Raw genomic sequence first — 57,671 nt, 5'->3', positions numbered from 1 at the left:
GAAAAGTATTAGCTGCACTAGAGAAAATTGGGTGGTGTGTTAAACGACAAACCGGATCGCATAAAATTTTAGCGCGAGAAGGTTGGGATGATTATGTATTTGCGTTTCGGGATAGTGATGAAATTGGCTCGAAAATGCTGGCTCGTATAGCTAAGAAAACAGGATTACAACCAGAAGATTTATGAGAAAAGCGAAAATTTATTATGCTCGGATAGATGAACTTTGGCGCAAAGAAGAAAAATTAGCATATTTAGAAAAGCTTCAGCATACTGGTGATGTAGAATGGCAAGAAATTAAACCCGATAAAAATCATAATTGGTTAACTGAAGGTTTAGAAGATGAATTTGAACATTTTATAGCAATTGGTAATCGAGAAGCTAAATCTGCTGCTATTCAAAATCAAAAAGTAGTGTTTAAGCTATTTAGTTTAGGTGTAAGTACAAATCGAGACGTTTGGGTTACAAATTATAGTATTAAAATTTTAGAAAGCAATATAAAAAATACGATTACAAATTATAACGAACAGGTTATTAAATTGAAAAATTCTGAAACTTCCGTTGTGAATGTTGATGAATTTATTACTTATGATGATGGTAAAATTAGTTGGAGTAGCACACTGAAAAATCATCTCAAAAGAGGTACGTTAAACAAATATGATTTAACCAGAATTAGGTATTGTTTATATCGTCCTTTTTGTAAGCAATATTTATACTTTGATAAAATTTTAAATGATCGTCGTGGTCAGTTTCCAGTAATTCTTCCGACTCCTGAAACAGAAGAAGAAAATAAGGTGATTTGGCTGAAAGTAGGTAGTGAAATTCCGTTTTTTCCTTTGGTAGTTAATCGAATACCAGATTTATTACCTCAAGGTGGTTCTCAATGTTTCCCCTTCTACACCTACGACGAAGACGGAACAAACCGCAGAGAAAATATTACTGATTGGGCGTTAGAAGAATATCGCAACCATTACCAAGATACCACCATTACTAAATGGGATATTTTCTATTATACATACTCAGTTCTCCATCATCCCGACTACCGGGAACGCTACGCAGCAAACCTAAAACGAGAACTTCCCCGTATTCCCTTCGCGCCAGAATTTCATCCTTTCGCAATAGCTGGAAAACAACTTGCAGAAATTCATATTAACTATGAAAAACAGCCCGAATATCGTCTGAAACATCTAGAAAATAAAGACTTACCCATTGATTGGCGTGTAGAGAAGATGCGCCTTTCCAAAGATAAAACCCAAATCAAATATAACGACTTTCTGACATTAACAGGTATACCGCCAGAAGCATTTACATATCGCTTAGGCAACCGTTCGGCTTTAGATTGGATCATAGACCAATATCAAGTTACCACAGATAAACGTAGCGGCATTACGAATGATCCCAATCGCCTGGATGATGAGGAGTATATTGTGAGGTTAATTAAACAGGTGGTGACTGTGAGTTTAGAAACAATGAAAATTGTGAAAAGTTTGCCAGATTTAGGCTTACCAAAAGAGTAAAAATATGAAGTAATACTTGAGGGTGAGTGCTACCAACCCCAAATATTCTTAGAGGATGTTTTAAAAGTAGTTTGTTGTAATGTTAAGCACGAGTTTATCCCCCCTTTTTAAGGGGGATTTAGGGGGATCTAAAAGGTTTTGCTACTAAAAAGAGGACTTTTCAAACATCCTTTAAATCTATACGGCGGTTTGTGTATTATCTTTGATACTACTCAAACAGAAACTAATGTGGGAACGGATGGCTTTTTCGTAAACTCCAGTTTGGTGTGTGCGTACTCCTATTGGTTGATATATCAAGTTAATGTCTGGAAAGTCGCACCAGGACATTAAAAATATATCTTTGGCTGGAGTGATAATTTCATAATTATTCTCTTGCTTTTTCTTTTTCAGCTTACAGTTGTTTAATTTTAATTTTTGTCTAAATAATGTTTCAAATTCGGAAATTAAATTTGAAGTATCTGGCATTGTTTATACACGGTTAATCGTGCTGCTTGGTTAAACATTATTTTGTGATCTTACTAAGTAAGTATTGAACTTGAGTTTTGATCACAAGGTAATCTATCAGTTAAACGGGTATTGATAAATTAAAGTATTTAATGTACCTTTATTTGCCTCACCATACTTTACACTGAGTTTTTGCAGGTAAATATTGTAATTATAATTGTTACTACCCCTAAAGTATATCCTTTTTTAGGAAAGTATACATATTTTTTTATAAAAAAAAGTAGTTTAAAAAACTAAACAGGCTGGTACAAGTCTAGATACCATGCCCAAGTTTAAGCGGGAAATCCGTACTAAAGATGAGGGTTTTTCTGCACAAATATCTGAGTTTAGCTAGATAGAATTACAATGAGATTTAAGCGATGCTGTTGTCTAAAAATACCAAGACAGCATGAGCGGGAGAGCAAAATTATGAACAATCAATTGAAAACGGTTGCTTTGCTAGCTGTTCTTAGTGGTCTTTTGATTGCTATTAGTTACTGGATAATTGGCGGTACTGCTGGTTTGATTATAGGAATTGGTTTAGCAGCAGCCACAAATTTGTTTTCTTGGTATCAGTCAGATAAAATAGCGTTGGGTGTTTACCGCGCCCGTCCTGTGAGTCAAGCCCAAGCACCGGGACTCTATCGGATGGTGGAGAGATTGTCTCAACGCGCTAATATTCCTATGCCAGGAATTTACATTGTTCCTAGCCAAACTGCCAACGCTTTCGCTACGGGACGCGATCCAGAACACGCGGCTGTAGCTGTTACTGAAGGCATTTTGAATATATTACCAGATGATGAACTCGAAGGCGTAATTGCTCACGAACTGACTCACATTATTAATCGTGATACTCTCACACAAGCGGTTGCAGCCACAATTGCTGGGGCGATTTCGTTTTTGGCGCAAATGGTTAGTTACAGTTTATGGTTTGGTGGTGGAGGTTCGCGAGATGGTGACAGAGGGGGAAATATTTTCGGTGTTTTGTTAACTGTCATACTTGCACCCATAGCTGCTACAATTATTCAACTAGCAATTTCCCGCACACGGGAGTTTTCCGCCGATGCAGGTGCTGCTAAATTAACTGGTAATCCTCGCGCTTTGGCTCAGGCGCTGCAAAGGCTAGAAGCTACAGCCAAGCAACTACCTTTGAATGCTAACCCAGCTTTTGAGCCGTTATTGATTATTAATCCCATTTCTGGTAAGTTTATGGGTAACTTATTCTCTAGCCACCCTGATACGGAAACACGAGTTGCAGAATTACTCAAATTAGAGCAAGAACTACCAAGAACTGCTTATTAAATTATTGGTGTTAAGAACAAAGAACTCGGATAATAAATATACAGCTATTCTAGAAATCAGCCACTCTGAATAAAACACTTTGGCTATGGGCTGTGAGTTCGTTGAGTATTTCCTAAATAAGGCAGTTGATTGAACAGATAAGAACACACCAAAAAATAAATTACCCAATAATTGTAGGAGGTGTTAGCGCAGCCTATAAATTGGGTATTTTTTGATTTTTCAGTCCCTAATCACAAATTAGCTGGTATGCTAATTTATACTTATAGCTGGTCCGTGGGGAGTAGGGTAAAAACCTTTCGGTGTCTAACTTTTATGATCAATTTATGTCCTAACGTCCTTGGCGGTTGCTATAATTAAAATCCCGATTGCTCTTTAATCGAACTTCACTAAAAATTTCCGGATAAAAGATGATAATATCTCTCCGGACAATTACACTTTTCTAGGAAAATAAGAATGTTGGGGCAAAGAATCGAGGAACTTGAATAATTAAGTATAGTCAAAATTAAAATATTTAGACAGTACTATGGCGATCACAGTCTCAGAGTCTCAGGTAAATATGCTTAACACAGGTTTGCTGAAATTCCTCACCCAGCCATTTTTGGGTGCAGCTTTGTTAACGGCTGTCAATGTTGCTGCGCCGTTTGCGAGCCTGGCTCAGGGACAATTAGTAGCACAAAGAACACAACCAATCTTCCCCACGGTACAACCAGGATCACCGGGTACACAACCAATACTACCAACAGCAGAACAAGGATCACCATCGATACCAATTGATACTACTTATACATTGGGGGGCGGTGATCTCATTCGTGTAAATGTATTTGAAGTACCAGAATATACTGGTGAATACCAAATACCTCCAGGTGGATCAATCAACCTACCTTTAATTGGCAGTGTATCTGTTCTGGGTCTAACAAGCGAACAGGCTGCTGATGAAATTGCCAGGAGGTATGCTCGCTTTCTCAAGCGTCCCCTGATTTCAGTTAACCTGTTATCGCCTCGTCCGATTAATATTTTGGTCGCTGGAGAAGTTACACGCCCAGGAGCTTATACTCTGAATTTACAAGGAGGCGCAGGTAATAATCCCGGTGTACAGTACCCTACTGTATTAGCAGCACTGACTACAGCTCAGGGTGTAACCTTGGCAGCAGATGTTACTCAAGTGCAATTAAGACGTAAGATAGGACGTTCGTCTGAGCAGGTTGTTAATCTGAATTTAAAGGAACTGATCGAGACAGGTCGGATAGATCAGGATATTACTTTACGGGATGGGGACACGATTGTTGTGCCAACTGCAACTACTTTTAACATAGCAGAAGCACGTAATCTCTTTTCAGCTAACTTTGCCGCTAGTGCTACTACACCACGCACCGTAGCTATCATTGGTCAAGTTAATCGTCCCGGTTCATATCTGGTTGGTGGTGGTGGCGGCGGAGCAACCGAAGGTGGTGGTGGTCTACCCACGGTGATGAGAGCGCTACAATTAGCTGGGGGAATTACATCACAAGCTGATGTTCGTAATCTGAAGCTGCGCCGACCCACAAGAACTGGTTCAGAACAAAATATAGATATCGACCTGTGGGAATTATTGCAAACTGGTGATCTGGCTCAAGATTTAATTGTGCAAGATGGAGATACAATTGTTATCCCTACTGCCACTGAGGTCAACACAGCAGAAGCTACTCAATTAGCTACCACTACTTTGTCTCCTGCAACAATTCAAGTTGGTGTGGTAGGCGAAGTTAAAAGACCGGGAGCAGTGGACATTAAGCCTAATAGTTCCTTGAATCAAGCATTGTTAGCTGCGGGTGGATTCAACGATGCTAGAGCGAGAACAACTACTGTGGATTTGGTTCGCCTCAATTCTAATGGTTCTGTGACTAAGCGGGAAGTCAAAGTTAATTTTTCTCAGGGAATTAATGAAGAGACTAATCCCATACTCCGCAATAATGATGTGATCATCGTCAACCGTTCTGGTTTAGCCCAAACTGGCGATACTGTGGGTACAGTAATCAATCCTATCGGCGGTTTATTGGGAGTTTTCAGGGCTATATTCGGTTTGTTTTAGAGGTCGTTTATAATGAGTTTGAAGTTGCGATCGCTAGTTAGTCTGAGCAACTTCAAACCCATATAAGTAGTCAATTAATTGAACTACTTTTTGTATGCGATTATTTTATGCACTTGCGGTTTGGCAAACATCGACCTCAAATATCCGAACTACGGGGATTATTATCCAGCTTAACTCTCGCTATCAGTTGGGCTGTGAGTATTCCCGTGGCTACAGCAGCAGAAACAGTTACTATCCGTTTAGGGGCGTTTCAGCAGTCGCTAGCGATCGCCGATGTAGAAAAATTTGCCAAAACAGGGCAACTACCAGAACACCTGCAACTTTATAGCTTTGTTTTAACTCCCCAAGTAGGGAAATTACTGAATAAACAGTTACAAATAGATCCGGCTTTTGCAGATAAATTCGTTGATGAGCTAGTGCGATCGCCACAAGGAAGACAATTAATTTCCTCTTTGGGAGCCGCAATTCCAGATAGCACCATCGAAGGACTCCAATCAACTCTCTACCTCTCTCTACGCCAAGTCAACGGTTTAAGTGCAATTGGTTTTTTACGCGCCTATCCTCAAAAAAATGTGACTGTAGATGCCACTCAAGCACTGCAAATCGCCTTAAAATTTAACGCCAACAACTTGCAAAGCCAAGCCCTTGGTGTTTTGCTAGAAAGAGAATTATTAGTAAAAAATATTACACCTTTTCAGCCGACTTTCGACCCAGCCGCCACAGGAAAAAACACAGTTCAACAGCAGACATTCACCCTACAAGACAGACAACGGAATCGCACCATTCCTGTAGACATTTATTGGAGTCAAAGTCACAACCAAGGGCCACTGGTGGTTATTTCCCACGGATTTGGAGCAAACCGTCGATTTCTGGGCTACTTAGCCCGTCATTTAGCTTCTCACGGAATCACGGTTGCAGCCATTGAACATCCTGGTAGCAACTCTATAGCCATCAATAACGCTGCAAATCAAATGAATTTGGCGCAACTACTACCAGCCAATGAATTTATTGATCGACCAAAAGATGTCAGCTTTTTGCTCAACGAACTAGAAAAACTCAATACTCAATCGGGACAACTGCAAGGAAAACTAAATACAAAGCAAGTAAGTGTGATTGGTCACTCTTTAGGGGGTTATACTGCTTTAGCTTTAGTGGGTGGAGAAGTAGATTTAAAAGAATTGCGAGAGTTCTGTAAGACTTCTCTTTCCTTTGGCGAATCACCCGGCGATTGGTTACAGTGTGCAGCAGCTAGTTTAAAAGAGCATCAACCGCGTTTGCAAGATCCGCGAGTTAAGAGTGCGATCGCACTCAACCCCCTTGTTGGTAAACTCTTTGGTACAAACGGATTGGCTAAAGTTACCAAACCTGTATTAATTTTAGCTGCAACTGAAGATGCACTCACCCCAGCCTTAACGCATCAAATCAAACCTTTTAGCCAATTACGGGGTTCTAAGTATCTGTTAACAGCCATTGGTGCTACTCACTTGAGTGTTACCGAGCCAGTATATCCGGTAAGTGCAGCAGCTGCGATCGCTACTCCCACAGCAGGTATCCTGAGAGAAAAGCAAGGCGAACAAACCAACTCCTTACGCCAGTTAATTCGTGGTGTCACCTTAGCATTTATCAAACAAGACACACCATCCGCCCAGATTTACCAACCATTTCTCACACCCGCTTACGCCCAATCTCTTTCTACAGCAGAACTACCCCTACGTTTCAATTCTGATTTACCAACAAACATCAAACCCTGGCTCAGTTTTGTCATCAAGTGATGACTTAACTTAATTAATGGAACCTCTGCTTCAAAAATGCTAACATGATTAATGTAAATTTAATCACATAAGTCCTCCTTGCCAGCGTGTAATCAAGGTGCTTTAATAACAATTGCATTCTGCCAAAATGTCCTGAGTACATACTACCTATAAGTCTTATAGCAGCTTGTTATCAGACCACATCGTTAATGTTCATAAAAATACAGCCTCAACATATGAGACTGAAATGTAGGACGAAGGTAGTACCATATCCTTTTACACTAAAATTTCCCAAAAGCTGAATAGGAGAATATATGGAGCCAATTATCGCCATAGTCTTAGCACTCATAGGTTATGCTTTAGGATCTGCAAAACTGATTAATCAAGGTAACGAAGCCCTAGTGGAAAGATTGGGGCGGTATCATCGAAAACTTGGGTCTGGACTCAACTTTATTGTGCCTTTGGTCGATCAGATTGTCATGGAGGATACAATACGCGAGCAGTTTTTAGACATCAAACCTCAAAATGTCATCACCAGAGATAACATTTACCTAGAAGTTGATGCAGTTCTGTTTTGGCGCATCAGAGATATGGTCAAAAGTTTTTACGAAATTGATGATCTCCAAGGTTCTTTGACACAAATAGCCACAACCACACTCCGGGAAATCATCGCTCAAAACACTGTAGAACAAACCAATGTCTCCCGTGCAGAAATGGACACAGCCATTTTAAATCAGTTGAATCAAACAACAGAAAATTGGGGAGTGGAGATGATCCGCTTGGATATTCAGAGCATTACACCGCCTGAAAGTGTGCGAAAATCAATGGAAGAAGAGCGAGCTGCGGAAATCAAAAAACGGGCGCTGGCTTTTGAAGCAGAAGGGGAACGTGACGCTGCTATTAAGAGAGCGGACGGAACTAAAACCTCAATGCAGATAATTTCGGAAGCCTTACGTTCTCATCCTGAAAGCCGGGAAATTCTCAGGTATCTCGTCGCTCAAGATTATGTCGTCGCTAGCCAAAGACTTGGTGAGAGTAATAATGCCAAAATTGTCTTCTTAGATCCCAGTAAAACCAATGAAGTCTATAACCAGTTAATTGCTGACTCCATCACTCAAGATGGTAATGGCAGAAACTCTGAAAACGGTAATGTCTAATTCTTAAGTAACCCTTGTTCTCGAAACAGCGCATCAGCTACCAGTGACACATCACGCATTTCTTGAACATCGTGAACTCGGAGAATATCAGCGCCATGAGAAATAGCTGCACAACAAGCCGCAGCTGTTCCCCACACCCGTGCTTTGGGATCTGGTTGATTTAAGATGCGACCAATAAAACTTTTACGCGATGCTCCTACTAAAATAGGGCAATTTAGCGCTTTCAATTCAGGCAATCGGCGAAAAATTTCTAAATTCTGCTCATAGTTTTTCGCAAAACCAATGCCCGGATCAATAATTATTTTCTTCTGGTCAATGCCCGCAGCAGTTGCTGCTATAATTTGTGCTGCTAAAAAACTAGAAATTTCTGCCATTAAATCCTGATAATCAGTCATTTGCTGCATTGTCTGCGGCGTTCCCTTGATATGCATTAAGATAATCGGCACATCTAAACTTGCTACTGTTGGCAGCATTTCTAAGTCAAATGTACCACCAGAAATATCATTAATTATATCCGCTCCAGCCTCTATAGATGCTGTAGCTACAGTCGCTCTAGTAGTATCTACGGATATTGGTACTGCGATCGCTCGTCGTAAAATCTGCAATATCGGCAGTACCCGATCCAGTTCCTCTGCCAGAGTTATTTGCTCCGCTCCTGGTCGAGTCGATTGACCACCCACGTCGATTATGTCAGCACCGGCGGCTACCATTGCTTGTGCCTGTGCTAGAGCCGCAGCGCTATTATTAAACGAGCCACCATCGCTAAAGCTATCGGGTGTGACATTTAAAACACCCATGAGATAAGTTCGCTGTCCCCAGACAAAACAGCTTTCTCGAATTATTAACTTGCTTGACATATACGCATTTTTAGGTTAATAAACCCCGGTGAGCATAAGTATTAGTTTTGTAGGGTGTGTTATGCCGCAGGGACACCGCACCATCCTAAATTCTCGGTGCGTTAGGACTAATGTCCATAACGCACACTACTGGACTGACAAGCCTAAAATAGTGCATAAGCATAAATATTGTGGGGTGGGCTACTGGTCCCCCCAGAACAGGCAAGATGCCTGTTCCACAAGAGAAACATATTGCAACATTTTAAGCTTGCCACGCCACTACCAGATTAAAACCAATGTAAATAAGTTCTTCTGACTTGTGTGTACACCGTAGGGCAGAGCCAGGGAAAAAACGTTGCACATGAGATTACTTGTAGTTGACAATCCGCGCAAAACTTGCAGGTTCTAGACTGGCTCCGCCCACAAGAGCGCCATCAATTTCTGGTTGAGCCATGATCTCATCAATATTATTCGGTTTCACTGAGCCACCGTATTGAATCGAAACATTGGGATTCTTCAACTGACTACGAATTAAACCGATGACTCGATTAGCGTCTGTCGCTTCACAAGTATCACCAGTACCGATTGCCCAAATTGGTTCGTAAGCAATCACCAAATTATTCTGATCGACATCTATGAGGTCTTTATCTAGCTGGGCGGTAATCAGTGAGTCAGTTTCCCCAGCATCTCGTTGTTCTTTCGTTTCGCCTACACATAGAATTGGTGTCAGACCGTACTTTTGAGCCGCTTTCAGGCGGAGATTCACAGTTGCGTCTGTTTCCCCAAAGTATTGCCTTCTTTCGCTATGACCGACAATAACAAAACGGACACCAAGTTCTGTCAACATGGGGCCAGAAATTTCGCCCGTGTAGGCTCCATTTTCTTCCCAGTGAACATTTTGCGCCCCTAACTGGATGAGGCTGCCATGTAAACTTTTGGATAAAATGTTTAAGTTAGTGAAAGGAGGACACAAGACCACTTCTCGGTCTTCTGGTATTTCTTCCAAGTGAGGCAAAAACCCTTGTAAAAAATCCTGGGTTTCTGCCTGGGTTTTGAACATTTTCCAGTTACCGGCAATAATTATTTTTCGCACAGGTGATTTAGTCAAGATTCTAACGCTACTAGATGCATTTTTCAGTTTAGGACGTTTTGTTAGTTATTAGTCATTAGTCATTAGTCATTGGTCATTGGTCATTGGTCATTGGGAAGTTACGGTCTTCTCCCCACACCTCCCACACCTCCCACACTCCCCACACCTCCCACTCCCCATTCCCCTGCTAAAAATAATTAGGATAAGAATATGGGGACAAAATCCCAAATCGCAAATTTCAAATTGATATGACTTCTACATTGCCTTTGCCTGAACCTCATCACAGCGACTCACCCAACTGGGACGAAGAACTGGATAGTGCTATTTTCAGTTTTGAAGATATTCAAAGGTCTCTCGACTATAAACAAGCACAAACGGCACTGCGAAACTTAGTCACCAATCTTGACCTGACTCCCCAGGAAAAAAGCGGATTGGAAAATGAACTCGCTGATTTGGAAACTATGCTGGGTAAGTTGGACAGCATGGTGGTACAAATTGCTGCTTTTGGCATGGTGGGACGTGGTAAGTCCTCTCTACTAAATGCTTTGGTTGGACAAACGGTGTTTGAAACTGGCCCCCTACATGGAGTTACCCGTGATGCTCAAACAGTTAACTGGAGTATTAGTGAGGAGACAATTGGCGACAATGAACGCACTTTACGGGTAACTCTACCTGCGGGGGGTCAATCTCAGGTGGAACTCATTGACACTCCTGGATTAGATGAAGTAGATGGTGATACCCGTGCAGCTTTGGCTGAACAGGTAGCAAAGCAAGCAGATTTAATTTTGTTTGTGATTGCTGGGGATATGACCAAGATAGAATATGAAGCGCTGTCTCAGTTACGGGAGGCGGGTAAACCGATAATTTTAGTATTTAACAAAGTAGATCAGTATCCTGAAGCTGACCGGATGGCAATTTATCACAAAATCAGAGATGAACGGGTGAGGGAGTTACTCACGCCTTTAGAAATAGTCATGGCTGCTGCATCACCACTGGTGAAGACGGCGATTATGCGCCCTGATGGTAGTAGGGGGGTGCAGTTACGTAACAGTACAGCCCAAGTTGAAGAACTGAAGCTGAAAATTTTGGAGATTTTGCACCGTGAAGGTAAAGCTTTGGTTGCTCTCAATACTATGCTTTATGCGGATAATGTGAATGAGCAATTGGTTGAGCGAAAACTGATGATTCGCGAACAGAATGCTAATCAGTTGATTTGGAAGGCTGTGATGACTAAGGCTTTAGCGATCGCTCTCAATCCGGTAACAGTTATAGATATACTTAGTAGTATAGTAATTGATATTTCTCTGATTTTGGGTTTATCTAAACTCTATGGCATCCCCATGAGTGAAAGCGGTGCTGTGCAATTATTACAAAAAATTGCTCTGAGTATGGGCGGTATCGGTTTCAGTGAGCTGCTGGCAAATTTAGGCTTGAGTGGATTAAAAACTGTGCTGGGCATCTCTGCATCAGCTACTGCTGGCGCTACCTTTGCACCTTATATCTCTGTAGCAATCACTCAAGCCGGGGTGGCTGGGGTTTCTTCCTATGGTATTGGACAAGTTACTAAAGTTTACTTGGCTAATGGCGCGACTTGGGGTGATGAAGGACCAAAAGCAGTTATTAGTCGGATTTTGGCAAACTTAGACGAAAAATCTATCCTCAACCGCATTAAAGAAGAATTAAAACAAAAAGTAAAACTGAAAGCTTAATTTCTTGACAAATTAGACAATTTATGTTATGTACCAATTTGTCATGTGATGCGTAGGTTAGATTAAGGAACGAAACCCGATCCTAAGAATGCCTGGTTTTGTTGCGTTTCCCAAAGCCTTAACCCAACCTACGTCTAAAAGAGTTTATGATTCTTATCTGGTGAAAGTAATACTTTTACTCTTTACTTTTAAAAGAGTCAAGCCAACCTTGAACTTGTTCACGGGCAATATCACGGCCACCCAGACCAAAGGATAGGGCAATTGCAACAGCGATCGCACCTAGTAAAAGTCCAAAGGCTAGATTCACAATATCACTGGCAATACCAACCTGTTGCAATGCCATTGCCGAAACTAAGGTAATAATCGCAATCCGCGCTACCTGTCCCAAAATTCGGGCTTGGCGGTCGCCGGAACTGGTAATCAGTTGGAACGCCAGATTTGCTAAGAACAAACCAATGGCAAATACAATCAATCCTGCCAAAATCCGCCCCAATATAATTAAAATCCCTGTTACCAGTGTTGTCAAGGCGGGGATATTCAGAATATTAACTGCTGCTACTGTGGCAAACAGCATAATACCCACTAAAGCCACAATCCCGGCAATTTCTGATGGGGTGCGGCTGGCTGGTTTTGGTGTTGCTTCTGCTTCTGTTTCTGCGTCTACTGTTGCAGATTGTCTACTGAGTGTTGGTAGACCCAATACGGTGAAAATGTTGTTAAAGCCTAAACTGCTGAGGATACTAGTCACCAACTCCGATACAAACCGCCCTAAGAAAAACGACACAATTAAAATTGCGATCGCAGTAAAGATGGCGGGTAGAGTATTTAGCACCTGCTGTAACATAGCGATCGCAGGTACAGATATAGCCTCAATTCTCAAAGCATTCAGCGATGCGATCGCCACAGGAATCAAAATCAAAATATAGACAATCGTGCCTATAATACTTGACAGAGATTGCATTCCTGAAGCTGGGGAAAGTCCAACGCGACTTCCCAGATTGTCAACACCTGTGGTTGCTAGTAAGTTGGTAACAATCCGCCGCACTATATTAGCGATAAACCAACCAACTGCGGCAATTAATCCCGCCCCTAGAATATTGGGCAGAATTGACAGAATCTCTGTAATTAAGGATTGTACCGGTAATAGCGCCTGTCTCAGCGCCAGGGTATCCAAAATTGGCACGAGAAACAGTAAGAAGATAAACCAATACAGAGCATTACCAATGGTCTCACTCAAAGATAATTGGTTGGTGTTGAGTGTATTGTCTTGCGCTTCTTGATTCAGACGCTCATCCAGTCTTAGCGCTTGTAACCCTCGCACCGTCAGAAGTTTGACCACTGTCGCCACTAACCAAGCCACTCCCAAAAGAATTCCCGCACCAACCAACTTGGGCAAAAAGCCAATCAGTTGGTCAAGCAAATTATTCAGTGGTCGAGAGGCTACCTCTAGTTCTAGAGTTTGTAAAACAGCTACGACTGTGATTAAAATGATACTCCAGAAGACTAAGCCAGAGATTAATTTCTCTATCTGGGGAACATCTTCACGACCCGTTATCCCCGCAGCAATCCGATTATCTATCTCAGTGTTATCGAGAATTTTTTTGGTGACTGCGCCCAGGATGGCCGCAATCAGCCAACCAACTAACAAAAGTGCCGCCGCCCCTAATAAACGGGGGGTAAACGCCATCACCTGTCCAATAATTCCTTGGACTTCAGTGATTCCTTCGTTAACTCTTTCTTGATCCAGTGGCAGGCTTGGCGATTGTGCCAAAAAATGTTGTACTCTCATCGATAAACCACTGTCTATCAACTGGGTTATACCTTGCCAAGTTGTGTTCATGGTTTTCCGCTATTAAGGTAAGATGTCTCCAAAAAACACTTGTAATACTTATGGAATAGCTGGATATGAAATCATCCTTAGCCCCAGTAAGTTCACTCATGTTTTGCCTATCAATTTACCAGTAAATGGCCAATAAACACATAAAGGCAGTTGCTCTCAAAGATATTTTTTTGAATTTTTGATTTATATTCTGCTTTTATTCACCAATATCCCACAAAATCGCCTGTTTGTCAGTATTTAGAAGTAACTTGTATATTTGTGTCTGCACTCAAGCCATTGCAAAAGAAGCAGAGGAGCAGGGAGCAGGGAGCAGGGGGGGATGATAATGTCACAAAAGTGCTAAATTTTGCGATATTCTAAGTAAAGCAACAGCATGAGAAATGTGGAATGTCCCAAGCTTTTGAGCAATCGATTCAAATTAATGCCACAGCCACAATAGTGGAACGGTGCATTACCGATTTAACACTCATGCACCGTTGGCTCAATCCCGCCCTATGTTGTGAACCCGTGGGTACATGGAGTACGGAGATTGGCAGTGAAAGTCTGTTTGTGATTCAAATTCCTTTACTTAAACCTACTCTCAAAAGTGTCGTCGTAGAACGGCAACCGGGTTTAGTTGTTTGGGAATTTCAGGGATTTTTTCAAGGGCGCGATCGCTGGGAATGCCAACAAATAGCACAAAATACGCTTCTTGTCAACCGCTTTGAGTACGATATTCCTAACCCCATAGTCAGTTGGGGCTTCAATAACTTTGCCATATCTTGGACTCAAAAAGATATGCAAGCCCAACTACGTCGCCTCAAACAAGTTGCAGAGTCATTAGTCATTAGTCATTAGTCATTTGTCATTAGTCATTTGTCATTAGTCATTTGTCATTTGTCATTAGTTTAGCCTGTCTTTAACTGCCTTAAATTCTCCCCTCTCCTTGCTAAGGAGAGGGGTTGGGGGTGAGGTTTAATCCTTTCCCATCTCAGCCAGTAATTGCCGAATTACCACTGCATCCTCAGCATGAGGAACCTTGACCAGATAACTTTGCAAGTCATCCGCAGCTTGATGATATTCACCAAGTTGATAATACAGCAAACCGCGAACTGACAAGTCAGCGCTTGCGCTATCGCGCACCTCTAAAATCATCTCCGGAAACAACCGCAAAATCCGTTCAACCGCAGCCAAACTTTTTGCCAAATTTTGTTGTTTCAGGTAAATATATTTCAAATTAGTCAGCATCCGCGCCAACAATTGCCGATTACTTACCGGGGCTAAAAACTCAGGTCGTAAACTCACAGGTTGCTGAAACATTTGAGATAAGTGGTTTTCACAATCTTCTGCAAACATCACCTCACCACCATTAAACGCATCAACAAAAATTTCCATATCTGGAATATCAGGACGAATCAAGAAATGTCCTGGCATTCCTACCCCCACCATAGGAAAATCAATCCTACGGGCAATTTCCAGATAAACCAGCGCCAAAGTAATCGGAATCCCCATGCGACGGTCAATCACATCATTTAAAAAGCTATTGCACGGATCATAATAGTCTGTTTGATTCCCCGCAAATCCTAAATCAGTATAGAGATATTCATTAAGAGTTTGAATAATTCGCAGAGGATATGGTGACGCAGGTAAACATTCTTGAACCTCACCCGCCATTGTATCGAGAGCGTTGAGGTATTCCGCAGTATCCAGATCAGGATATTCTTCCTGAGCAATATACAAAGCCGCCTTGGCTAAATCAATCTGCTCGTCAGGCTGTTGAATTTCCTGGTAAAAATATAATCGTGCTGACGAGAAATTCATATATAAATCCTGGGTGGAGTTGAAATAATTTCCCTGAGTATTTTCTTCTCTTATTAATTCCAGTCTACACATAAATCATCTCATCTACCCCAAATCAATTGTCTACAGTAGATAAAAAATACCTAATTTTTTTCTCTATTTCCCGGCAAAAATAGAGTATTGGGGGGTTGACAATTGCTTTTTAAAATGTTATTGTTAGATTGATAAGGAAGAATTATTTTATTAAATAAATAGAAAATATACAAATTCTCAAAATACAGCCAGCCAGTAGGGTGGGTATAGCCCAAGGGGCATGGCTACGCTAAAGCGACAGCGTAACCCACCATCCTATATTCTGCTATATAAAACCTAGACAAAACTAGACTTTACTTTCTACTTCAACGGGAGCATGGGAGCAGTTATCCCTCAGTAGACTTTCACGCCTTAGCCAGACGCGATTGTGTTCCAATTAAGTTTCTGAAAAAGACTACCACCATCATTGCTTGGTTTTCGCGTCGGCAATAGTCTCAATTCAATACTTGATATCACCGTATTATATATCAAGTAGTTGATTTTTTCCTAAAATATATATTGATTTTTGTCAATATAAGTATAGTTTTGTCTATGAATTGTCAACTTAGGACTTGCTCATTGACTGGGAACCTATCAATTAATTGCATCGCCCGATAAGCATTACGCTGGAAATCTTTCGATAAATGAGGAACGTGGGGTATCTGAGATAATAAATCCAAAGTCCGGCGTAAAATCCTCACTACATCGCCTTCATCCAAAGTGGTATTTTCACAGAGTTCTGTCCAGGGTGTTCCCAGCGCCCACTGTTCCACTATGGCAATTAACTCAAATTCCAACCAAATAGGCAGAGCGACATTATACCGCCGTTGCAGTTGAAATATTTTGCGGCGAATGTTCCGCAGTTTTGCCAAGGCTTCTACTACTTCGTTACTGAGTTCAAAATGTACCCTACTATCTGGGCGAGGGGTTTCGATGACTAAGGCTGCTGCTGCTGCTGCTAAATGGTGCGGATCTAAATGTTCCAATTCACCACTTTCAAAGACTAAACCCAGCCATAATTCATTTTCTCCCCGAATGGCGGCAGCAATTTGCCCTAATTTGGTGGGGACTAAATTATCTAAAGCGTCAAACTGTTGCAAGATGGCAATTAAATTGACAAATTCTTCCCAATGGCGTTGTGAGTGTTCCTCAACTTGTGATTGTAATTCCTCAAGTTCGGCTTCTAATTCCACATAACGCGCCCGGCGTTTGAATATCTTGCTAACATTGCCTGATTGATGGATGGGATTTGCTTCTAATTGCTCTTGGACTGCGGTAACGCGACTGAGTTGTTCAGCCACTTCTGGAGGCATATATATTGAGCCTTCTCCAGACTCAGGAATGCGTTGGGCGATCGCAAATGTTTCTTCACTCCCACGCAGCGATTGACCCGGCTTTAACAGCAATTCAGGAGGTGGTACGATATGCTCTGGCACATCCACTCGTGGCAACTCAGCATACAAATCGACAACATCCTTAGTTGTCACCACATACCAGCGATTATCTTGCCCCAAGCAGATCAAATAAGGAGCTTCACCACCAGGTATTTTTCCCACTAATACTGCTGTGATGGGTATAGATACGGCGATGTTTTTACCTTTGAGACTCAACAGTGTTCCAGACACTGCAAAGCTCAACATCATCACAAATTCTTCTTGCCGATTTTCCACTGCTTGTTCTTGCAGGGTTGATAATAACTGGCGTTCTACTTTCAAGCGTTGCCGTAATTTCTCATAAACTGCTAGTTCATGTTCATTAACTGCGGCAATTTGTTCGTGAAGTTGGGCTAATTGGGTTTGCAGTTCTGAAATCTCTTCATACTCTGGTGTTAAATGCACAGTTGCCATGTACTGCCCAAAGCTGCGTTCTATCAGTTCCTTCGCTTGCTCTAAAGTATGGATTTGCAGCAAGTTCAGCACCATTCCATAGCTGGGTGTAAACTGACTCACCAATGGGTCTGGTTTAGATGTGGCTAAATATGCTGCTTCCTTCGAGCCTTCAAAGGGGGTTTGGACTGTCACCACATGACCTTGTAAATCCATCCCTCGCCGACCAGCCCGCCCAGCCATTTGAAGGAATTCCGAAGCGTTTAATAGGCGATGTCCCGAATCAGTCCGTTTGGAAAGGGTGGAAATTACTGTTGTCCGGGCTGGCATATTAATTCCCGCCGCTAGTGTCTCTGTGGCGAAGACGACTTTAATTAATCCTTGTTGAAATAGTTCTTCTACTAATCCTTTCCACGCAGGTAAAATTCCGGCATGGTGAGCAGCAATACCTCTATACAGGGGCGCAATTTGCCCAGAACGCCCGGCTTCAGGATTACGGGCTAAAAAATTATCAATTTGCTCGCGTAATATTTGCGACTCATCATTATTTACCAGCCATAAATCACCAACTTCTGCTACTGCTTTATCACATCCCCGGCGACTAAAAATAAAGTAAATCGCTGGGAGCATATCCCTTTGCTGTAGCTGGCTGAGGGTGTAAGCTATGCCAGGGGCTTCTGGTCTACCATTTCTACCCCTGTCTCCTTGCTTCCTTTTGCCTCTGTTTGCTAAACGGGGGTTAATTTTGGTTTTGCTCTCATTCAGCAGGGGAAACAGCCCTTTAGGATTGCAATAGTAAAATTCTAAGGGAACGGGACGAAAATCGGAATAAATCAGGTCTGTGGGACCGTGAACGCGATTTAGCCAGTCGGTGAGTTGGTCGCTGTTGGCAACTGTTGCGGAAAGGGCTGCTAGTTGAATTTCACGAGGACAGTAAATAATGGATTCTTCCCAAACTGTACCGCGTTGGCGATCGTTCATGTAGTGGCATTCATCTAGTACCACCGCTTCTACGTCTACTAAGGAAATACCAATTTGCCCGATGGGTGTACCATAGAGCATATTCCGGAATATTTCTGTTGTCATTACCAGAATTGGTGCGTCCCTGTTAATAGAAATATCTCCTGTTAACAGTCCAACTTGGTCATACCCAAATTGCTCACGAAAATCGCGTAATTTCTGGTTTGACAATGCCTTGAGGGGTGTGGTGTAAAACACACGTTTCCCTCGTGATAAGGCTCGATAGATGGCATATTCCCCAACTAAAGTTTTGCCCGAACCTGTGGGCGCACATACGACTACGGAGCGTCCAGAATTTAGGGACGCGATCGCATCTTTTTGGAATTGATCCAATTCAAAGGGAAATATTAACCCTAAGTCAAGTTCTGGAGATGGTGCGGGATAATTCACTCAATCAAATTTGCAACCGGACTTTTTACTATATTAACGGCTATTTTGTCAACTTCGTTAGTCATTAGTCATTGGTCATTGGTCATTGGTCATGGGTCATTGGTCATTGGTCATTAGGAAGTTACTGTCTTCTCCCCACACGGACCACACGGACCACACGAACCACTCCCCAGAAGAAGCAGGGGCGCACCGGAGCACCGGAGCAAGGGGGAGTGTACTTAACAACCGTTCCTCTTCTCCCCTGCCCCCTGCCCCCTGCCCCCGTTCCTCTTCTCCCCACGGACCACACTCCCCACTCCCTACTCCCTACTCCCTCATTTTCCCAGTTCTTGCGATCGCAGTGCTGCCGCTTTGACTGCTTCAATCACAGCTGAACGGAATCCGGCTTTTTCGAGTTGGGCAATTCCAGCTATTGTTGTACCACCGGGACTGGTAACACTGTCTTTGAGTTCTGCGGGGTGGATTTTGTTTTCTTGCAACAGTGTCGCGGTTCCTAATACAGTTTGTAAAGCTAGTTGATTGGCGATACCTCTGGGTAGTCCGGCGGCTACTCCCCCATCAGCCAGAGATTCTACCATCAAGGCTACGTAAGCAGGGCCACTACCAGATAGTCCTGTGACTGCATCCATGAGCATTTCGGAAACTTCTACCACTTGTCCCACTGCCGAAAAAACTTGATGTGCTATTTTGTGATGCTTGGGGCTGGTGTATGCACCTAAACACATGGCGGTAATTCCCGCCCCCACTGTGGCTGGGGTGTTGGGCATGGCTCGAATGACTGGTAACTGGGGAAATGCTGATTCTAGTTGGCTTAAGGATACTCCAGCTAAAATCGAAATTACTAGGGGCGATATTTGGATAGTCAGAACGTCTGCTAATTCTTGAGCGATCGCACTGAATACCTGTGGTTTTACTGCTAAAAATACTACTTCACTCGCTTCTGTAAATACCAGACCATTATCTGTAGTTACATTGACATTATATTTTTGCCGCAAATAACTTTGGCGTGTCGGTAGGGGTTCACTGACTATCACTTCCGATGCTTGATAGATTTCCCTTGCAATCAGGCGGGATAACAGCGCTTCTCCCATGACTCCGCCACCAATTAAGCCAAATTTAATAGTCATTAAGTTATATAGTCAATAGTCAATAAGAGCAGGTTTAACCTATTAATTTATGGTACAATACCATGTCTCGTTAAACCCGCCCGTACAATTATCAAAAATTTCGGTGGCTGAACTTTTGACTAATTGAACCTTACTGTACCATGCGGTTAACGTCGTTGCCCCAGGCTTGATTGGAACTACTTGGGGGACGTGCAGGACGAGCGGGTGTTTGTGGTACTTCATGAATAACTCCACCTTGGGTGCTGACTTGCACACAACTGGGTGTAAACAAAAAGATGCTTTCTCCGATGCGCTCTTGATGCCCATCGAGTGCGTAAGTTCCACCTGCGACAAAATCAACTGCCCGTTGTGCTTGATCCGGGTCCATGATCGTCAAGTTTAACACAACTGATTTCCGCTCTCTGAGTGCTTGAATTGCCTGGGGCATTTCTTCAAATGTACGAGGTTCAAGGACTAAAACTTCTGAAATCCCGTTAATCGCTCCTGGCATACTAATCACATTTCCCATCGTAGACTTTGATCCTGCGGCTACATCATCACCCATTGTCGTTATGGGTTCTCGCCAGCGTCGATTTTGAGCAGTGGCTTCTGCTGCGGTTGCTGGTGGTTGGGGATTTTGTTCTTGATACAGATTTTGGTAATTACCAGGGTCTGTATCGGCTTCTTCTTCGTAGTACTCGTATTCCACTGGCTCATTGAGACCTACAAAGTCTCGGAGTTTAGTAAATATGTTGTTCATTGTTATGCTCCTGATAAAAGTTGCCCTGATTGCTTTGGCTATGAGTTAATGTAACCGGACTTGATTGCTACAAAGGTCAGACAACTTAGTAATTTTATCGCTGTTTGTAGCTTCTATTACAATTAGGGTTGATGAATGACATTTTGGGGAACGCCTGTAGATTAACTCAGACACAATAATTGAGTCAAGATTATAGCCTAATGATTCTGATAAATAAAGGTGACTTTCCCCTGTTTGTTTCTGGGTAGTCACTTGGGGTAAGAAAGATTTTTTGTATTATATTGCATCGGTAGTCAGGCAATTTTCTCTGTATTTTATCCCTAGTGCTATTGATACCAGAACCAAAAATTGATGGCTCATACCCTAAGTGCGCTTACCAAATAAGATGGTTCCTAATCTGACCATCGTTGCTCCAGCTTGCACTGCTAATTGGTAGTCTCCTGACATACCCATTGATAGTTCGGGCATTTTCAGGTGAGACCAGTTTTGCTCCTCGATTTCTTGGGCTAATTTATGTGTGGCATTAAATACACTAATTATTTCAGTGTCATTCAAGCCCAAAGGCGGAATTGTCATCAAACCCTGAATTTGTAAATTTTTACACTGGTTGAGAGCGTCTAAGTCAGCTAATAATTCTGGGACAGTCCAACCCGACTTATTAGGGTCAGGGAGAATTTTCACTTGTAGACAAACTTGAGGAGTGACTCCTAGCTGTTGCGCCAATTGATTTAAGCGCTGCGCCAGTTTTAAATTGTCCACGGAATGAATCCAATCAAATAATTCCAGGGCTTTTTTGGCTTTATTGCTTTGCAACCCTCCAATAAAGTGCCAGGTAATATCCGGTAAATCTTGTAACTCGGCTTGTTTACTGGCAGCTTCTTGGATACGGTTCTCGCCAAAATCGCGAATTCCGGCGTTGTAAGCAGCCCGAATGTCCTCAGCCGGAAAGGTTTTGCTCACAGCAATCAACCGGACTGAAGGGGGTAGTGAAGCCCTAATAGTGGTAATACGTTCGCTAATGGAACTAGTCATTGGAATGTGCGTTGGAAAACACTTTGAAGTTGCTCGTACTCCTGGGATTGACCAGTGCGGCGTAGAGTACGCAAGCGATTTTCTAACAACATTCTAGCTTCAGTACGTCCTATAGACTGAAATTTGATTCCTTTAATGTCGTTTGCAACCAAAAAAAACAAACGTTGGGCATAAAGAGTAGTGAACAAATCCTGTTGATCATCGACCATGCAGATCCGATAAAGTAAACCCCAAGTTGGATGATTTATGTAAGTTTCTAAGTTCTCTGGATTCATTTAATAGTCAGGGTAGGAGTATATATCTTTTCGCAGTTCAGTACAAATGTTCAGAAGATAATACACCCCTTTCGCCAGAATGATTGGTTAGCTGATGCGAAAATAAGTGATTCTGGCAACTTTTCGGCAGTTATCAAAACCTTGCTTTTGTTCTGAATGGCAGATGAAGTTGGCAGTAGCAACGTAAAACTGCACAACAGATAGATCACAAAGGCAATTAGTTATGTCTGTTGCTCTGGCTTCTTTCCATATTGCCATAATTATCGCTCTCTGGAGCAAATTAGCCAAGAGGATGAGGGGATTAAGCCAAATTTCCTAGAACTAGTCTAGCACCCCAAAATAGGGTGAGGATAGCGATCGCTAGCCAATCTCTGGCTTTGAGGCGTAATTCGTGCCATTTGACTTGATGTTCATTGGGGCTAGTGAAGCCGCGCACCATCATTGCACTAGCCATTTGTTCGGCGCGTAAGAGAAGATTCTTTAATAGTCTCTCTGCGACTGTCATCCAAACTTTGACGGCTCCTTTTAACCCCAGTTTTTTCCAATTAATTGCCCTGGTCATCACAGAGCGAATTAAATTTTGCACTTCTTCGAGAACTAGGGGGATAAATCGCAAGGACAAAGTTAAAGTTAGAGTAATTTCAGTGACGGGGACTTTGAAGCGTCGCAGGGGCTGCATTAAGCTTTCTATAGCCGTGGTGATTTCTTCGGGTGCAGTTGTCAGCAAATACAGGTTACTGCTGTAAATCACGGTAAATATAATCGTACTAACTCTGATGGCTAAATCAATTGAGCGGCGAGTTACTTTGACTGGCCCTTTATGAAATAGGATGTAGCTGTAGCCTTGGTTTTCGCCTGTTGGTGCTGGAACAATATTGGTATTACTGGGGTTTGCTGGCTGAGTTAAGATTTGTGGGTTAGTTGGTAGGCGTGGTTGATATTTTACACCCAAACCATCAGGACTGATGCTGATCAAGAGGAAAACAAACAGCGCCAGGGTTAACAGCCAGCCCATTTGCTGTTTCCAGACTCGCCGAGGAATTCTGGCGATGACAGTCAAAAAAATTAATAATGCAACCAGTAGTATTCGCCACTCGTTATTAGCAAAGGTGTAGCTGGTGAGAAAGCTCATCAACCAAGCTATTTTCACACGCGGATCGAGTTTGTGTAGCCAAGTTTGCGGCTGTTCTAAGTATAGTCCTAGTGGTAGCGATCGCAATAAATCCATGTCTTTTCTGAGTGCTGAGTGCTGAGTAAGCAGAAGAAAGCAACGCTACTATATTTGTTAGCTGTATGGCAAAATTAGTAACGCGGCAATGCACTAATTCTATAAGGTGCGTTAGCCTACGGCATAACACACCCTACTCAACTTGTACAGACACAATTAATCGGGTCTCTATGAGCTTATTTAACGCGAGTTGCTCTGTTAACACTACCAACTTCCATCTCCCGCACCTTTTTACTGCGCCACAGTAAACGCATGGGTGTGCCTTTAAACCCTAATTGTTTGCGGAATTGTCTTTCAATGTAACGGCGGTAGTTATCATTAAAGCGTTTGGCTTCGTTGACGAATAGGGCGATGGTTGGGGGTTGGATACCCACTTGAGTCCCATAATAGATTTTGCCCTGACGACCGCCCCTAGAAGCTGGGGGTGAATGCCAACTCACAGCGTCTGTGAGGACTTCGTTGATTACAGATGTACTCACACGGCGTTTGTGTGATTCAGCTGCTTCATTTACCAAGTCTAAAATCTTGTCTACCCGTTGTCCTGTAGAGGCACTGACAAAAATGGTTTCTGCCCATTCTGTAAAGTGCAACCGGGATTCTATAGTTTTTTCGTAGTCGTAAATGGTATATGAGTCTTTTTCAATCGCATCCCATTTATTGACGACGATAATACAAGCTCGACCTTCGTCGATAATCCGCCCGGCTAATTTTTGGTCTTGGTCTGTGACTCCATCTAAGGCATCAATGACCATTAAAACCACATCGGCGCGGCGAATCGCTTTGAAGGCACGGTTAATGCTAAAGAATTCTGTACCGTAGTCTATTTGTTTTTTTCTGCGAATACCGGCGGTGTCAATGAGGCGATAAACTTGATCGTTGCGTGAAATTACGGTATCAATAGCATCGCGTGTTGTGCCAGAAATGGGGCTAACAATTGACCTTTCTTCGCCCACAAAAGCATTTAATAAACTGGATTTGCCGACATTGGGGCGGCCGATAATGGCTACTTTAATCTCGTTATCTTCTTCTACTTCTGTGACGATGGGGATGTGACTAATTAACTCGTCGAGTAATTCGCCTGTACCACTACCATGAATGGCGGAAATGGGGTAAGGTTCGCCCAAGCCTAATCCCCAAAATTCCGAGGCTTGAACTGCGCCTTGGTCTGGGGATTCACATTTGTTTACAGCCAGTAAGACGGGTACTGGTTGTTGGCGTAACCATGTAGCAATTTCTTGATCAGACCCTGTGAGTCCAGTTTGACCGTCTACAACCAAAATAGCGGCGCTGGCTTGTGAGAGGGCTGTGAGTGCCTGTTGGCGAATCAATGGCAGGAATTCGGTATCGTCGTTAAAAACTAAACCACCTGTGTCTACAACTAGAAAATCGCGATCGCGCCAGTAAGATGGCATATAAGTGCGATCGCGTGTCACACCCGGTTCGTCGTGGACAATCGCCGTTTGTTCCCCGGCGAGACGATTAACCAGGGTGGATTTGCCCACATTCGGGCGACCGATAATAGCAACAATTGGCAGTCCCATAAAACCAGGGTGAGTGAGAGAGATATTATATCACCAATCTATATTTTAACTTTTTTAATTCTTTATTGGTGTGCATTTTTTTTACCTTTGCGTAGCCGACGCTCAGGGTGCGAAGAGAAGAAATCACAGAGATTTGAACAGATGAACACAGATGTCATCTGGATTTTGGGGGCGATTATCGTCTAGATGTTTGTTTTTTGTGGTTTTTGGCAACTATAGCGTTATTGGGCTTACGTACTTTCCAAATTTTTGGTTGTGTGAATTAACGGAAATCCTTGTTTCTGGCTTGTAGCTAAATACGGCTGAACAAGTTTCAATAATTAAGTTTGAATATCTGCAACCAATAAATTATCTTTAGTATTTACTTTAAGTGTAAGTTCTTTATTCGTTAATTGGGGGAATTCTCTATGTCTAACTACCATGATGAAGACGGTGATTTTGATCAATATGTAGAATACGGAGAGGGTTTTAATATTATTTTGATTTGCAATTACATAAATGAGCAAAAAAGTTTATAATCTAAAACATTCTACGGCGAAATTAAACATTTTCAAAAATTTCTAAATCAGCTTATGAGTCGTTCAGCCCCTTATCAGCCTTTGTTGTTAAGAATTCTGCATGGCATCAGTGGAATTTTAGTAATTACGGCAATCATTACCGGATTTTTAGTTTACAACACATTCGACCAAAGATTTGGCAAAATTCCCCTTCCCAAAATTGAGCCAATTCAAGATATTCACGGAACTGTGGCTTTATGTTTCTTACTTTTATTACCAGCCTTCGCACTCTATAGCTTTCATGCTGGAGAAAAGCGCCTATTACAACCAGACTCTCTACAAAAACTCACACAGGTTGGTAAACCAATTTGGTGGGTGAGTCTGCAACGTATTGTTAATACTCTAATGCTGATTGCCTCAGTTTTGGCGGTGATATCTGGCAGAATGATGAAGGAAGAATGGCTACCTATAGGTGAACTTGATCACTTATGGTATTATTTCCATCTCATAGCTTGGGTGATTATAGTTTGTTGTTTAGCCATTCATCTTTTGATGTCTGCTAAGGTGGGTGGTGCGCCGTTGTTACTATCAATGTGGTCAGGGAAATTCCGCCCAGGAGATAGTCCGAGAAATTGGTATAGTCGTTTGCGTACTTGGTCGAGTAATTTTTCCCAGAATTTTAGTGCTGGAATTAATCAGTTAATAGAGAGTAATTTTTCACTGAGAATTATTGAGGTTTTTGTGTTGCTGGGAATTATCGCAGCATTTGTGTTACCACTGTTTTTCTCTGGGGTTGAAAAATAATCCTCTGGTTTAAGCCAGAGGAAATTGACACTCTAATAACTTGATTTATATCCTCTCTAAATTTTGCCAGGTTTTAAGGTTGATTTAGAGGAACTCTAAATTGCCGCAACAGGTTATTAATTGTCAGAAACTCTGGGTTGTGTCCAAGTCCTTGAATAACTTCGGGACTACTCTCATTCAAAATTTGATTATATGCAGTCACAGCATCATTGAACTTATAGATATTCACATTCTGTGTTTCTCCTGTAAGTCCATTTAAACTATTCACCAATGCTGTTGCTGTTGATGGTGAGACTCCTACTCTAACTATAGAAGACTGTACATGATGAGTTGCTGCTAATGTATTTACTCCACCCGGTAAGATATGTTTAATGGTGCTAAGTGGGCTATTAGCAGGTGCTGCTTGATTGAGTATATGATTAGCAACTCGATTCAAATTAGCCTGAACTTGTGCTGGTACGCGAATAATTGGTATCCGGGTATTACCATTATTAACAATTTGTAAATTAACCCCAGGCGCAGGTCTAAAAGTATCCCCAGTTGAGGAAACTGAATCGGAACCAGTTCCCGATACGTTAACCTTATCCCCAGATGAGGAACCAGTTCCCGGAACTATTTCTTTATCCCCAGATGAGGAACCAGAATCGGAACCAGTTCCCGGAACGATTTCTTTATCCCCAATTGCAGAACCAGAATCGGAACCAGTTCCCGTAACTATCTCTTTATCCCCAATTGCAGAACCAGAATCGGAACCAATTCCCGGAACGATTTCTTTACCAGCATATGCTGTATTAGATGCATCAACTAGATAACTTAAAACAGTGAATGCTAGGAAAAAAGCGAGAAAAAATCTGGGTTTATTCATTGTTTTTATTGTTGATGAAATTGCATCACAACTGAGCATTTAAAACCGAAAACTGTACCCTGCACTGAAGGAAAAACCTAAACCAGTATCAAAATTACGAGTTACGTCTGTGACTATCCCATTGATAATTAGAGGTATGTTCTTGAACGGAGTAATAGACGAACCTATATTGAGACGATTTCCAGTCCAGCTACTTACCAAGGATGCTTGAGGTATGACTCTCAAACCTAAACTTGCAAAAATATTAGCATTATTTTCGTTTGCGGCTCTTGCTCCTAGAGAACGAAAACCGCCAGTACCAACACCAACAGAAATAGTCAAAGGTAATTTATGATTTGGGTTATTTGGTTGCAGTGGAAATGCCTTAGTAACTACTCCATAAATGGTATCTTGATTGTTAGAAGACTCTCCCCATTTCACAGGATTTAACCAACCCAATGCTACTGCTGTACCATCAGGAAAGTATTTGTGTAGTTTGAAGCCCATATAGCCGCTAGTACCAACATCAAACTCTCCACCTTTAAGATAGTCACCACCAGCGCTGCTAAAATTAGCATTAACTTCTAATCCTACAGATTTAATTGGATCTCCCAACCCAAAACCAGCAGAGTAAGAACCATCTACAAAGCCTTCAGAATCTTCATCTAAGGGGACAACTACACCAAGTCCAATATAAACTTGACCAGAACTCGCACCATAAGCGGAGGGATTACCAGCTGATGAACCGGGAAAAGCTTTTTGCTCCTTCCGTTTAATTGACGGTTTTTGGCGGATCAAAATGGGATCAATGAATAGTTCTTGGGGTAATTTATCACTATCGCCAAAGGTATCGCCTACAGATCCTGAAGAGTCTATTTGTGCGAGAGTTTCAGGTTCTTTTTGCTGCGCTAAATTAGTTTGCTCTTGTATTTGCACATCAAGGTTACTTTTTTTATCAGTCAATAACTGTTGATTTATAGTATCCTTTGTTTGTAATACATTTTCAGATGGCAATACAAGATTGTTGTCTACATAAACAGAATTGCTGACTGTTTCAGGTTGAATCTTAACAGTAAGACAATCACGAATGCTTGGCTGTGATTTAGCAACAGGATTCTTTTGTTTAGATGCTAATAATCTTTGTCGTAAGCTGATATTTGACTCAGAATTCAGTTGACATCTTGGCGATGGTTTGAGGTTTTGATACAAATTCAATTGAGCGGGTTGATTTTCAACAACAACATTATTATCTGTATAATCCGCAGCAACTGCGGGCTTGATGAAAAGAGATGTTAACAGTAGAAGAAAAGTTAGGCAGCTTTTGCCGAATTTCCCATAAATATAGTGAAGGCTAATAAATTTAAAATTATCACTATTTTTGAGGATTTTCTGTATCTTATGCATCAAAATATTCCTGCTAAAAACGCAAATATAAAATCCAAGTTTGACTGTTACCTGTTCCCTGTTTCATATCTCTAGGAGTAATTCAGGAATAAAATTGGGTGATTATATTTGATTTTTCAACAAGATTCAGTAAAGCTTTATTCCTTCTTTCCTGTTCTCGGTTTCTTACAGAAAGGCGGGCATCTTTGCCCTCCCCACAAGATTTATAATATTAAGATGTGTACTTTATTTACTTGCAAAGTGCTGTATTTAACGTAATGAGCGAAAAATTACACGTCCTGGAGTTTCTTCTTGATTAATGCGTGCATAAACCCGCAGACAAGTTAAAACTTCCCCAGGAACGCCACCACAGTTTAGTTGTAGGTCGTCTTTTGAAAAGGTGCAGATATCGGCGTAGAGTCCAGATAATTGGCGAATCTTTACGTCATAACCCAGGTTAATGGCGGTTTGAGCCATTTTTTTTAAAATGCGTCGTGATTCTTGCTGTAAGTTACCCCACCACGAATAACGCTCGACTGGTGGAATAAATACGAGGGAGTGTATGGCTTCATCTATGTCTATCCATGCACGCAGACTTAATAAGTCATCAGAATTTGACTCAGCTTGTTGTAAACGATGCCAGCGATCGCTTAAATTATTCATATATTGAGTTCGTTGTTCTGGCTGAGACTGTAAAGGCATAATATCGAAGCTAAACACGCTTTTTAAGGCATGATGTAAATCTGGTTCAATTTCGATAAATCTGCGGAATAGATGCACAAAACCAGCTATATAATATAAATTTCCATATTCTTCAATGGGGTTAATTCCAGAATTTAATAATGGTTTTTCTGATAAACATAATCCTGGAACCTGCACACTACCGTTAAGTCCGGGGTAGATAATTTCATCTCGGCTGAAAGGAAGTTTATCCAGGTGCAAATTATCTGCTATTGCACCAATTTCTTGAGCGAATTCTAAAGCACGCTGTCGCCAAGCTGTGGCGATATTTTCGGGAACTCGCAGCAGTTTCCGGTGTATTTCGTGCCATAAATCAGCGTCTGTTTGGCTTTGTAATGAGGAATTACCTAAATATACTCTGAGTTCCGCATCATTCCCAAAGGCTTCTCGCAGATGAATCAGTTTTAGCTCTCCTGGGGGCGATATTAGGAGTAAGGGAGCTTCTGGAATAGACTCTGGCTGGGGGTGCAATAAACTGGAGATTTCTTGTAGTAAATCGTCACATATCTCTGTTCCAGCATCGAGGGGAAATTCTGTGCGGGCTTTATTTAAGGTGGCTTCTAGTCCGTACAGGCTAAATTTTAATAGTTTGGCTAATTCTGAGTTTTCTATTGCTAATAATTGACGTATTTGGTGCATGAATATTAATATTAAAATTTATTTTTCTGAGGTACACAAGGGCGGGCAGTCCTTGCCCACCCCACAAGATTTATAATATTAATGTATGCCGCAAAAAGGATCGCGTTCTTTATCAACTTCATTAGGTTGCAATTCTAATTCAGCCCGATAAACACATCCTGCTTGTTTGAGACATTCTTGGCTTGTTGATGTCCAATAGGGAACTTCTCCGGCGTGCATTCTGAGAATACCTTTTTGATCAAGAGTTACACAATATTTACAAGGGTAATCTGTGGCGATATCGGGTTTACTTAATGCACCAATTCGTATCCATTTTTTGCTGTTAGTTGTGGTATCTGTTTGATAAATATAAAAAGTGTGCTGACTGGTTTGGGGAAAGGGCGGTAAAGGATTACTTACTAAACCGTTTTGTGATTGCTGTTCGCTATTGTGTAAATAGTGAAATTCGCGCAGAAATTTACTATCATGTTTGTCTACTTCAAAAACTAAATGATAGGCATTTGGTTGATCTACGGTTGCAGACTCGATGACGTTAACAGCAATATCACCATCATTTAAGTTGTGTTTCGGTCCTGCTACCGCAATATTCCACTTTAATTTACCATCAGCAAATAGGGCTGAGGTTTCGGAAGCTGCTAATAGTGCTGCACCTACATCAATACCGGGAACGTCAATTAAATAATGGGGATTTCCTTGACAAAGTAAGACGTTAAATTGCAGAGTTTGGTCAATTTCAAATTGGACTTTGATTTTTTTGAGAAACTCGGCTTCTTGCATTCCGAGTTTTTTCATCAGGTTTTTACCGTCAAAACTACCCCACAGTCGTAAGTCTCCTTCTTCATAATCTTGGCGGTAAATAATATTAGTTAATTGTATCCCTTGCCATTCTGTCCGCACTTTGGCGGCTGTTTCTGAAGGTGTGATTTGATAAAGTTCTTGTCCGGCTTTAAATATGGGTAAAAGTTCGTTGCTTTGGGTTTTGCGTTTGAAGTTACAAGGTAGATAATAAAATAGATTTTTGACATCTATTTCTAACTGATTTGCGCCTTTGCGTAGCAATTCTTTGGATTCTTCTGGGTCAAATCTGAGCCTTCGCAGTTTCTCGGCGTAGCAAGCACCGGCTGAGGTGGCTAATTTAGTAAATTCCAAAACAAAGGTAATTCTTTCTGGGTTCCAGACGAAATAAGGAGAGTTACTAAATTCTTGGTAGATGTGGCGCTGCACTAAATCTAGGTTACAAGTTTTGCCAGATAAAATCAACCAATCAACTTTATGTGTGTTCCAAGTATCTATGTTTTGATCTTGGAAACCTAAGCGACTTTCCATGAGTCCTTTAGCGATACCAATTCCTTCTTTAATGGTGGAAGAAGCGGCGCGTTCAAATTGTTGACTGTCTATAATTACGCAAACATTATCGGGATTTCTAATTTGGAATTTTATGGCACTTTGAGTTAGTAATTCTGAAATTTGTGCTTCAGAAATCAGAAAAGTTAACAGAGGATGATCGGCTGGTGGCTTTTGCCCAAGTTTGAGTTTAGCAGCTTCGGCATAATCCCAGAGTGTATAAAAGGTTTGTAGCCGTTGGGGTGCTTGTTGCCATCGGGTTGGTAATACTTTCTCGGCTGTATCTAGGGCATCTTTATATGCAGCGTCACCGTCTGGATTTTCTTTATCTAAACATTTTAATAGGCTGCCGCTTTGGAATTTTCCTTGTTCTAAAAAACGCTCGTTTAATTCGGTGTTAATTAAATCTTCTAGCTTTTCGCTTTCGATGTCACCTGTGGTTATTGCTGTTAAGAGAAAATCAGCGATCGCCACTTTCAATAATCTAAATATTCTCAGGGTAATTAATTCACCGCCTAACTGCAAATGTCCCGAAGAACCTAATAGTTTCGGAGTCAATTTATAGTAACGTCCTCCTAAACCTCTATCTTCATGTTCTGCAAAATTAGGAGTTTTATCTTCTAAAGTCAATTCAATTAAAGCTAAGTCTGTAGTTCCCCCGCCAATATCCAAAACCAGGACATTTTGTGACCATTTATTTTCGATTTGACGACAACGAGTTTTAAATGATTCAATCCCAATGTTGAGATTTCCGCCAAATTCTCGCCACAAAAAGAATATGGCGACTGAAACGGCTTCATCATAAGCGGTTTGTACGTCATCAATGCCCAATTGTTCGACTAATTCCTTAACTTCTTTACGCACTAATGGCGGTGCGACGGTGGGATAGGTGACAACGGCTGTGAGGAAATCTCCCTCAGAAAATCTGCGTCTAGCGCGTTGGCGGTAATCTTCAGTTAAGTCGATTAAATGCGCCCATGCGGCTTGGATGAGTTCGTTAACATTAATTGTCTCTTCTTGATCATCCAGAATTACTGGGAATGTGCGATCTTGTCCAAAATAGCGCTTGGGTGAGTGGTGAAATCTGCTGATAATTTCTTTTAAAGAAACGCTTGTTCCTTGAGCTATGGCTTTTTTTCTGTTATCTCTAGCTTCCCTACCCATCCGCAATTGTAAATCTGTCAAACTAGAAATTTCTAATTCGCTGGGAATTTCTGTATCCCGACGATTAATATCTAAGACAACGGGGATTAAATTTTGTGATTCTAAGGTAGGGACACGAAAAACTTCATGGTAGATTTGATATAGTTTTTTACTTGCAGCCCGGCGGAATTTGTCGCTGTTACCTAGACATAATTCCACTTGGCGAATCGCTTCTAAAAATCTTTCTTTTTGATCACTTTCAAAAACTTCTCGCAGCCGATGGGGTTCAATTTCCAAGTTTTTACTAATGTCAGCAATAAACTTGTCCCAGTCGTGAGGATTGACATCAGGTAAAGCCACCGATGCGGGAGAACTTAACCATTCTACCATGCGATCGCGCAAGCGGATTTCTTGTTCTTTGGGTAAAATTTCGGCGATGGGGACTTCAATGGGGTCAAAGAGTGTAACTGTAGAATTGGATGTGCCAAAATCTAATGCAAACCATCCCGGAAACCTTTTCTGTGGTTTTTGAATGATTTTCTTTTCAATATATTTACTAATTTCTATAGGGCTACTAACAGGCTCACTATCAATTATTTCTTCTTCAAAAATTATGGGAGACCACAGATAGCAAGAAGCACCAGTTTGTCGAGGTTCAGATAGTAGGGGGTCGCCTAAAGTATCAGAATCGAAATACTCAACAATTACTTCCAAAGTGCAGTTAATTGGTTCGATTAAAGGGCGCTCTAATTTACAAGGGTATTGCTCTAACTGCCCAATTTGAGAAATTTTAGGAGTTACAGAATCAAAAGGTTTATATGCTTTTTTAATTTGAACAGCTAATTCCTCTGGCGTTCCAGTAACAATACAATTAATTCTAGCAATGTGAGGGACGTTATCACCAGCCGCTACCAATTGAATAGTAGGTAATTCCAAATATTCGTTTTCTTTAGCACGCACTTGAAAATTGGGTACAAGCCGAATTTCAACAGCCATTTTTTCTCCTTATATTAATAAGATAAACCCATAAATTCACATTAAGCTCTTAATTTCTCTGTGTTCTCTGTGCCTCTGTGGTTCATTAAAAAAGAATTAACCTCCAATGCAAAACCCCAAAACTTCAACCTTCAATTAAACTTAAAAATGATCCTCAGCATAAGAACTTGTAGCAACCTGAGAAAGAACCTGCAACCAAGTAGGAATAGCCACCTTAGCTGGAGAATCTCCCGCCGCAATATGTCTGAGTAAAGCTTCTTTTTTAGAAAGACTTTGGAGAGTGGGAATAATTTGATCTAAAATGCCTTCTAATTCAGCATTAACCTGTTGATTAATTTCGCTGACATACTGCACTAAATGCAGACTAGCACAAGCAATGATTTCATCTCGCAGTCGTAAGACAAAAAGTTGGTGATTACCTGTTCTGGGTAAATCTTGACTTTTTTCAGGAGACCAATCAAAGATTTGACCAATATTGTGTTTTTCATCTTTACGCGCCAAGGGAAACATAATTTCTGGTGAAATTGATTGTTCTTTGTTATTAATTTCGGAAATGATTGCTTCTTGCCATTTATTAGGGTCACATCCTAACATTAATTTGTAAAAGATATCGGCTTCTTCTACACCAAATTTGGTTTCGATGTCTTCTTCCATTTCTGGATGAAGAGTTTTCTGTAAATGATCGCGTTCTGCGGCGATTTCATGGGATAATTGACTTAATAAATCTGCTACGGCTTGATGAATGCGATCGCGTGCAAAATTTTCTAATTCCTTGACAGTTTTGGCAAAAGCTGGATAAAAGTCTTCGCTCTTGGTTGGTAAAGTGCTATTAACTCTATTTCCTCGGTCAAATAACTTACCGGCTGCACCTTTAAATTCGGCAATAGTGATATTACCATTGTTGGCTTTATTAAATAGTAAAGTCCACTCGTTCCAATTGAGAATTTTAAATGTGAGTTCGTCTTTCACCACATCACTAACCACATCTCCCCGACGGTCTTTGAGTGGTTCTTTACCTAAACCTTTTTGGAAATTCCGATAAGTTTTATCTAAGTTCTCTATAGCAGCCCGAAACTCAATAAAATCCTGAGTATCTGCGGTGGGAATACCTTGTTCATGAATTTCGGTAATAATGTTTTTCAGATGTTCTTGATGTTGCAGTAAATTATCAGCAGCCCTGCGAGTATCTTGATGAAGTTGTTTAACTCCGTGACTTGTCACATGATTTTGAATTAATTCTCGCAGTTTGGCAATACCTCCGTCTTGAGCAAAGTAACTCAGTTGTTTACCTAAATGACTATGTGCATCAGATTCTAGCAAACGTGTACTTAATAATTCCCACTTTTGTTGCAATCGCTTCGACCGTTCTAAATAATCAGGATAGTCTAAGTTTGCTAAAAATTCTGGTGAACCTGCTTTGACTGTAGTAGAACGTTTTGCTAATTCAGCTAACCCTAGTAGTGGCGATAATAAAACAATCCTGTCTGCTTGGGTGGTGAATGCACGAGCCGCGTCAATTGTGGTTTGCAAAACTTTCAATTTGCGGAAAACATCGGCTTCTTCTAAAATTCTACTACTTTCGATAAATCGGTCAAGTTCTCGTTCACAACCTTCACTATCTAAAGGTAGCTGGTCAAAACGACCCACTCCCACTAAAATTAAATCTTTGAGGTCTTGTCCTGGGCGCTGCTGCTGCATCATGGTAAAGATTTTATTGGCGCGATCGCTCCCAGGAGTTTTACCATTTAATAGGACTAAAATTGTCTGGACTTCTGCTAATTCTCGCAGTGATAAAAAGGTATCTCTAGCCCCAGAATTAGCCGCCCCTAATCCGGGAAAATCCAACAGAATAAATTCTGAAGCTCCTGCAAAATCCCAAATTTCCCGTGATATTTTTACCTCCATATCAACACGACGGATGAGGGGAAAACTGTTTTGTAATAGCTTAGTAGGTAGCCTCTGGGGTGGGCTAGGTAATCGGATATGAGATGGCGGTAAGTCTTCAAAACGCAGAGTTTGAATAGCCATTGGCTGTTCAGTTAGCTGTAGACCCTCACGGGCGGTGATAGCATCTATTTGGTAATGTCCGCCACACATTGCGTCCCCATAGGCTTGATAGGCGCGAATAAACAATACTAACTCTCGCAGTAAATAACGTAATTCTAAGTTTTTACTACTGTTCCATGTATCTTCACACCAGTTAATAATATCTTTGCCAGTGTTTAATTTTGACAGAGGCATAGGTGCAAGTCCAGCTGCGGTAGTCCGGCGACTTGCTTCGTGTAACATGAATTGCAAACACTCATCTACTCCTTCATGAGAAAGATACTCTACGGTAAAATTATTTGCTTGAGTTGTGACAAAGCCTGATTGCGGCACAATATGAATGGCTGTCACATTACCTGTAGTAGGATTCTCACTAATGGGTAAGGCATCAGCATAACCAATCAGGCTACCCAAAAGTAAAGTTTTACCGCTACTAAATTCTCCCATCACGCCGATTCTAACAGGAGAGGTGGCAAGTTCTACAGTTTTCTCAGCAGCTTCCCGGAGCCGCATCAGACAATCATCTAGGCTAGTGGGTATCCAATCTTCTTGTTTTGAAGGATATTGGGGTACTGAGTCTAGTTTTTGTAGTATAAATTCGCCGTACTCTTTAAAACAATCTAATTGTTCTATTTCCATAAAAATTCTTTTCCTTTGGCATTAATTTCTGTGAGTTTTATAACATAAAATAATCCAATCAGCACATATTCATGCAACTTGTTTCTATCACACTTTGCGTCATTAGCCCAATATTTATTACTGGAGATAGATTTAACTTTACTGAGTTAAACAATTCTTAACCGGATACTTATGTGGGAAAGTTTAAAAATCAACAATAAATATTCTTAACTCTGGGTGCTGAACCAAAAGCAGGTGCTGAAATTTAACAGCTACCCCTCCTGTGCAAGGCTACCGTGTACACACAAGTCGGGAAATTCTTTTTTGTGTCATAACACCCCACCCCTAACCCCTCCGGTGCAAGCGAGGAGGGGAACTGGATTTACAGTTAAATTCTACTGCCTATATAGCGATTCCTATTTCATTCAGGTAGAGGAAAATTATTCTACCACAGATAAACACAGATAAATCTGTATTTCAGCCGGGTGGGAAATACTATAAATAATTGCAATTATTACTTGAAATTATTTTTTTGCTCCCTATTATGTAGTAGATACACCCTCACGCCTTGAGTAACGCTCTTTGTTTTATGTTCCATAATATAAGGCAATTATTAACTATTCTAATCTATCTTATGGCTAATGTAAATATATTGTTTTTTTGCAGTAGTATCTATAATTTTTCTGGAATTTTAGTGAGATAATTAGTAATTTTAACAACTATAGTAATCCGCTTTAATTTTTGATAGCTTGCGTGGCGTAGCCATACTTACTTGCGTAGGTGGGGAGTGGTCCGTGGGAAACAGCTTTTTGAGTTGTAAGCGCAAAGCGCAGGCTACGCCAACAGAAATCAAATAGGAGTCCTATATTAATTTAGTGACAATGTAGATTTAGTTACCTGCAAGAATTGAAGGCAGTGTTCACGAAGGCTTGAGTATGTCTATATCAGGGAAATAATTATTTAACTCTAGCTGTTATCAATGATGTATGAAATCTGATGTTTTTGACTGTACTGGTTAGACAAAAAAAGTAAAACCCCAGGACTGGGAATCCCTGGGGTTTTTAACCTGACCACAATTACAGTTTTAATAGATAATTTGGGAAAAGTCTCAATTCTAACGGACATAAATCTGTGAATTGGGTCTGATAAATGTTGGTAAGCAAGACTATGTTTATGCTATAGCAGGGGAGTGGGGAGTGGTCCGTGGTCCGTAGGGTAAAAACCTTTCGGTGTCTAACTTTTATGATCAGTTTATGTCCTAACGTCCTTGGCGGTTGCTATAGTTAAAGGTTAATTTTTGCTCAAAATGTAAATTTCTATGATTTAAGGATAGCTGCTAACACTAAAATCAGCTATTAGTAATGGAATTCTCATCTTTGAGACAGATAAATAAAAAGATATATTTTCATGATTTATGTCTAAAGTTCTCATCTTTCCGGCTTGATTTCTTATGGGCAATAGAGAAAAATAAAAACATCATGATACATCATGATTGTAGCCAATAAAAGTGACAGAAAGCCTACTTAATGCCCGCGCCTGTGGGCATTTTTTATTGTTCCAAGAACCCCACCCGCGCCACCAACAGAGGGAAGCAGTAATTCATCGCTGCAAAATCTCTATTTCATGGTTTTGCTCCAAGACTTGAATCACGGTGTTATATTTCTCCTGAACGTCCCGGCGGTCTTGTGATTCTGGCAACCCTTCATGGCTACCCCTCTCGATCATGTCAGCATGACGCTTGAGAATTTGCTGGTATTGCCCATTGTGGGTACAATTGGCAATTAAGGCGATCGCTTTGAGTAAATGAATAGTCACGGCTACATCAGTTCTGCTATTCTGCCGAATTTGGTTAAAAGCTTGAGCGACTATCCCCTCAAAAGTTACTGGTTTGGCAATCACTCGCAATTGGTTATGATCATCGTAGCGGTAAGGTGAGGGAAACTGTCTTTGTACTAGATGGCACAGTCCGGCACTCAAACGGTCAATACACCGAATAGCCGTGAAAGGATCGTTGATTCCCGGAGAAATAGCCCGCAGAGCAATTTCTACTAACTGTTGCAGAGGAAACTCCACATCCTGGTGTTCAGTACGTTCCCTTCCTAAAATAAATGTTTTTTGTAGTCGATGGTTAAGTTTGCGATTGACTCGTTCACCAGGCCAAACCATGACCAATTCACTGCCCTTAATCACAAACTTTCCTGGTCGAGATTTAACATGGATCAGGAGATTATATTTACAGGCAATTTCCATGATTTTTTCATCATTAATGGCTTGTAAATAACCATTACTATTGGCTTTAATTGGGTAAGCCTGTAACTCAAAATCGGGGGGAATTTCTCCTAGATGTAGTTGATTGGTTGGGGGATTGACACCGATTTTTTCGGGAAATAGTCGATCAATAGCTTTGTCTAAATCTTCACTCACACTCTTAATAACTTGCGATGCTTGAATGATGGTTGATGCGTGATGAATGAAGTAAATGAGGACGGCAATGCTGAGAATTGCTAGCACTATCCCGACTGTGACTGAAAGATGGGGAATAAACAGGTTGTAGCCCATGCCATAAATAGCACGCAGCACCAGCAAGGAATAAATAAATGTGGCAATGAATGTACCCAGGACTATTTGATTGCCTGTGTCGCGCATAAAGTTACGCAGCAACCTGGGGCCGAAATTGGCAGAAGCCAGTTGCAGGGCGACAATTGTAATGGAAAAGGCTGTCGCCGCAACACTCACCATTGAACCTGCGATCGCAGATAGCACTTCTCTAGCTCCATCGGGACCACCTGTGTAGATCCAATCCCAATCATCAAAACCAATTGTGCGGTCAAGGCTTAACATTGTAAATGCCAAAATAACGGCACTGAGTGCCAGGATTCCGGGCAGAAACCAGTAGCTAGTATGAAGCGCATCCCACAACTTGGATAACTTGACATTATTCATGATTCATGATTTCTTTCGTGAGCATCTACCTTGCCATTACGGTCTTGCAATTGGGCTAATCTTTGCAGTGAACCGCCAATGCTACGGGGTTTAGGGACTTTGTTTTTACCAGATGGCCAACCTTCTCGCTGACGAGTGCGATCGCCATCTGTTTCTTCGGTTTGGTCGTGGAATAAAATTTGTCTGGTAGGATATGGTAAATCAATGCCATTTTCCACATACAGCTTTTGCTTGATTGCAGAGATGACTTGATCCCGTGAATCTAGAGCATCTGACCATCGGGGTGGTTGAATCCACCATCGCGCCCGGATATTCACACTATTTTCGGCAAGTTCCATCACCAGGACATCAGGAGGCGGGTCTTTTAACACAACATCTACACTATGCATAGCTTCTAGCATCAACTGCTTTGTCCAGTCCAGGTCATCACCATAGCCAACGCCGACATCATATTCTAAGCGCCGATTCTCAAAGGCGGTATTTACAGTTACCGAATTGGTAAACAGTTCGGAGTTGGGAATCACAATTCGCCGACCATCGTAAGTTCTAATAGTTGTCGCTCGTGTTTCAATATTTTCTACCGTACCTTCAAAATTCTTAAAAACAATTTGGTCATTGATTTGGAACGGTTCAGTGAGTAGGATTAGAATTCCCGCTAAAAAGTTTTGCAGAATATCGCGAAAAGCAAAACCGATTGCTACCCCACTGATTCCCAGCAATTGCACCAAATCTGATGCTTTGAGTGAGGGAAAGACAATGGATAAAGAAATAAACAAACCCACCAAAACTGTAGTACCTTGTGCCAACCTCCCCAGCACCATACCCAAATTGCGCGCATAGGTGCGGTGGCTAGTTAAGCGTCTCACTAGTCGCTTGATTGATCTCCCGACAATTACAAAGATTGTAAAAACAAACAACCCTAGCACAATATTGGGTAGCAGAATAATGAAATCGTTAGCCATTTTCTGCACCCTGTCCAAAAGTGCCGATATCTCTGCATTCATCCAGATTCCTCACTGTTCAGTCGTTGCTGATGATAGCCAAATCTCAGAGAATTAAATACCTTCTCAGGTCTAGATTTTGGTATACTGCAAGATAGATTTCTCAAAGAGGCAAGGTAGCAGGTAAAATATAAATGTATTCATAATTTAAGTGAATAAATCTATGAAATTGCAAACTACTACCCAAGAAATTAAAATAGTTAAAGCTTACTACACCCCAGAAGAATATTTAGAACTAGAAGCAAAAGCTGATGATAAAAATGAATTTCGAGATGGAGAAATTATTCCTGTGACTGGGGGAACTACCAATCATAATAAGTTGGCGTTAAATCTAGCAACTAGCTTAAATTTAGCATTATTTGATTTAGAATATGAAGTTTATATCGGTGATGTGAAATTGTGGATACCACGCTATCGGCAGTTTACCTATCCTGATGTCATGGTAATTGAGGGTGAACCTGTTTATTACACTACAAATACTACAACGGTGACAAATCCTTTATTAATTGCTGAAGTTTTATCCAAATCTACCAAAGATTATGACCAGGGGGATAAATTTCTCTATTATCGCTCAATTCCTGAGTTTAAAGAATATATTTTAATTGACCAAACTCAATATTATGTGATGCAGTATGTCAAGACTCCTGAAAACCAATGGATTTTGACTGAATATGACACAGAAAGTGCTAAGTTAAATCTGTCAACAATTAATTTAGAATTGTCTTTAAAGCAATTATATAAAAAAGTTAATTTTGCTGAAAATATAGATTTTTCTCAAACACCCTCTCAGTCTTGATAATTAGACAATTCTTGTATTGCTTCTTTTCGTAATTGTTGCCGAATTGATAATGGGGCGATTACTTCACCATTTGGTCGCCAGTCTCGCAGACGCATCAAAACGTTAATATCTCCAGTGCGTATCCAACCTATATAATAAGCATCACTATCTGGTTTTTGTTGCAATATCTCTAAAACCTTTTGCTGTTGAGTTTCTGGGATATTCTGCACTATCTGTTTGGGTAAGTTTTCGTAAGGAATTGCACAAAAAGAAGGATGGCGAAAAGTATTGTCTACATATCTACTAGCAAAAGCGGGGGGAAAACGCAGGATGAGGAATTCTCGTTGGAGGTAAAAGTTGAATCCCCAAGCTGCATCTAATTCGGTTTGAATGTAGTCTGGTGTGGGTAATTCGCCTGTATACCACATTTGTTTTAATGGTTTGGGAACAGCAGGATCTCCCCAGGCTAAAACCTTTAGTTTTTGCGAGGCGATGCGGTCGAGACGATAATTATGCCAGGCTATATTGTTGTGGGGGTCTAAACCATAGGCGCTGAGGTATTTGGCACGGCGAAGATAATGCAGGCAAACAGGGTAAACTGTCACTGGGACTTTGTTTTCTGCTGTTACCCAATATTCAAATTGCACTACGCCACCGGGAATTTTTCGCCACAGTTGTTCTATTTGTTCCTGGTAGTTATCTACTTGGTCTTGGGTTTCTGTGGAAAGGATATAGTCTAGGTGTAAAAATATTCGCTGTTGCGGCGCTTGAGTTAGTGGTGAGGTTGAGTTATGGGTGATTTGTTCCCAGAGGTTCTCGACTATCAGGTTTAAGTTGGGTTGGACAAAGGCGACTGATTCTAAAACGTGCAGCAGTTCCCAGGTTTGGGGTATGGAAAGTTGGATAAATTTGGGTTGGGCGATGGCAATTTCTGGGGGTGTGGGTAGTTCTGTTTGGGGTAGACATTGGTATTGTCCTTGATTGACTTTTCGCAACCATCCCAAATGAGTTAGCTGTTTAAGGTCGTCTCTGAGGGAACGGTGGACTGTAGCAAATGGTCGTTGCTGTAGTTGTTCCTGGAGGTGTTGCGGATTGATGCCGCTTAGTTGTAATATTTCTGTTTGCCATTGGTTTTCAGATATGTGCAGTCCTGATTTTTCTAGGATTTCTACACAGGTGCGATGGCAAATACAGGTGAGATCCCGACATTTGGCGGTGATTTCTGGGGGGTTGAGTTTTTCGCTTTTGGGGTGAGTTTCGGCAAATAGGCGATCGCGCAGTTGAGAATAGGTAAAATATTTGGGTAGATAATGTCCCCATTGTCCATCGCTGCCATATAGTTGATTTAATATCCACCAGTGTCTAATGGCGCGGTGGAAGCGGTTAGCTAGTTGTCCGGCTGCTAACCAGTGTAAAATTTGCGGTGTGGGAGAACGGATGGCTTGCAGCATAATTGATGTGGCGGATAATATGGTTTGGTGTGTTTACACAATACTATTAGAAAATGATGAAGTATAAAGGATATGAGGCGATAGTTGAGTTTGATGATGAGGCGGAAATATTTCATGGTGAGGTCGTCAACGTTCGGGATGTAATTACATTTCAAGGTGATAACGTCAAAGATTTAAAGCAAGCATTCCAAGATTCAATTGCAGATTACCTTGATTTTTGCCGAGAACGTGGCGAGGAACCTGAAAAGCCTTTTTCTGGTAAGTTTATGCTGAGAATTAACCCTAATTTACATAAATCTATTGCTATTCAAGCCCGGAAAGAAGGTCGCAGTCTTAATTCTTGGGTGGAAAAATGTTTGTCTATGTATGCTAATGAGCAAGTTTAATTTTTGAGTTTCTATGAATTTTGATAATAAAATACATTTTTGTAGGTTGGGTTGACGCAAGGAAACCCAACATCAACTAATAATAATAAATCTGTTGAGTTGCATTTTATTTAACCCAACCTACAAAATACTATTAATTTTAAAGATACCAGTATCAATAATAGCTTTGCACAATTTATCAATGACGGGGACTGAAACACTATTTCCAATTAGTTTCATCCATCTTGCTCTAGACTCTGGTAATTTAAAATCATGGGGAAATCCCTGTATTAAACAGGCTTCGCTTTTAGTAATTTTTCTAAATTCTCTTGGTTCATAAACTTCTTTGATGAATTTTTTTTTAAAATTATCATGATTTATAGCTGCAATTGTTTTTAAGGTGATAAAATCATTTGTATCACTGGCCACTAAAGTTGGGAAAATATCAGAAGTTGGCAAAAAAATACGACTAACACCAAATAATCCTGTACTTATTTTCGTATTTTTAAAATCATAGCGAATTTCCACACACTCAATAATATGCTTTTGTTTGAGAGAATCAATTGTTTTTTGGATTGATATTTTTTCTAATTTAAACACTTTTTGGATTTTTAAATTATCAATTATTATTTCTCCATTAGTTGTAAATGAAAGTAGTATTTCTTCATCTTTAGTCAAACTCTTAATATCATCTTGAATATTAGACTGTATGATCATAAAACGATATTCTTCTGATTTTAAAATTTTTAATGTTACCAGTTCATCAATTTCTGCTTGTGTAATTGATGAATCTAGACTTTGAAAATGTTCTAATGATAATGGGTTTCCGTCTAATTGTCCGTAATTACTTTTGCGTCTGTTTTTAAGTAGTAATAAACAAATATTTTTCTGTCTTTCAGTAGTTTCAATAATATCCCATGAGTGTATTGTGGTATGACCATTTCTCAGGTCATTAAATAAAAAGTAATCATTAAATCCGTTGGTATGTGAAAGACTCATACTTTTAGAGGAAATAATATTACCAAATATGTCCCTCTCAATAACCTGGTTATCTATTTTTTGCTCTGATGTAATACCTAATATATCGCCAAGTTTGCGTTTTTTATCGGTTTGTTTTGGTAAAGCGAACTTTTCTAAATACTCTTGTTTATGAAATCCAATTATATATACACGGATTCTATTTTGTGGTACACCATAATCAAAGGAGTTAATAACAAAATACTTAGCATAATATCCTGCTTTTGCTATTCTTTCTAGGATGTATGCTAAAGATTGCTTATTCCGAGGATCAACTAATCCTTTGACATTTTCAAAGATAAATGCTTTGGGTTGTGATTGTTGTAGTAAATAAATTGTATCGTTCCATAATTGTCCTCTATCATCATCAAAACCTAGATTTTTACCTGCAATTGACCAGCTTTGACAAGGAACTCCAGCAGTTAATAAATCATGGGGTGGTAATTCTTTAATTTTGGTAATATCTCCTAAGTTATAACTTGGTTCAATTTGAAAGTTATCACAATATGTCTTTATAGCATCTTGGTTTATTTCGCTAAATCCTAAAGAATGACCACCATTATTACTTAATGCCATTTTAAATCCACCAATTCCCGCAAACAGGTCAATAAAAGTAAATCTTATATTCTGCATTTTATGTCTCTTATTCTCAATCAATTATTTTAAAAATCCTTCTTCAAAATCTTGAGGAGGTTCAATTCCTAAAAATTCTTTATAAATTCTTTCTTTGTAATCCTTACCCAATACATTAATTTCTTTAATGAAATTACTATAAGTACCTTCTCCTCCAATCAGTTCCCAAAATTCATCCCCTATTAACACTGATTCATCTTCATACATATTGAACCATCTCATAGGAAAAGTCCATTTATAATTTTCTTTTTTACCGTAAGGATTATATGGCAAAGCATAGTAGGCATAATCAACAACTGTTGGATTCATTGCTAAAAGCTTAAATAATTTTTCTTTACTTACTTTTGTTTGATCACTATTTGGTAATGGAGCTTTTAATTCAAAAGCATACCTTGTTCCATGTTCTTTGTTTTCTATAAAAATATCACACACAACACTTACAGGAATAAGTTGTCCACCTCCTGCCTTAATATATTTTAATTCTTGTTCCCAATTAGGTTTTATTTTTTCCTTACCTTTACTATGTTCTAATTTATTTAAAATTTCTTGAATCCTTCTTAAACTTTCTTGTCCAATTGTTCCGTTGATTGTATGTCCCATTTCACAATTACCATGAGCTTCTAAAGCAACTACTTGTGCAAGTTTTTCCCATACACTACCAAATGGAGTGACAAATCTTCTTTCAAAATGTGAACCTTTAAAAATTTCATCAGGTACTAAGGCTGCATACATAGGTTTACTTGAACGGTGATTTTCTTTAATAAAAGGATCGGTAATTAAAACACGCTCCATTACTCGTTCCATCATTTCAGATATGACATCTTTTATGGCTTTTGAAATTCTTTCTTGTTTATTCATTGCAATATTTTATACTTTTCTATTTTTCAAGGATGAATTTTTAACGTCCACCCATTAACATTCATACAAACATGAAATATCAAGATGCAACCTCCTCTAAGATACAAGGTTGGGTTGAACAAAGTGAAACTCAGCATTTTCCATAATTTGTTAGGTTATATAGCCTTTCCTAATCATATCAGGTATATCATAGCCCCCACCTCGCACCCCCCGAAATCCCCCCACGACAGGGGGAAGAAAAGAATAAACCTTTGATATGGGAGGGGGTTGGGGGTGGGGTTCTTAAACCTCAGCAGACTAGATTTAGCTGAAAATAACCTGAATGATGGAGAGGACTAAAGTCCTCACTACGAGCCTCACTACAAATTTTTAATTGGGTAAGTATTTGGCTAGTTTACCCAGGATTAATGCCATGATTTTTTTCAGATTTGGGTGCTTTTTAATCTGGCTGGCTGCTAGGGGACCAATATGATAATAATGGTGAATGAATTTTCTACCTAAGTTGTGTTTTCTTAAATATTTATCTCGGAAGTGACGATATTTGATTACTTCTGCTGCATGGGGTGTACCATAGGTGGCTGTGACTACAAAACAATCGTCTGAAGAATTATTACTCGGTTGAGTTTGGGGTTGATATTGCTGTTTTCTGGAAATCTCCGCAGCAGCTTTTTCTAGCCGAGCAAAAAATTCAGCGTTTAATTGATATATGGCAGGATATTTAGATTTTATCCGCTTTGCAGATGCAAGAACTTCACTGTCTGTTGAGTTGCTAATTTCTGAGATGATATCTTTAAAAATTCTGTCTCGTTCAGAGGCGGAATCTTCTGAACCCAGTGCGTTAAGAATGCGGAATCCTGCTAATCTTTTGAAACCGTTGATAATTTGATAATCATCTTTGAGCAGATCATATTCATTGAATGCATTCACAACTTCGGAAATTTCTCGCTGTATTGTGGCAATTTCCGCATTATCAGGACTAAACCTTTTTGCTGCTGACATGAATGTGAGTGCAGCTTTTAATATCTGGGGGTTGATGTATTTGGCTCCAGCTTCAAGCAATTCAAAGCCAATGAGAGCAAATTTAGCAGCAACGTATTTGCGGATATCTTCATCTGCTGGTAAGCAAGCAATAATCCTGTCTGCTGTGGCTGTAACTTGTTCTAGTTGATTGCTGCGTAAATTAATGATACAAATTAAGAACAGGGCATCAAAGTCTTGAAAGTCAATTTTACCATCTGCGCCTATTGCTTTCTCTGCCCAATTTAAAGCCTCAAAATAATTTTATTCGGCTAAAAATGTTTGCGCGATCGCCATAAAAGGTTGTGAGTTAAATGGCTCTAAATCAACCGATTTTTGAAAGCAACTTCGAGCTTTTTGATAATATATAGAGCGTCGGCTATCACCTTCGGAAATAGTCTCGGCTATTTCTTTGTTAGCACAACCAAAGTTTGACCAATATACAGCGACATCAGGATTTGATGCAGTTAAAATTTGATATGTTTTTGTAGCTTCATCCCATTGTTGATGATGAATATAACATAATCCTAAACGATTCCGAATTGAGTCTGCACCAGGAGAAAGCACTAAGGTATGTTTGAGCAGTCGAATTGCTTCCGGCCAATTTTCCTCTTCCATTCTCTCTTCAGCTTGACTGAGCAAAACGACAATTTGTCCACCATGCTGCTGTACAGAATCATAGTTTTGTTTGGCTTTAGCATCGGATAGGGTTTCGTAAGCTTCACGAATTACTTTGAACCGTTCGGGATCTTTCTCTGGTGAATGTTTGCGTACCAGTCGATAATAGGCGCGTCGGATGTCTTCAGGAGATGCTTGGGTAGGAATATTCAGCGTTTGGTATAGTTCGTAAGCCATTTTTGTTACACCCCTATTGGTTTTCCCATGCAAACATCATGTCTATGAGGCGATCGCCAGCCGCATCAATATTGGTAGAATTGTCAGTAGTCAAGGCTTCCTTCAAATCCATCACCGCACGAGAAAGAGGTGATCTTTCCTGGGGTGGAATACCAGCCATAAAGCGTTCAGCCTTATTAATCAAGCTTTCATACTGCTTGGCGCGTTCATGACGTTTCCACAAACTCTCAATGCGCTCAGTGGAGACTCGTGTTTCCTGTTGACTCATGCGGTTGTTTGAGTGTCCGAAAGCAAATTCAATACTTCTGCGAATATCGGGGATACTAGCTGTCAGTTTCGCCATCCCATTAATATCGTAAGAAAACTCAATTTCAATCGGATAAGGATTACCATTAGGAGCAGGGGGAATATCTGTAATTTCCCCACTAATTCCCGTATATTGAGTATCTCCAGGAAGTCTCGCTTTACCTGTGTGATCTTGATATAAACGCACCTCAACTTGTTGCTGTTCAGCATGAAGTAAAGTGTAGGTTTTTTTGACAGAATAAGGAATAGTCGTATTTCGTTCAATCAACGGTTCATAAGTCAACATGACTTGTCCGCCAATCATGCTCACAACGTCAATTCCTAAGCCAAAGGGGGCGACATCGGTTAAAATTATCCCATTTTCCTCATTAATTAATCCTTGGGCTAAAGCAGCTTGTATACAAGCACCAATCCCCACGGCTAAATCTGGATTAACATCTAACTTTGGTTGTTTACCAAACATTTCCGCTACCATATTTCGCACGGCGGGAATATAGGTTGTCCCCCCCACTAGCAGCACTCTATCAATTGCACTAGGGCGGATTTTCTTAGCATTTAAAGCTTCTCGGATACAAATTCTGGCTCTTTCTAAAAGTGGTTCTATCGCTTGTTCAAATTCCGTGCGCGTGATTTCAATATCTAAATCAATTCCTTTGCCATCTTTTGTAGCAAAATAGGGAATGCGAACATCACAAGACTGTTCTATAGAAAGTGTCTTTTTGGCTTGTTCGGCTTGTCCTTTTAATTCCGTTTCCCGGTTCTCAACTGCAACTTCTGGATACTGGGCGGCAAATTTTTGGAGTAACAGAGAAATCATCACTGCATCAAAATCTTTACCCCCCAATTGAGGATCACCAAAACTAGATTTAACATCTAAGACTCCTTCAAACATTTCTAAAACTGAAATATCTAAAGTTCCGCCGCCAAAATCAAATACAACTAATTGTTCTTCAGATGCAATATTTTTTATTCCAAAAGCTAATGCGGCGGCTGTGGGTTCATTGAGTAAACGCAGAACATTTAAACCAGCTATTTCCCCAGCATTAAAAGTAGCTTTACGCGCCGCATCAGGAAAATTAGCCGGGACAGAAATCACGACATCTTGAATGGGATGTCCTAACGCTTCCTCAGCATTTTCTTTTAATTTGCGAAGAATTAAAGCAGCTATTTCTTCAGGGCGATAATCTTGTTCGCGTAAAGTGAAAACTTTGTCAGTTCCCATATTTCGCTTACTTTCTCGCACCCCAAAACCCTTGCGGTCAACTATTCCCCTAGCTGTTTCCCCAACCAGAAGTTTTCCCCGTTCATTAATAGCCACAATTGAGGGAATAATCGGAATTTTGGTAATCGGGTCAGGAATTGGTAGAGGTTCATTATTCTTGTAAATACAAATTTCCGAAGTAGAAGTACCCAAATCAATACCAATAGCGTAATTGCTTTTCATGATGCAGTTTTCCTGATAATGCTGTTGTGGTGATACAATCAAAAACGGCTTACAAAATCAAAAGAGTATGAATTTGTGTCACGCATTCGCCGCTAGGCGTTCTCGTAGAGTAGGCGCAAAGGCGCAAAGGAATGAAGACATTACATACTTTGATTTAGCAACGTCTAAACTTGCGATATCTCAATCGGGTTAGATGCTTCAGAAGCATTACTGTTTTCCGGTGCAATTCCTAGAATTACCTCTGCTAATTGCAAAACCTTCGCACCTGATTTATAACCCCAACGTTCACACTTAAGAATAGTTTCAGGTTCAACCTCTGATGATGGTTCTTCACCTTTACATTCATGTTGGATTTCGTCAAATTTATCCTGGGGAGTGGGAGCAATTCGATAGAAATCACGTTTGTTAACAATGCGTTCAAATTCTTTGAGATTTTTCTTCAGAGATTCCTGAACATCTGGATTTTGTTGTAGTTCTAATGCTCGTTCTAAGAGTTGAAAAAATTCAATAGTGCTTTCCTGCCAATTTTCTAACTCACGCTGCAAATTACCTTTTTCTTGACGCACTTCTATCAAGAGGTTTTCAAGTGATTTGTTACTTTCTACAAACCTGCTAAATTCTCGTTCAATTCCGTTGTGTAATTTTTCTACAAATACACTATTGTCTTGAATGGCAGCAGTATTGTTATAATATTCTCTGCCTACTCTCTTTAAATCATCGATAGCTTTTGGTAAGATACCCACAAATTCTTGGTCTTGATTTCGCAGGTATATCCATAAAAAGAAACTGCAAGAAGCCAAAAGGTAAATTGCGGAAATAATGAAGAGGATATCGCGCTGAATTTCAATTATGGCGTTAGGTAAAAGCGCAACTGCAAGTCCGACTAGAGATGTGATCAAAATAATGGCTGTAATACTATAAAGTAGCCAAGATTTTTTTACCTGGCTGGGGATGGGATGTTTATCGTTACGCATTGACAAGACTCCTGGGGATTTTTCTGTGTGTGTACATACTGAGATGGCTTTTTGTCAAGAAAATATCAATGTTCAATTTGAACCGTGATTATGATGACATTGTATATCCACACTAGAAGATGCCTCTTCCAATCCTTAGCAGTTTTCTTTTCTTTGATGGAAGCTGTTTAGGGTTGTCATATCATGTCACCCCACCCCCAACCCCTCCCATATCAAAGGTTTATCCTTTTCTTCCCCCCGTTGCGGGGGGATTTCGGGGGGTGCGAGGAGGGGAGATAAAGCAAAAGTCTAAACGTAGGTTGGGTTAAGCGCAGCGAACCCAACGCTACCAATAATGATGTTGGGTTTGGTTACGTCAACCCAACCTACAATTTTTTGCATGATTTTTTTCAAATTAACAAGATTTGTTATGCAATGATTAATAACGGAACATCATAAAATTTAAACTTCTGGTCTACCGTAATTATTGTTAGACCTTCTACCAAAGCCTGAGCGATTAACATTCTATCAAAAGGATCTTTATGATGCATTGGCAAATCAGCAACCTTTATTCCATGTGTCAATGTCATCGGTAAAACCTCTAAGCGACTAAAACGCAAAGCTTCCTCTAAATTACTAGGAGCTATTAACTTTCCTAAAGACTGTTTAATCGAAATTTACCAAGCACTAATAGCACTAACAAAAATTCAATTTTTAGGATTAATAATTACTTCGCGTACCTGATTTGACAACTTAGAATCATTTTCTAAAAACCATAACAGAATATGAGTATCTAATAAAAAACTCATTACTCTTCACCATAAAAAGCAGCAATCACCTCTTCTGAAGTGTCATCAAAATCCTCAGAAATCTTAACTTTTCCTTGCCAAAACCCTGGAACTCTTGGTTCTAAGACTTCTTCACTATTCATCGCCATTGAGCCATGATTTAAACCCGCTTTTTCAACTGTAGACTCTTCTGGCTCAAGAGGTAAAACTTTTGCCCAAGGAACGCCCTGACGAGTTAGCGTAATTTCCACATGATTTTGAATATCTGATAATAAATCAAGCAAATTTTCAGATAAGTAAGCAATATCAAAAGTTTTTTCTGACATTTTTATTTGTATCCTACTCACTATAAATATTATATAGCAATCCGGTTTGACAATCTCGTTATTAACTCAAAGTTTCCGTCCCCTTGCGGGGAAATGGTTATGAAAAACAAAGGAATAGAAGAAGTATGTTCTCCTATTTGTTCTTTAAGGTTTCCGTCCCCTTGCGGGGAAATGGTTATGAAAAACATGGGTTGTTATAATCCTAGAACTAAGACTGTGACGTTTCCGTCCCCTTGCGGGGAAATGGTTATGAAAAACATGGTAAGGAAAAGGGTAAAAAGAAGGGGCGCGTTGTTTCCGTCCCCTTGCGGGGAAATGGTTATGAAAAACCCCATTAATTTTGATCCGGATTTGTACACACCAGAATACTTGTTTCCGTCCCCTTGCGGGGAAATGGTTATGAAAAACCAGTTCACCACAGTTCGCCGCCAAAACTCCCCAAAATTCCCAAAAATAGTTTCCGTCCCCTTGCGGGGAAATGGTTATGAAAAACCCATTGGTGACTTTCCTTCTGAACCAGAGATAGTGTTGTTTCCGTCCCCTTGCGGGGAAATGGTTATGAAAAACGCGTACATCAATTATGGCGGTAAGTTACTACTTAAAATGTTTCCGTCCCCTTGCGGGGAAATGGTTATGAAAAACATTTCCTCATGCACCCCTAACGTATCCACACTGGGAGGAAGTTTCCGTCCCCTTGCGGGGAAATGGTTATGAAAAACAAGTAATCAAACCGTTTTGCACCGCGCTATCAAAGACAAGTTTCCGTCCCCTTGCGGGGAAATGGTTATGAAAAACTAGCCTCATGTAGTTATCAACCCGTTTGCCATTAGCTTGGCAGTTTCCGTCCCCTTGCGGGGAAATGGTTATGAAAAACCACAAGTAATGAGAATGCAGCTAAAGGAATTTACCCAGGGTTTCCGTCCCCTTGCGGGGAAATGGTTATGAAAAACAATCAAATATTGCACTAGCAGCAGCCACAGCACTACCCACGTTTCCGTCCCCTTGCGGGGAAATGGTTATGAAAAACGCTTCCCCAGATTAAGGAAAGTTACTTAAGAAATATGTTTCCGTCCCCTTGCGGGGAAATGGTTATGAAAAACTACATCAGTGCAAGACAGGCATCAGCCAAGATGGTGTTTCCGTCCCCTTGCGGGGAAATGGTTATGAAAAACAAGCTACATTTACCTCTAATCATTATAGAAGTTTTGGTTTCCGTCCCCTTGCGGGGAAATGGTTATGAAAAACCCCATGAAGTGGAAACCGTTGTCATATTTAGTTTTCAAGGTGCTGTTGCGCCGGACTACGCAAAACGATAAGTATCAAAGCTTAACCGTAGTATAACTGAAGAATTAAATTCAGCATAATCTGCTGATATATTTAATTTAGCAGCAAAACACCAACGAGTCAAGTCAAAAACCACAAATTTACTCTTATTCACAAACCGTTACTCAATCTAATTCCTCCCACCTCCCGGCGACAAAATTTCCCACTGCTTTACATACCGTAACATAGTGCCGAAAGCTTGCAAAAACAACACTTTCAGCACTTGTATTCCCGCAAAATTCAGACACTGAACTTTACAAAATTAAATAATCCGGCGGTTCATAAGGTGGTGAACTTCCATAGACTCGCGTTTGCTGCTTGGCTGTACTATCCAACGGGTAAATCCGCAAATTATCCTCACTGACTTTAATTACCTTTAACCAGCGATTTTCTAACTGTTGTGTCAAGGCCTTTTCATCTAAGGGACACTCAAACACCGAATATTGCACCCGTTGACAACGCTGTTCAATTAACTTGGCTAATTTAGTCCGGCGCTTGTCGTCAGCTACGTCATAACAAACCAACCATAATTTAGTCATTTAATCACAAAAGCCTCATATTCCAACCGTGAATTTACTAAGCAGCGTCCTAAACTCCGCGCCTGTTCTAAGACAATTTGACTCAAACTCAAGCGCCGATTTTGCGCCGGATACAAAATGGGGGTGTGAAAACGGCGTTCTAATTCTCCCAAAAACAGCTTCTTGGCTAAGGTTCCCAACCAAATACCCTCTCCATCTGGGGATGGCTGAAAGTCTTCGCTTTGCAATAAGTCTGATTGAATAATGGAAATTACAGATTGATCTACGATGATTGGTCGAAATTCTTCCATTAAATCTAAAACTAAATTGGGACGATAAGGTTCAATTGCATGAAAAAAGCCTAAATATGGATCAAGTCCTGCTTGCACACAAGCCGAAAATACTCTTGCTAACAAGACTCCATAACCCCAACTCAACAGTGCATTAATGGGATCTAGTGGTGGGCGGCGATTACGTCCACTAAAGTTCCATTGGGGCGGAAACCAATGTTTGAGTCCTTGGTAATATGTGCGGGCGCAAATACCTTCAACTCCCATGAGTTCATCTCGATTTAAGGGGGTGGTGAAATCACTTAGACGGGAGGAATAGGAACTAATTAAATCTATGGCTTCGGCTAATTGGCTAATTTCTCCTTTTGTCGCCCGGTTGCGACGTTGTAGCAGCACTCGTTGGTTACGAATTTTGCCTATGACCAATTTTTGAGCTATGGCCATGCCAAAGGTAGTTTCCACTGTACGATATTGAGCGAGGCGAATTATGGGGTTTGTGGCAAATTGTCCCTGGAGTCGTCCGCGAAATTGACCATCTTGGCGGAGAAATATGGTTTCTATGCCTTTGTCAAGTAGTTGGGCGATGACGACATCTGTTAGCTGTACTCCTGGTAAGACTACTACTAAGGTGATTTCGGCTATGCGGCAATTTTGAGATTTTTCTTGTTTGGTAATGGTTAAGGATTCGTTGCGGTAGCGAATCACGGTTCCGGGTTCTGTTAAATATAGTGTGGTCATTGGTGTTAAATTTGAAGAACCTCACCCCCAGCCCCTCTCCTTGGTAAGGAGAGGGGGGAAAGTTCTGGATAGATACTCTTTCAGATATCTTTACCCCAAGTAGTCCACTTAGAGGTGGAAGGAGAGGGGGGAAAAGTTCTGGATAGATACTCTTTCCTTGGAAACTGTTTCCCGTGGAAGGAGGCTTTCAACTTATTTGAGAGGGGGGAAAAGTTATGGATAGATACTCTTTCCTCTAGAGAGCTATTAGAAACCCAGCCCCTCTCCTTGGTAAGGAGAGCTAATAACTGATTTTGTCCTTTTACAACACTTCTAAGCCTTAGCGCCCCAGCCCCTCTCCTTGGTAAGGAGAGGGGGGAAAAGAGTTGTGTTCAGTGAAGTTACCAACAGAAAAGTAACTGATGAGTTCCCAGCCCCTCTCTTTGGTAAGGAGAGGGGGGAAAAGAATGTAATTAACGTTTTTAGGATTCTGAAAAGGTCAAATATTTGTAGGTTGGGTAGAGGAACGAAACCCAACACCAAGAATCCCTGGTTTTGTTGGGTTTCTCAAGGCTTCAACCCAACCTACATTTGAAAAATTGATGAGTCAGGGAACCCAAGGCTCATCCGTTAATATTTACATTGTCGTGCTTGTGTGGAAGATGCCTCTTCTATACGGATGTCATAATAAGGGTATCCAAAAAAAAGCACATTTGTTTTTATGTCTTTATTTGTGGCGAAAAAGCTGGTAATGTACCGCAGTGGGATTGTTGCAGTGATTAATGCTGGGATTACCTGGATTATTTTGATTATTGCTCCCTTGGGATTGTTTTCTGTGATTCTTTGTACTGTGGGGGTATTTATCAGCAGTTTAGCGGCTGGTTGGGTAGGCGATCGCTCTTTATTAAAGTTGCTAGAAGAAAATTACCGTGATGTGATGTCAGCGAGTCGGGAGTCGCAAAACATCGATGCTGCAAGTTATCTAGATTTACTACCCCAGAACAAAGGAACCAAGGCTGATGACTGAACCCGCATTGAGTTTACACTTAAGTGAATCGGTGATTTCCCAAAGCTGGAAATACCAATTTTTAACGATTTCGTTAACCAAAAGCGATCGCCTGATTGAACCAGCAGATTTGAGAAATTTAGAACTTCCATGTGGTATTGATACAACCGGCGGTGTGGTGATTTCTGGACGCGCCCCCATTTGGTTATATGCTTACTTGGTTCATGAACTCCATCCCACGGCTTGGGTAGCTTGTTATGATCCGCGTTTGGGTGCGGTGGTTGTGGCTACTCACACTCATTTAGTTCGCATTGGTGATGTGATTCTGATTGAACCACCCAATGGCCGTCAGAAAGAATTATGTCCGGCTTTAATGATTGTCGGACCACCAGATAGTGGTAAAAGTGTGTTTTCTCATGCTTTGTTTCAAGCTTTGTTGGCGGAAAATCCGGAGATATATCTGCAACGCGCCCATTGGGATGGAGAGGGTAATTACCTTTTAGAATTAGAAGCAACAACTACTGAGGAGGAAATTGAGGCTTTTAAAATGCGCGATCGCGGTACTTTAACTGAGCGATTTTTCCCTTACCATTCTCAAGTTATCCTTCAGTTACGAAGACAAAAATCCCTGGTAATTGTCGATGTGGGCGGAATGGTACAACCGGAAAAGTTACCGATTTTAGAGGCTTGTACCCATTATATGATTATCAGTTCCCAAGTTGCGGCTATTGATGCGTGGCATGAATTTTGTGGGGCGCGTGGTAATTTAAAACCCATCGGTGTAATTAACAGTGTTCTGAGTCCGACAGAAATTATTCATCAGGAACAACCTTATTTAGAGATGACTGCTGGCCCGTGGATACGCGGAAATGCTGCTACTGTTCCTCACGCTTTTTTAAAACGGGTGAGAGATTTAATTATCCTAAATAAGTAAATACTCTGTAGTAATTGCTGTGATTTGTAGGATTTAATATTCTATGATGCAGCAAATTATTACTCAGGCGATATCGCACTTGGGAAACAGATGATTTAAGAAGTTTAAAAACTAAGAGCAGAATTTAGTTGATATGACAAATACAAATTCTATTACAATTGCGATCGCTTGGTGTTTAGCCTGGGGAAATGAGTCAGAAGCCGTATTACAAAAAACGCGAGAAGCTTTGAAGAGTCAGGCAGAATTACCAAAAGAATTTCAAAAGTTTGTGGCACAAGTCGAAGAATTGCAAGATTTGCCATTTCCCCAAACAGTAGCAGAACTCAAGGATTTAACAGAAAAATATCCCCATCTGTGGAATTCTAAAATCGGTTTAGTTTATGGTGGCGCGACTAAAATTAAACAATATGTATTTGAAGCTTCTAAGCTTCCAGAGATCCGAGGTGCTTCGGCTTTATTAGACCGAATTAATTTAATTGATTTACCTGCATTTTTTGGTTGTGAAAATAATCTAGAATATCCGCAGTGTCAACGGACTCAAACTTACTGTCAAGAAGTCAGAAAAAAATGGTTAGATAAATCAGAAAATTTTCCTGGGCTTTCAAAGGCACTCATTCCAGAATTAATTATTTATTCTACAGGTGGAAACATCCTAGCATTTTGTCCTTCTGCTTTCGTAGATGATTTGGCAAATGCTATTGAAAAACGTTATACTGGAGAAACATTAACAGCTAATTCTTGTGCAGTTGGCGATAAATTTAAGCTCCTAGAAGTTAAATTTGGATTATTGCCCAACGCTATCACTAATGAGACATTTTGGCTAGAAAAATGTGTTAATAACTGGGAGGAAAACCCACTAATAAAAGCTTACTTTGAGCAGCCGAATAAATTACCAGAGAAGGCTTTTAAAGAACGGAAAACATTTAATGAATTAGCTGGTAAACTAGCATCTTTATTTAATCAACGGCGTAATGGTAATATTTTACTAGGTAACAATAGACCTTTGCGCTGTTATCCGCCAATGTTTGAAACTCATCCTTATCTAGTCAGAGATGAAAGCGATCGCCGTTCCGCAGTCATAAAAGCCGAAGGACTTCCCAATGAACCTTGGTTTTCTGAAAGTTTAGCCCGGAAGCGCATTGTCGGACAAATAGCTAAAAAAGATCATAATTCTAGAAAGTGGTATGATCAAGCAGGTTTTGATTGGGAACCAGGGGATGAAATTGAAACTTGGGTGAATAAATTTGAGTTTTTCTTGCATCAGACACCACATAAATATTATGGTAAAATTCGCTCAGAAAAGATTCATCCTGACCGAGTAAAAGAAGCTATTTCTGTCAGAGAAATTGGTGATGCTAGTATCACTCCTGGCTTTATTGCTTATATTTATGCAGATGGGAACAATATGGGGGGATACATCCAAAAAGAAATTAAAAATCCCCAAGATTACCAAAATTTTAGTCGGGATATTGGGGAAGCTACAGAAAATTCAGTTTATGCGGCTTTAACAAAACATCTCGCACCCCATAAAATAAACCCAACTTTACAAGCTGAAAGAAAGAGTGATCAGGACGTTTGGATTCATCCCTTTGAAATTTTAACCATTGGTGGTGATGATGTGATGCTGATTGTTCCCGCAGATAAAGCATTAGCCATTGCTAAAACCATTGGCGAAGAGTTTGAAAAAATCCTGTTAAGTAAAGGAAAAGTATACAAAGAAGATAAAAAATATGACCCTCAAAAAGTACACCGCTATCAAGTTAAAGATGAAATTTATGGAGATAAGCAATGTAAATTAAGTATGTCTACGGGGGTATTAATTACGGCTGATGATACACCAATATATTATGCAGAAAAGCTGACAGAACAGTTATTGAAATCTGCGAAAAAACAAGCCAAAGAACTGAAGAAGAAACATTACTACGGGGGAACGGTAGATTTTCTGGTAATGAAATCAGTAACGATGATTTCTTCTAATATTAGTGAATTTCGCACTGAGGGATTAACTAAATTTACCAACAAACAGCAAAAACTCAAGCTATATGCAGCACCTTATACTTTACATGAATTGGGGGGATTGTGGGAAACGGCGAAAGCTTTAAAAAATGCAGAATTTCCGCGATCGCAACTTTACCAAATCCGCAGCTTACTAGAACAGGGAAAACAAACAGCCATTCTGAATTATCGTTATTTCCGAGTCAGGTTGAGTGATAAAAAAGCTCAAGAGTTGCTGGAAAAACAGTTTGAAAAAGCATGGTGTCAACCTAAATCTAATAATGGAAATCTTGCGCCTTGGATGTCTTTACAAGAGGAAG

46 protein-coding genes and 1 CRISPR repeat array (2 of these 47 running past the window's edge) are annotated in these 57,671 nt (G+C 40.5%); of the genes, 14 read left to right on the top strand and 32 right to left on the bottom strand.

Going from position 1 to position 57,671, the window contains the following annotated elements; translation table 11 throughout:
* Positions 1–185: the 3' portion of a type II toxin-antitoxin system HicA family toxin gene (locus NSP_RS15280; protein ID WP_006195288.1), read on the top strand. 28 nt of this gene lie to the left of the window's left edge; 185 of the gene's 213 nt are visible here — the last part of the coding sequence; the start codon falls outside the window, past its left edge; the stop codon is at positions 183–185.
* Positions 182–1,513, top strand: coding sequence for a type ISP restriction/modification enzyme (locus NSP_RS15275; protein WP_006195287.1), 1,332 nt, complete (start codon positions 182–184; stop codon positions 1,511–1,513). Before NSP_RS15280 ends, NSP_RS15275 begins: the two co-directional genes overlap by 4 nt.
* A gap of 177 nt (positions 1,514–1,690) precedes the next feature.
* Here NSP_RS15275 and NSP_RS15270 read toward each other — a convergent pair whose 3' ends face one another.
* Positions 1,691–1,978: a hypothetical protein gene (locus NSP_RS15270; protein ID WP_006195286.1), complete on the bottom strand. Its 288-nt coding sequence runs from the start codon at positions 1,976–1,978 to the stop codon at positions 1,691–1,693.
* A gap of 447 nt (positions 1,979–2,425) precedes the next feature.
* Here NSP_RS15270 and NSP_RS15265 point away from each other — a divergent pair, with 447 nt between their 5' ends.
* The 4 genes from NSP_RS15265 to NSP_RS15250 all read left to right on the top strand — a co-directional run bounded on the left by NSP_RS15265 (position 2,426) and on the right by NSP_RS15250 (position 8,274).
* A complete protein-coding gene (locus tag NSP_RS15265; RefSeq protein WP_006195285.1) occupies positions 2,426–3,298 on the top strand; it encodes a zinc metalloprotease HtpX in 873 nt (290 codons plus the stop codon).
* A gap of 556 nt (positions 3,299–3,854) precedes the next feature.
* Entirely contained in the window at positions 3,855–5,366 is a 1,512-nt protein-coding gene (locus tag NSP_RS15260; RefSeq protein ID WP_006195284.1) for a polysaccharide biosynthesis/export family protein, read from the top strand.
* A 107-nt stretch (positions 5,367–5,473) separates the two neighbouring features.
* Positions 5,474–7,138, top strand: coding sequence for an alpha/beta hydrolase (locus NSP_RS15255; protein ID WP_006195283.1), 1,665 nt, complete (start codon positions 5,474–5,476; stop codon positions 7,136–7,138).
* Between the two features lie 293 nt (positions 7,139–7,431).
* Positions 7,432–8,274, top strand: a complete 843-nt coding sequence (locus NSP_RS15250) for an SPFH domain-containing protein (protein ID WP_006195282.1) — start codon at positions 7,432–7,434, stop codon at positions 8,272–8,274.
* Here the strand turns inward: NSP_RS15250 and folP are convergent.
* Positions 8,271–9,131 (bottom strand): dihydropteroate synthase, encoded by an 861-nt coding sequence (folP, locus tag NSP_RS15245; protein WP_144360546.1) that lies wholly within the window; start codon positions 9,129–9,131, stop codon positions 8,271–8,273. The two genes, NSP_RS15250 and folP, sit on opposite strands and share 4 nt — an antisense overlap.
* A gap of 346 nt (positions 9,132–9,477) precedes the next feature.
* Entirely contained in the window at positions 9,478–10,203 is a 726-nt protein-coding gene (tpiA, locus tag NSP_RS15240; RefSeq protein WP_042201866.1) for a triose-phosphate isomerase, read from the bottom strand.
* 245 nt (positions 10,204–10,448) lie between these two features.
* Here tpiA and NSP_RS15235 point away from each other — a divergent pair, with 245 nt between their 5' ends.
* Positions 10,449–11,909, top strand: coding sequence for a GTP-binding protein (locus NSP_RS15235; RefSeq protein ID WP_006195279.1), 1,461 nt, complete (start codon positions 10,449–10,451; stop codon positions 11,907–11,909).
* A 175-nt stretch (positions 11,910–12,084) separates the two neighbouring features.
* On the opposite strand, the gene NSP_RS15230 is transcribed toward NSP_RS15235, so the two are convergent.
* A complete protein-coding gene (locus NSP_RS15230; protein ID WP_006195278.1) occupies positions 12,085–13,749 on the bottom strand; it encodes a mechanosensitive ion channel in 1,665 nt (554 codons plus the stop codon).
* A 387-nt stretch (positions 13,750–14,136) separates the two neighbouring features.
* Between NSP_RS15230 and NSP_RS15225 the strand changes: the two genes are divergently transcribed.
* Positions 14,137–14,586 (top strand): SRPBCC family protein, encoded by a 450-nt coding sequence (locus NSP_RS15225; protein ID WP_006195277.1) that lies wholly within the window; start codon positions 14,137–14,139, stop codon positions 14,584–14,586.
* Positions 14,587–14,703: 117 nt separating this feature from the next.
* Here NSP_RS15225 and NSP_RS15220 read toward each other — a convergent pair whose 3' ends face one another.
* The 9 genes from NSP_RS15220 to der all read right to left on the bottom strand — a co-directional run bounded on the left by NSP_RS15220 (position 14,704) and on the right by der (position 24,778).
* Complete coding sequence (locus NSP_RS15220) at positions 14,704–15,549, bottom strand: SirB1 family protein (protein WP_042201864.1); 846 nt, start codon at positions 15,547–15,549, stop codon at positions 14,704–14,706.
* Positions 15,550–16,160: 611 nt separating this feature from the next.
* Complete coding sequence (locus NSP_RS15215) at positions 16,161–18,836, bottom strand: DEAD/DEAH box helicase (RefSeq protein WP_017804200.1); 2,676 nt, start codon at positions 18,834–18,836, stop codon at positions 16,161–16,163.
* 314 nt (positions 18,837–19,150) lie between these two features.
* A complete protein-coding gene (proC, locus tag NSP_RS15210; protein WP_006199165.1) occupies positions 19,151–19,963 on the bottom strand; it encodes a pyrroline-5-carboxylate reductase in 813 nt (270 codons plus the stop codon).
* A gap of 130 nt (positions 19,964–20,093) precedes the next feature.
* The gene (locus NSP_RS15205; RefSeq protein WP_006199164.1) at positions 20,094–20,702 is read right to left on the bottom strand and encodes a cell division protein SepF; all 609 of its coding nucleotides are present in this window, start codon (positions 20,700–20,702) and stop codon (positions 20,094–20,096) included.
* 363 nt (positions 20,703–21,065) lie between these two features.
* Positions 21,066–21,734, bottom strand: coding sequence for a YggS family pyridoxal phosphate-dependent enzyme (locus tag NSP_RS15200; protein WP_006199163.1), 669 nt, complete (start codon positions 21,732–21,734; stop codon positions 21,066–21,068).
* Complete coding sequence (gene pipX / locus NSP_RS15195; RefSeq protein WP_006199162.1) at positions 21,731–22,009, bottom strand: transcriptional coactivator PipX; 279 nt, start codon at positions 22,007–22,009, stop codon at positions 21,731–21,733. The genes NSP_RS15200 and pipX overlap by 4 nt, the downstream gene beginning before the upstream one ends.
* 87 nt (positions 22,010–22,096) lie before the next feature.
* Complete coding sequence (locus NSP_RS26015) at positions 22,097–22,267, bottom strand: hypothetical protein (protein WP_158442629.1); 171 nt, start codon at positions 22,265–22,267, stop codon at positions 22,097–22,099.
* Positions 22,268–22,310: 43 nt separating this feature from the next.
* Positions 22,311–23,237 (bottom strand): energy-coupling factor transporter transmembrane component T family protein, encoded by a 927-nt coding sequence (locus NSP_RS15190; RefSeq protein ID WP_017804199.1) that lies wholly within the window; start codon positions 23,235–23,237, stop codon positions 22,311–22,313.
* A gap of 176 nt (positions 23,238–23,413) precedes the next feature.
* Positions 23,414–24,778, bottom strand: a complete 1,365-nt coding sequence (der, locus tag NSP_RS15185) for a ribosome biogenesis GTPase Der (RefSeq protein ID WP_006198540.1) — start codon at positions 24,776–24,778, stop codon at positions 23,414–23,416.
* 572 nt (positions 24,779–25,350) lie between these two features.
* On the opposite strand from der, the gene NSP_RS15180 reads away from it, so the two are divergent.
* On the top strand, positions 25,351–26,079 hold the full coding sequence (locus NSP_RS15180) for a cytochrome b/b6 domain-containing protein (protein WP_006198538.1): 729 nt from the start codon (positions 25,351–25,353) through the stop codon (positions 26,077–26,079).
* Positions 26,080–26,152: 73 nt separating this feature from the next.
* On the opposite strand, the gene NSP_RS15175 is transcribed toward NSP_RS15180, so the two are convergent.
* From NSP_RS15175 to NSP_RS15145, 7 genes are all read right to left on the bottom strand, one after another.
* Positions 26,153–26,944 (bottom strand): hypothetical protein, encoded by a 792-nt coding sequence (locus NSP_RS15175; RefSeq protein ID WP_231859480.1) that lies wholly within the window; start codon positions 26,942–26,944, stop codon positions 26,153–26,155.
* Positions 26,945–26,983: 39 nt separating this feature from the next.
* Positions 26,984–28,327 (bottom strand): hypothetical protein, encoded by a 1,344-nt coding sequence (locus tag NSP_RS15170; RefSeq protein ID WP_006198535.1) that lies wholly within the window; start codon positions 28,325–28,327, stop codon positions 26,984–26,986.
* 249 nt (positions 28,328–28,576) lie between these two features.
* Positions 28,577–29,686 (bottom strand): hypothetical protein, encoded by a 1,110-nt coding sequence (locus NSP_RS15165; RefSeq protein WP_006198533.1) that lies wholly within the window; start codon positions 29,684–29,686, stop codon positions 28,577–28,579.
* Positions 29,687–29,764: 78 nt separating this feature from the next.
* A complete protein-coding gene (locus NSP_RS15160; RefSeq protein ID WP_006198532.1) occupies positions 29,765–33,169 on the bottom strand; it encodes an acetate and sugar kinases/Hsc70/actin family protein in 3,405 nt (1,134 codons plus the stop codon).
* Positions 33,170–33,310: 141 nt separating this feature from the next.
* Positions 33,311–35,854 carry a P-loop NTPase family protein gene (locus NSP_RS15155; RefSeq protein ID WP_006198531.1) on the bottom strand — a complete coding sequence of 848 codons (2,544 nt, stop codon included), beginning with the start codon at positions 35,852–35,854 and terminating at the stop codon, positions 33,311–33,313.
* A 1,578-nt stretch (positions 35,855–37,432) separates the two neighbouring features.
* Complete coding sequence (locus tag NSP_RS15150; RefSeq protein ID WP_006198530.1) at positions 37,433–38,776, bottom strand: DUF2254 domain-containing protein; 1,344 nt, start codon at positions 38,774–38,776, stop codon at positions 37,433–37,435.
* Positions 38,773–39,780 (bottom strand): mechanosensitive ion channel family protein, encoded by a 1,008-nt coding sequence (locus tag NSP_RS15145; protein WP_042202911.1) that lies wholly within the window; start codon positions 39,778–39,780, stop codon positions 38,773–38,775. Before NSP_RS15145 ends, NSP_RS15150 begins: the two co-directional genes overlap by 4 nt.
* Before the next feature lie 160 nt (positions 39,781–39,940).
* Here NSP_RS15145 and NSP_RS15140 point away from each other — a divergent pair, with 160 nt between their 5' ends.
* Positions 39,941–40,573, top strand: a complete 633-nt coding sequence (locus NSP_RS15140) for a Uma2 family endonuclease (protein WP_006198527.1) — start codon at positions 39,941–39,943, stop codon at positions 40,571–40,573.
* Here NSP_RS15140 and NSP_RS15135 read toward each other — a convergent pair.
* On the bottom strand, positions 40,564–42,006 hold the full coding sequence (locus NSP_RS15135; protein ID WP_017804198.1) for a TIGR03985 family CRISPR-associated protein: 1,443 nt from the start codon (positions 42,004–42,006) through the stop codon (positions 40,564–40,566). The genes NSP_RS15140 and NSP_RS15135 overlap by 10 nt on opposite strands.
* Positions 42,007–42,059: 53 nt before the next feature.
* Between NSP_RS15135 and NSP_RS15130 the strand changes: the two genes are divergently transcribed.
* The gene (locus tag NSP_RS15130; RefSeq protein ID WP_017804197.1) at positions 42,060–42,392 is read left to right on the top strand and encodes a type II toxin-antitoxin system HicB family antitoxin; all 333 of its coding nucleotides are present in this window, start codon (positions 42,060–42,062) and stop codon (positions 42,390–42,392) included.
* 120 nt (positions 42,393–42,512) lie between these two features.
* Here the strand turns inward: NSP_RS15130 and NSP_RS15125 are convergent, their stop codons facing one another.
* The 11 genes from NSP_RS15125 to cas1 form a co-directional block, all read right to left on the bottom strand.
* Positions 42,513–44,021, bottom strand: coding sequence for a DNA cytosine methyltransferase (locus NSP_RS15125; protein WP_006197852.1), 1,509 nt, complete (start codon positions 44,019–44,021; stop codon positions 42,513–42,515).
* Positions 44,022–44,045: 24 nt separating this feature from the next.
* On the bottom strand, positions 44,046–44,879 hold the full coding sequence (locus NSP_RS26950) for a TdeIII family type II restriction endonuclease (RefSeq protein WP_017804196.1): 834 nt from the start codon (positions 44,877–44,879) through the stop codon (positions 44,046–44,048).
* Positions 44,880–45,248: 369 nt separating this feature from the next.
* Positions 45,249–45,878 (bottom strand): CFI-box-CTERM domain-containing protein, encoded by a 630-nt coding sequence (locus NSP_RS15115; RefSeq protein ID WP_006197849.1) that lies wholly within the window; start codon positions 45,876–45,878, stop codon positions 45,249–45,251.
* A gap of 282 nt (positions 45,879–46,160) precedes the next feature.
* A complete protein-coding gene (locus tag NSP_RS15110) occupies positions 46,161–46,751 on the bottom strand; it encodes a J domain-containing protein (protein ID WP_006197847.1) in 591 nt (196 codons plus the stop codon).
* Positions 46,752–46,764: 13 nt separating this feature from the next.
* The gene (locus NSP_RS15105) at positions 46,765–48,501 is read right to left on the bottom strand and encodes an Hsp70 family protein (protein WP_006197846.1); all 1,737 of its coding nucleotides are present in this window, start codon (positions 48,499–48,501) and stop codon (positions 46,765–46,767) included.
* 164 nt (positions 48,502–48,665) lie between these two features.
* A complete protein-coding gene (gene grpE, locus NSP_RS15100) occupies positions 48,666–49,475 on the bottom strand; it encodes a nucleotide exchange factor GrpE (protein WP_006197845.1) in 810 nt (269 codons plus the stop codon).
* A gap of 407 nt (positions 49,476–49,882) precedes the next feature.
* Positions 49,883–50,101 (bottom strand): type II toxin-antitoxin system VapC family toxin, encoded by a 219-nt coding sequence (locus tag NSP_RS24250; RefSeq protein ID WP_071839316.1) that lies wholly within the window; start codon positions 50,099–50,101, stop codon positions 49,883–49,885.
* Positions 50,102–50,262: 161 nt separating this feature from the next.
* A complete protein-coding gene (locus tag NSP_RS15090; protein WP_006197842.1) occupies positions 50,263–50,568 on the bottom strand; it encodes a hypothetical protein in 306 nt (101 codons plus the stop codon).
* Positions 50,569–50,639: 71 nt separating this feature from the next.
* Positions 50,640–51,813: a CRISPR direct-repeat array (repeat unit 37 nt; unit sequence GTTTCCGTCCCCTTGCGGGGAAATGGTTATGAAAAAC).
* 55 nt (positions 51,814–51,868) lie between these two features.
* Positions 51,869–52,006, bottom strand: coding sequence for a hypothetical protein (locus NSP_RS26010; protein WP_157133674.1), 138 nt, complete (start codon positions 52,004–52,006; stop codon positions 51,869–51,871).
* 139 nt (positions 52,007–52,145) lie between these two features.
* On the bottom strand, positions 52,146–52,430 hold the full coding sequence (gene cas2, locus NSP_RS15085; protein ID WP_006197839.1) for a CRISPR-associated endonuclease Cas2: 285 nt from the start codon (positions 52,428–52,430) through the stop codon (positions 52,146–52,148).
* Positions 52,427–53,437: a CRISPR-associated endonuclease Cas1 gene (gene cas1, locus NSP_RS15080; RefSeq protein ID WP_006197838.1), complete on the bottom strand. Its 1,011-nt coding sequence runs from the start codon at positions 53,435–53,437 to the stop codon at positions 52,427–52,429. The genes cas2 and cas1 overlap by 4 nt, the downstream gene beginning before the upstream one ends.
* 700 nt (positions 53,438–54,137) lie before the next feature.
* Here cas1 and csx18 point away from each other — a divergent pair.
* The 3 genes from csx18 to cas10 form a co-directional block, all read left to right on the top strand.
* On the top strand, positions 54,138–54,443 hold the full coding sequence (gene csx18, locus NSP_RS15075; protein WP_006197837.1) for a CRISPR-associated protein Csx18: 306 nt from the start codon (positions 54,138–54,140) through the stop codon (positions 54,441–54,443).
* Positions 54,436–55,356 carry a CRISPR-associated ring nuclease Crn3/Csx3 gene (gene crn3 / locus NSP_RS15070; RefSeq protein ID WP_006197836.1) on the top strand — a complete coding sequence of 307 codons (921 nt, stop codon included), beginning with the start codon at positions 54,436–54,438 and terminating at the stop codon, positions 55,354–55,356. Before csx18 ends, crn3 begins: the two co-directional genes overlap by 8 nt.
* 133 nt (positions 55,357–55,489) lie before the next feature.
* A protein-coding gene (gene cas10, locus NSP_RS15065; protein ID WP_006197835.1) for a type III-B CRISPR-associated protein Cas10/Cmr2 crosses the window boundary here: on the top strand, positions 55,490–57,671 show its 5' portion. Its footprint extends 119 nt past the window's final position; the window shows 2,182 of its 2,301 coding nt (coding positions 1–2,182); the start codon lies at positions 55,490–55,492; the stop codon falls past the right edge of the window.

The organism is Nodularia spumigena CCY9414, assembly GCF_000340565.2.
Classification (GTDB): domain Bacteria; phylum Cyanobacteriota; class Cyanobacteriia; order Cyanobacteriales; family Nostocaceae; genus Nodularia; species Nodularia spumigena.
This window is presented reverse-complemented; position numbering and strand designations above follow the sequence as displayed.

Bases quoted from the DNA above. Each gene is read 5' to 3' on its own strand.
- NSP_RS15270 (WP_006195286.1), bottom strand. From the start codon at position 1,978: ATGCCAGATACTTCAAATTTAATTTCCGAATTTGAAACATTATTTAGA.
- NSP_RS15190 (WP_017804199.1), bottom strand. From the start codon at position 23,237: ATGGATTTATTGCGATCGCTACCACTAGGACTATACTTAGAACAGCCG.
- NSP_RS15090 (WP_006197842.1), bottom strand. From the start codon at position 50,568: ATGTCAGAAAAAACTTTTGATATTGCTTACTTATCTGAAAATTTGCTT.
- NSP_RS15115 (WP_006197849.1), bottom strand. From the start codon at position 45,878: ATGTCAGCAGCAAAAAGGTTTAGTCCTGATAATGCGGAAATTGCCACA.
- cas2 (WP_006197839.1), bottom strand. From the start codon at position 52,430: ATGACTAAATTATGGTTGGTTTGTTATGACGTAGCTGACGACAAGCGC.
- NSP_RS15105 (WP_006197846.1), bottom strand. From the start codon at position 48,501: ATGAAAAGCAATTACGCTATTGGTATTGATTTGGGTACTTCTACTTCG.
- NSP_RS26950 (WP_017804196.1), bottom strand. From the start codon at position 44,879: ATGAATAAACAAGAAAGAATTTCAAAAGCCATAAAAGATGTCATATCT.
- NSP_RS15135 (WP_017804198.1), bottom strand. From the start codon at position 42,006: ATGCTGCAAGCCATCCGTTCTCCCACACCGCAAATTTTACACTGGTTA.
- pipX (WP_006199162.1), bottom strand. From the start codon at position 22,009: ATGAATCCAGAGAACTTAGAAACTTACATAAATCATCCAACTTGGGGT.
- NSP_RS15200 (WP_006199163.1), bottom strand. From the start codon at position 21,734: ATGACTAGTTCCATTAGCGAACGTATTACCACTATTAGGGCTTCACTA.
- crn3 (WP_006197836.1), top strand. From the start codon at position 54,436: ATGACTGAACCCGCATTGAGTTTACACTTAAGTGAATCGGTGATTTCC.
- NSP_RS15165 (WP_006198533.1), bottom strand. From the start codon at position 29,686: ATGCACCAAATACGTCAATTATTAGCAATAGAAAACTCAGAATTAGCC.
- NSP_RS15255 (WP_006195283.1), top strand. From the start codon at position 5,474: ATGCACTTGCGGTTTGGCAAACATCGACCTCAAATATCCGAACTACGG.
- proC (WP_006199165.1), bottom strand. From the start codon at position 19,963: ATGACTATTAAATTTGGCTTAATTGGTGGCGGAGTCATGGGAGAAGCG.
- NSP_RS15150 (WP_006198530.1), bottom strand. From the start codon at position 38,776: ATGAATAATGTCAAGTTATCCAAGTTGTGGGATGCGCTTCATACTAGC.
- grpE (WP_006197845.1), bottom strand. From the start codon at position 49,475: ATGCGTAACGATAAACATCCCATCCCCAGCCAGGTAAAAAAATCTTGG.
- folP (WP_144360546.1), bottom strand. From the start codon at position 9,131: ATGTCAAGCAAGTTAATAATTCGAGAAAGCTGTTTTGTCTGGGGACAG.
- NSP_RS15250 (WP_006195282.1), top strand. From the start codon at position 7,432: ATGGAGCCAATTATCGCCATAGTCTTAGCACTCATAGGTTATGCTTTA.
- NSP_RS15155 (WP_006198531.1), bottom strand. From the start codon at position 35,854: ATGGAAATAGAACAATTAGATTGTTTTAAAGAGTACGGCGAATTTATA.
- NSP_RS15235 (WP_006195279.1), top strand. From the start codon at position 10,449: ATGACTTCTACATTGCCTTTGCCTGAACCTCATCACAGCGACTCACCC.
- NSP_RS15220 (WP_042201864.1), bottom strand. From the start codon at position 15,549: ATGAATTTCTCGTCAGCACGATTATATTTTTACCAGGAAATTCAACAG.
- NSP_RS15140 (WP_006198527.1), top strand. From the start codon at position 39,941: ATGAAATTGCAAACTACTACCCAAGAAATTAAAATAGTTAAAGCTTAC.
- NSP_RS15230 (WP_006195278.1), bottom strand. From the start codon at position 13,749: ATGAACACAACTTGGCAAGGTATAACCCAGTTGATAGACAGTGGTTTA.
- NSP_RS15160 (WP_006198532.1), bottom strand. From the start codon at position 33,169: ATGGCTGTTGAAATTCGGCTTGTACCCAATTTTCAAGTGCGTGCTAAA.
- NSP_RS15205 (WP_006199164.1), bottom strand. From the start codon at position 20,702: ATGAACAACATATTTACTAAACTCCGAGACTTTGTAGGTCTCAATGAG.
- NSP_RS15275 (WP_006195287.1), top strand. From the start codon at position 182: ATGAGAAAAGCGAAAATTTATTATGCTCGGATAGATGAACTTTGGCGC.
- NSP_RS15225 (WP_006195277.1), top strand. From the start codon at position 14,137: ATGTCCCAAGCTTTTGAGCAATCGATTCAAATTAATGCCACAGCCACA.
- csx18 (WP_006197837.1), top strand. From the start codon at position 54,138: ATGTCTTTATTTGTGGCGAAAAAGCTGGTAATGTACCGCAGTGGGATT.
- der (WP_006198540.1), bottom strand. From the start codon at position 24,778: ATGGGACTGCCAATTGTTGCTATTATCGGTCGCCCGAATGTGGGCAAA.
- NSP_RS15125 (WP_006197852.1), bottom strand. From the start codon at position 44,021: ATGCAGAATATAAGATTTACTTTTATTGACCTGTTTGCGGGAATTGGT.
- NSP_RS15130 (WP_017804197.1), top strand. From the start codon at position 42,060: ATGATGAAGTATAAAGGATATGAGGCGATAGTTGAGTTTGATGATGAG.
- NSP_RS15180 (WP_006198538.1), top strand. From the start codon at position 25,351: ATGAGTCGTTCAGCCCCTTATCAGCCTTTGTTGTTAAGAATTCTGCAT.
- NSP_RS15110 (WP_006197847.1), bottom strand. From the start codon at position 46,751: ATGGCTTACGAACTATACCAAACGCTGAATATTCCTACCCAAGCATCT.
- NSP_RS15265 (WP_006195285.1), top strand. From the start codon at position 2,426: ATGAACAATCAATTGAAAACGGTTGCTTTGCTAGCTGTTCTTAGTGGT.
- cas1 (WP_006197838.1), bottom strand. From the start codon at position 53,437: ATGACCACACTATATTTAACAGAACCCGGAACCGTGATTCGCTACCGC.
- NSP_RS15145 (WP_042202911.1), bottom strand. From the start codon at position 39,780: ATGAATGCAGAGATATCGGCACTTTTGGACAGGGTGCAGAAAATGGCT.
- NSP_RS26015 (WP_158442629.1), bottom strand. From the start codon at position 22,267: ATGGCAATATGGAAAGAAGCCAGAGCAACAGACATAACTAATTGCCTT.
- NSP_RS15170 (WP_006198535.1), bottom strand. From the start codon at position 28,327: ATGCATAAGATACAGAAAATCCTCAAAAATAGTGATAATTTTAAATTT.
- NSP_RS15175 (WP_231859480.1), bottom strand. From the start codon at position 26,944: ATGAATAAACCCAGATTTTTTCTCGCTTTTTTCCTAGCATTCACTGTT.
- NSP_RS15260 (WP_006195284.1), top strand. From the start codon at position 3,855: ATGCTTAACACAGGTTTGCTGAAATTCCTCACCCAGCCATTTTTGGGT.